Here is a 54,177-nt window from a genome sequence, read left to right on the forward strand (position 1 = left end):
GCCGCGCCCCAGGAGGCGCCCGCGCAGGCCTATGTGGCAGAGCCCAAGGCGCCGCGCGCACCCGTGCGCGAGCTCCGTGCGCCTGCGGCCGCGCCCGCGCAGGAGGTGCCGCCCGCGCCCATGGCCGAGGAGGACGAGCACTACACCTTCGAGGACTACCGCGACTTCGACGACTACGGCGACGCGCCGGAGCAGGATCACGCCGAGGCGTCCGGCTACGATGATTATGCCGAGGCGCCGCAGGACGACTATGCCGCCGCGCCGCAGGACGACGACGACGAGATGCCCGAGAACTACGGCCCCGCGCCGGGCGCCTTCGACGCGGCCGCACGCCCCGAGCTGCCGGTCGCACAGCCGCGCAAGGCCAAGGTCGAGCAGCCCGTGCGCAAGCCGGTGCAGCGCTCGCGCCGCGCGCAGCAGGAGGCCCAGCCGAGCCTTGGCTTCGACGACAGCGAGTCCGAGTTCGAGCTGCCGCCGCTGAACCTGCTGATGAGCCCCGATTCGATCGAGCGCCATCACCTGAGCGACGAGGCGCTGGAAGAGAACGCGCGCATGCTGGAAACCGTGCTGGACGACTACGGCGTGAAGGGCGAGATCGTCAGCGTGCGCCCCGGCCCCGTGGTCACCATGTACGAGCTTGAACCCGCGCCGGGCCTCAAGGCGAGCCGGGTGATCGGCCTTGCCGACGACATCGCGCGCTCGATGGCGGCGCTCTCGGCGCGTGTCTCGACGGTGCCGGGGCGCAGCGTGATCGGGATCGAACTGCCCAACGACAAGCGCGAGATGGTCTCGTTCCGCGAGATCCTGTCGAGCCGCGACTACGGCGACGGCAACGGCAAGCTGCCGCTGGCGCTGGGCAAGGGGATCGACGGCGATCCGATGGTCGCGAACCTGGCCAAGATGCCCCACCTGCTGATCGCGGGGACCACGGGCTCGGGCAAGTCGGTGGCGATCAACACCATGATCCTGTCGCTGCTCTACAAGCTGACCCCCGAGGACCTGCGGCTGGTGATGATCGACCCCAAGATGCTGGAACTCAGCGTCTACGACGGCATCCCGCACCTGCTCTCCCCGGTCGTGACCGACCCCAAGAAGGCCGTCGTGGCACTCAAGTGGGTCGTGGGCGAGATGGAGGACCGCTACCGCAAGATGTCCAAGATGGGCGTGCGCAACATCGACGGCTACAACGGCCGGGTGAAGGACGCGCTCGACAAGGGCGAGATGTTCTCGCGGACGGTGCAGACGGGCTTTGACGACGAGACCGGCGAGCCGGTCTTCGAAACCGAGGAATTCGAGCCCAAGAAGATGCCCTACATCGTCGTCATCGTCGACGAGATGGCCGACCTGATGATGGTCGCGGGCAAGGAGATCGAGGCCTGCATCCAGCGTCTTGCGCAGATGGCCCGTGCCTCGGGCATCCACCTGATCATGGCCACGCAGCGCCCGTCGGTCGACGTCATCACCGGCACGATCAAGGCGAACTTCCCGACCCGGATCTCCTTCCAGGTCACGTCGAAGATCGACAGCCGCACCATCCTGGGCGAGATGGGCGCCGAGCAGCTGCTGGGCATGGGCGACATGCTCTACATGGCGGGCGGCGCGCGGATCACCCGCTGCCACGGTCCCTTCGTGTCCGACGAGGAGGTCGAGGAGGTGGTGAGCCATCTCAAGGCCTTCGGCCCGCCGGACTACGTGTCCGGCGTCGTGCAGGGCCCCGAGGACGAGAAGGCCGGCGATATCGACGCGGTCCTTGGCCTCAACACCGGCGGCAACACGGGGGGCGAGGACGCGCTTTACGACCAGGCGGTGCAGATCGTCATCAAGGACCGCAAGTGCTCGACCTCCTACATCCAGCGCAAGCTGGGCATCGGCTACAACAAGGCCGCGCGCCTCGTGGAGCAGATGGAGGACGAAGGCGTCGTCTCGGCGGCGAACCACGTCGGCAAGCGCGAGATTCTCGTGCCGGAACAGGCCTGAGGCGGGGACCGGGCGCGCGGCTCTCCGCCTGCGGAGGGCCGTCGCCCGTTGATCGGGGTGCGGGGTGCGCCTAGATCCTCTTCCGACCCGGTTGCTATCGCATAACCGCCCGCGGAATGGGATGGATCCGGACGGACACCCGAGCAGGAAGGACCCCGCATGATCCGAATCCTCACCGCCGCTCTGACGGCGCTGATGCTGACAGCCCTCCCGGCCGCAGCGCAGAAGCTGTCTCTGGGCGAACTGTCGCGCTACCTGAACACGGTGCAGTCGGCGCAGAGCCCCTTCACCCAGATCAACGCCGACGGCACGATCTCGACCGGCACGATCTATCTCAAGCGGCCGGGCAAGGCCCGCTTCGAGTACAATCCCCCGGACAAGTCGCTGGTGCTGGCATGGTCGGGGGCGGTCTACGTCTTCGACAAGATGAGCAGTCAGCCCGACACCTACCCGCTGAGCCAGACGCCGCTGTCGATCATCCTGGCGCGCAACGTCGACCTGACCCGCACGGGCATGGTCACGCGCCACAGCTATGACGGCACCGCGACCATCGTCACGGCGCAGGACCCGCAACGGCCCGAGTACGGCTCGATCCAGCTGAAGTTCACCGGAAACCCGACCGAGCTGCGGCAGTGGATCATCACCGACAGCAACGGCCAGAAGACCACGGTGGTTCTGGGAGGGCTGACCAATACGAGCCTGTCGAACAGCGTGTTCAACGTGCGCAACGTCGAGCGCTGAGCCTGCGGGGCCCCGGCGGTGGCGCCGGGGCCTGTCGCGTCAGCGTGCGGCGGGACAGTTCGCCAGCTGGACCTCGTAGATCACCGCGCGCTGGCCCACCTCGTCGGCCACGCGCAGCAGCCAGGACTTGGCGTTGTAGGAGCCGCGGGCATAGCCGGTGCGCCCCTCGTGGTAGGCGAGATACTGGTTGCGCGCATCGCGCAGCGAGATCCCGAGACTGTCGCGGGTCTGCGACATGTACCAGCCCATGAAATCCGTCGCGTGCCGGATATCGTCGCGCCGGCTGCGCCAGCCGCCCGTATCCTCGACGTATTCGTCCCAGGTGCCGTCCAGTGCCTGGCTGTACCCGAAGGCCGAGCTCTGCCGGCCGTAGGGAATCACGCCCATGGCGTAGCGGAACGGTGTTCGCGCGTCCGACTTGAACTTGCTTTCCTGGTAGATGGTCGCCATCTGCACGGCAACCGGCACGCCCCATTTGCGCTCCGTGGCGCGGAACGCGCGGATGTAGCCCGGGCGCTGCCTGAGAATGGAACAGGCGTCATCCAGGTTCTTCGGTGACTCGCCGCTGCCACCACCCCCGCAGGAGGCGGCCAGCAGAACGATCACCAGCGCGCGAAGCCAACTGCTCATCTGCCCCTCGCCGGTCGTTGTTATATGGCATGATTGCCTTGGGTCGCAGTCTATCGCATTGCACCCAGCGTGGGAATCACATTTCCCCCATCAGGCGGAATCGGCGGCGCCACGCCTTCCACCGCCCGCCCACTGGTCACGGCACACTGTCGGGCTAGGGTTTACGCAGTGTTTCCGGCGATAACGGCTGCCGGAGTTGGACAAATTGCCCCCGTTGCGTCTAAAATTGGCCACAGAGGTTCTGATGCACACACACCGAGCGAAATATCACCTGGGCCAGGTCGTCCGTCATCGCAAGCATCCCTTCCGGGGTGTGGTCTTCGACGTGGACCCCGAGTTCAGCAACACCGAGGAATGGTACGAGGCGATTCCCGAGGACAGCCGTCCGGACAAGGAACAGCCGTTCTACCACCTGCTCGCCGAGAACGATCAGAGTTTCTACGTGGCCTATGTCTCGGAGCAGAACCTGATCGCCGACTACTCGGGCGAGCCGGTCGATCACCCGGACATCCCGGACCTGTTCGGTGCCTTCACCGACGGAAGCTACGAGCTGCACTTCCAGCTGAACTGATTCCCGGCGCGGCCGACGGGGCCGCGCCTCTGCTGCCGGCGCTCAGAGCGCGCCGCGCAGCGCCTCGAGGAACGCCGAGACGTCCTCGGGCGCCAGCGACCAGTCGCAGACCAGGCGGCCCGTGACCATGTCGGTGTCCGCCAGCCCCTCGGTCCCGCCCCAGAGCGCGTAGACAGCCCCCTGTGCCTGCAGGGCCTTGTGGGCGGCAAGCGGTGCCCGGAAGAAGGCGATGTTCGCCCAGGTGTCGTTGACGAGCTCGACGCCGGCGCCCTTCAGCCCCTGCACCAGCTGGTCGCAGCGGCTGTTGGCGCGCGTGGCGAGATCGCGCCAGAGGTCACCCTCGAGATAGGCCTCCATCTGCGCCGCGAGGTAGCGGTGCTTGGAGAAGAGGTGCGCGCCGCGCTTGCGGCGATGCTCGAAGTCGCGCGCCTTGTCGGGGTCGAAGACCAGCACGGCCTCGACTCCCATGAGGCCGTTCTTGGTGCCGCCGAAGACGCAGACGTCGACACCGGCCTTCCAGCTCATCTCGGCGGGCGTGGCGCCCAGCTTGACGCAGGCATTGGAAAAGCGCGCGCCGTCGAGGTGCACCGGCAGGCCGAATTCATGTGCGACGGCGGTGAGGGCGCGCAGCTCGTCCAGCGAATAGACGTTGCCGCGTTCGGTCAGCTGCGTGATCGAGACCGGCCCGCGTGCCGGCCCGTGCACGCCGCGCGTGCCCTCGCCCCGGATCGCGGTGCGCAGGGTCTCGGGCGTCATGCGGTCGTCATCGCCCACCAGCGTCAGCTTGGCGCCGCCGGTGTAGAACTCGGGCGCGTTGCACTCGTCCTCGTGGATATGCGCCACCGGGGCGCAGAAGACCGTCGCCCAGGGCGGGCAGAGGCAGGCCAGCGACAGCACGTTGGCCGCCGTCCCCGTAGGCACGAGGTAGACCGCCGCGTCCGGCGCCTCGAAGAGGTCGCGCAGGCGGTCGGCGACACCCTGCGTCACGGCGTCGGCGCCGTAGCTGGGGACATGGCCGGTGTTGGCGCGCGACAGCGCTTCGATCACCTGCGCGGGCACGGGGCCCGCGTTGTCGGACGCGAAATGCATCAGGTCGGCTCCTCGATGATGTGGTCTTCCCAGTCGTCCTCGTCGACCTCGAACTCGGGCACCGTGGCGCCCCGCACCGAGACGCCCGCCGCATGCACCGACTCGGGCGTGCCCGAGATCAGCGGGTGCCAGTCGAAGAGCGGCTTGCCCTCCCACAGCAGCCGGTAGGCGCAGGTTTCGGGCATCCAGTAGGCGTGCTGGTCGATGTTCGAGGGTTTCAGCACGATGCACTCGGGCACGAACTGGTGGCGTATCTCGTATTGCGCGCAGCGGCAGGTGCTGTCGTCGAAGAGCCGGCAGGCCACGCGGGTCAGGGCGACCTCGCCGCTTTCCTCGTCCTCGAGCTTGTTGAGGCAGCACTTGCCGCAGCCGTCGCAGAGCGCCTCCCACTCGCGGGCGCTCATCTCTCCGAGGCGCTTGCGCTCCCAGAAGCGGGGCTTGAGGCGGCTGCGGTCGATGGGATCGGTCATAGGTCGGCCAGGATCTCGCGCGCGCGGGCGCAGTCGCGGTCCATCTGGGTGATCAGCGCGTCGAGCCCGTCGAATTTCACCTCGGGGCGCAGGTAGTCGACCAGCCCGATCGAGAGCGTCGCGCCGTAGAGATCGCCGCTGAAGTCGAAGATGTATGTTTCCAGGTTGGCGGTGTTCTCGCCGAACATGGGCCGCACGCCGATGGAGGCGGCGCCGCGATACTGGCCCTTGTGCTCGCCCGTCAGGACGTCGACCAGCACCGCGTAGACGCCCATCTTCGGCGGATGGAGCCCCGCGATGGACATGTTGGTGGTGGGATAGCCCAGCTCGCGGCCGCGCTGCTCGCCGCCGACGACGGGGCCCTCGATGCGGTGCCAGTGGCCCAGCAGGGCGGCGGCGTCGCGCGGGCGGCCCTCGGTCAGGGCCTTGCGGATCGCGGTCGAGCTGACCTGTTCGCCCTCGTGCGCGAGGATCTCGGCCACGGTCACACCGAAGCCCATCTCGGCGCCGAAGTGCTGCAGATCGGTAACCGTGCCCGCGCGGCCCTTGCCGAAGCGGAAGTCGCCGCCCACGACGACGTGCGACAGGCCCAGCCCGTCGCGGATGACGCGCTCTGCGAAGTCGCGCGGTGCGAGCGCGGCGAGCGAGGCGTTGAAGTTCAGCTCGTAGAGCCGGTCGACCCCCAGCTTGGCCAGCCGCGAGGCCCGCGCCTTGGAGGACATCAGGCGGAAGGGCGGGGCATCGGGTGCGAAATACTCGCGCGGATGCGGCTCGAAGGTGAGCACGCCGAGCGGCGCGCCGCCGCCCACCGCGCGGGCCTGTTCGATGACGGCCCTGTGGCCACGGTGCACGCCGTCGAAGTTGCCGATGGCGACACTGGCGCCCCGGTCCTCGGGGTCGACGTATTGGTAATCCCGGATGATCCGCATGGTTCTGCCCTAGCCGCCGTCGGGGGCGGGCGCAAGCGCCTCTGCGATGCGTGCGATGCCGGCGTCGATGCGCTCGGAGGGGATCGAGCTGTAGCCGAGCCGGTAGTAGGCCGCGGACCGGTCCGCGCCGACGAAGAAGGGCGCCCCGGGTTCGATCAGCACGCTCTGAGCGCGCAGGGCTTCTCCCAGCCTCGCGGTGTCGGTGCCCGAGGGCGCCCGCATCCAGACCGAGGAGCCGCCATGCGCGCCCAGCCCGGCAAGGTCGAGCCCGTGGCGGGCGATGGCGTGCTCCATTTCGCTGCGGCGCGCGGTGAGCGCGCGGCCGATGCGGCGCACCAGGCTGTCGTAGTGCCCGAGGCTGAGAAAATAGGCGGCGGTGCGCTGGATGTGGCCCGGCGGATGGCGCAGCATGCTGGCGCGCAGGGCGCGGGCCTCGCGGATGAAGGGCTCGGAGCCCACGAGGTAGCCCAGCCGCAGTCCCGGGAAGAGCGACTTCGAGAAGCTGCCGACGTAGATCACCCGCCCGTCGGCATCGAGCGACTTGAGCGCCGGCACGGGCGGCTTGAGGTAGGCCATCTCGAACTCGTAGTCGTCCTCGACGATCAGCGCGTCGAGCGCGCGGGCGCGGGCCAGCAGCGCCTCGCGCCGGTCGAGCGGCATGGTCGCCGAGGTCGGGCACTGGTGGCTTGGCGTGGTGAAGATCACATCGGTGCGCTCGGGCACCCGTTCGGGCGGCAGGCCCGAGGCGTCGACCGGCATCGGGGCGAGGCGGCAGCGGGTCTGGTTCAGAAGCGCGCGCAGGGCCGGGTAGCAGGGATCCTCGATCGCGGCGCGGCGCTGCCGGGTCAGCAGCACCTGCGCCGTGAGCCAGAGCGCGTTCTGTGCGCCCATTGTGACGAGGATCTCCTCGGGGCGGGCGACGATGCCGCGGCGGGGCAGGGTCTGGCGCGCGATGAAGTCGACCAGCTCGGGGTCGTCGCGGTCGTAATGGTCCTGCGCCAGCGCGTGGAAGTCGCGCGCGCCAAGCGCCTGCATCGCGCAGAGCCGCCAGTTGGCGTGGTCGAAGAGCTGCGGGTCGGCCTGCCCGTAGATGAAGGGATAGCGGTAGTCGGCCCAGTCGGGTGGGCGGGCGATGATCGTCTCGGAGCTGCTGAAGCGGCGGCCGATGGCCTGGTCCCAGTTCACGCGTTCGTCGCGCGGGGTGGGCGAGAACTCGGGCGGTTCGGGTGCGTTCTCGGAGACGAAGTAGCCGGAGCGCCCCCTTGAGGCGAGGTAGTCGCTGGCGACGAGTTCGGTGTAGGCGAGCGTCACGGTGATGCGGCTGACGCCCAGGTGCCGGGCGAGCCCGCGGGTCGAGGGCAGGCGTTCGCCGCGCCGGAAGCGGCCCGAGAGGATGCCCTCAGCCACCATCTGCTGGATGCGCGCCTGAAGCGTGCCCTGCCCGCCGGGGCGCAGGAAGAAGGTCTCGACCGGGATCGCCATGGCGCGAGACTAGGGCGCGGGGCTGGGCAGGGGAAGGCGCCCGTGGGGGCGGCTCACCGCACCGTCACATGCGCGTTGCGATGGGCGATCACCACGCCGTCGCGGGTCACCAGTGCCTCGCCGAGGTAATCGCCGGCGGGCCATCCGCCCGATGGCGCACGGCGGCCAAAGGCGCGCATCTGGCTGACCTGGTCGGTCTCGACCTCGATCTCCTGCCGAAACATCTCCTCGCCGTCCGGGCCCTGCGCGGTGATGGTCAGCAAGTCGCCCGGCTGGGGGTAGGCCATGTGACCGTAGACCACCAGCGGCGTGCCGGGGGCCGTTTCGGTGACGCGCGCGGCGCCCGAGCGCACCTCGTCGAGCGAGGGGAGGGCGGTGGAGAAGCCGGCGGTCATCAGCCCGGTCTTGTAGTAGGTCGGGGGCTCGGCCCAGAGCGTGTCGTCAGGCGCCGGGTCGCAGGCCGAGGTATCGCCGGGCGCGAAGGGATCGACCACCTCGCCATCGCGGTAGACGGTCAGGTGGACATGCGGATGCGTGGTCTGGCCCGAAACGCCGACCTCCCCCAGCGGATCGCCGGCGGCGACTTCGTCGCCCGGCTGCACCGCGACAGAGCCGCGCTTCATGTGGCAATACATCGTCTGCCAGCCGTCGCCGTGCTCGATAAGCGCGGCGTTGCCGCAGGCGTTGTCGTCGGTGACGCCCTGCAGGGTGATGTCGTCGGCCATGCCGTCGCGCGTGCGCAGCACGCGGCCCGGCGCGGCGGCCCGCACCTCCACGCCCTCGTCCATGCGGTCGAAGGACAGCAGCGCGATGTCGGTGCCCTTGTGCCCGTCGCGCGAGTTCAGCCCGCAGGCGAAATCGCGCTGCGTGCCCGGCTCCGGGTCGCGGTCGACGTAGTCCTCGATGAAGCAGGAGACGCCCAGCTCGCAGTCGATGGGCAGGGTCAGAACGGGCGTCTCCGCCGCGAGCGGCGCGGCGGAGACGATCAGTGCAGCGATAAGCGCTCGCATCACTCGGCGGTGAGCAGCGGCGGCTTCTTCGACGACAGGCGCAGCTTGTCGGGGCCCTCGGTCTTCAGGACGAGCTGGTCGTCCTTGACCGTGACCTTGACCACGCCGCCCTTCTGGAGCTTGCCGAAGAGCAGCTCCTCGGAGAGCGGCTTCTTGATGTGCTCCTGGATGATGCGGCCCAGCGGGCGGGCGCCCATCTTGTCGTCGTAGCCCCGCTCTGCCAGCCATTCGGCCGCCGGCTTGGTCAGCTCGATGGTGACGTTCCGGTCCAGCAGCTGCGCTTCGAGCTGAAGCACGAACTTCTCGACGACCTGCAGGATCGTGGACTTGGGCAGCGGCTTGAAGCTGATGACCGCGTCCAGGCGGTTGCGGAATTCCGGCGTGAAGGTCCGCTCGATCGCGGCGGTATCCTCGCCCTCGCGGCGGTCGCGTCCGAAACCGATGGCCGCCTTGGCCTGCTCGGTCGCGCCGGCGTTCGAGGTCATGATGAGGATCACGTTGCGGAAATCCACCGTCCGGCCGTTGTGGTCGGTCAGCGTGCCGTGGTCCATCACCTGCAGCAGGATGTTGTAGACATCCGGGTGCGCTTTCTCGATCTCGTCGAGCAGGAGCACGCAGTGCGGGTGCTGGTCCACGCCGTCGGTGAGCTGACCGCCCTGATCGAAGCCGACATAGCCCGGCGGTGCGCCGATCAGGCGCGAGACGGCGTGTTTCTCCATGTATTCCGACATGTCGAAGCGCAGCAGTTCCACGCCCAGCGAGCTGGCGAGCTGGTTGGCCACCTCGGTCTTGCCGACGCCGGTGGGGCCGGCGAAGAGGTAGTTGCCGATGGGCTTCTCGGGCTCGCGCAGGCCGGCACGGGCCAGCTTGATGGCCGAGGACAGCGCCTCGATCGCGTTGTCCTGACCGAAGACCACGCGCTTGAGCGTCGCCTCGAGATCCTTGAGCACCTCGGCGTCGTCCTTCGAGACGTTCTTGGGCGGGATCCGCGCGATCTTGGCGACCACGGCCTCGATCTCCTTGGCACCGATGGACTTGCGGCGCTTGGAGGCGGCCACGAGATGCTGCGCCGCGCCGGCCTCGTCGATGACGTCGATGGCCTTGTCGGGCAGCTTGCGGTCGTTGATGTAGCGCGCGGACAGCTCCACGGCCGACTTGATCGCATCCTGGGTGTATTTCACCGAGTGGTGGTCCTCGAAGTAGGGCTTGAGGCCCTTGAGGATCTTGACGGTGTCATCCACCGAGGGTTCGGTCACGTCGATCTTCTGGAAGCGCCGCGACAGCGCGCGGTCCTTCTCGAAGTGCTGACGGAACTCCTTGTAGGTGGTGGAGCCCATGGTGCGCAGCTTGCCGCCCTGAAGCGCGGGCTTCAGCAGGTTCGATGCGTCCATCGCACCGCCCGAAGTGGCGCCAGCGCCGATCACCGTGTGAATCTCGTCGATGAAGAGCACCGCGTCGGGGTGTTCCTCGAGCTCCTGCACGACGGCCTTCAGCCGCTCCTCGAAGTCGCCGCGGTAGCGGGTGCCGGCCAGCAGCGCGCCCATGTCGAGCGAGTAGATCGTGGTATTGCGCAGCACCTCGGGGGTGTCGCCGTTGACGATCTTGCGCGCGAGACCCTCGGCGATGGCGGTCTTGCCCACGCCGGGATCGCCCACCAGGAGCGGGTTGTTCTTGCGCCGGCGGCAGAGCACCTGGATGCAGCGCTCAACCTCCTGGCCACGGCCGATCAGCGGGTCGACGTCGCCCTGGCGGGACTTGGCGTTGAGATCCACGCAGTACTTGCCGAGCGCCGACTCCTTGTTGTCGGCCTGCGGCGCCTCCTGCGAGGTCTTGGCCTCTTCCTCGGCTTCCTGGGCGCCCTGGACGGGACGCGCCTCGCCGTAGGCGGGGTTCTTGGCCACGCCGTGCGCGATGAAGTTCACCGCGTCGTAGCGGGTCATGTCCTGCTCCTGCAGGAAGTAGGCCGCGTTCGATTCGCGCTCGGCGAAGATGGCCACCAGGACGTTGGCCCCCGTCACCTCCGTCCGGCCCGAGCTTTGAACGTGGATCGCGGCGCGCTGGATGACGCGCTGGAAGGCGGCGGTGGGCACCGCCTCGGACCCCTCGATGTCTGTCACGAGGTTCGACAGGTCCTCGTCGATGAACTCGACCAGCGTGGTCCGCAGTTCTTCGGTGTCCACCGAACAGGCCTTCATGACGCGGGCGGCGTCAGGTTCGTCGACCAGCGCCAGCAGCAGATGTTCGAGGGTCGCGAACTCGTGGCTGCGCGAATTGGCCAGCGCGAGGGCCGCGTGGATTGCCTGCTCCAGGGTGTTCGAGAATGAAGGCACGGGGGTGCTCCTCTTGTCTGCGTCGGGCCTTGGTCTCCCAACTTTGCCTCTTACGGTTAAAGTTTGGTCGATCCCGACGGTGCTTCAAGTCTTTTCTGTTCCTGCGTCGCTCACAATTGCCGCGAGGGGTGCAACGTGGCGTGAAAGCGGGCGGCTCAGAACCGGTCCTTCCGGGCACGGATTTCGGCGAAAACCCGGGCCTCCGCGTCGTCCGGCATCTCGAGCCGTTCGCGGATCTCGGGACTGTCGGGGCGCAGGAAGGGGTTGGTGGCCAGTTCCTCGGACAGCGCGCAGGGTACGGTAGGTCGTCCCTCTGACCGGGCTTTGGCAATCTCGTCTATACGAGATTTAAGTGCCTCGTTGCCGGGTTCAATGGTCTCGGCGAAGCGCGCGTTCGCCTGGGTGTATTCGTGACCCGAGTAGATCATGGTCTCGGGCGGCAGTTCTGCGAGTTTCGACAGGCTCTCCCACATCATTTCGGGCGTGCCCTCGAAGACACGGCCGCAGCCGAGCGCCATGAGGCTGTCGGCGGTGAAGGCGGCCTCGCCCTCGGGCATGTAGAAGGCGACGTGCCCCATCGTGTGGCCCGGGACGGAAATCACGCGCACCTCGGTGCCCGCGACCCACGGGTCGTCGCCTTCTTCCAGCGCCTGCGTCAGCGGCGGCAGCTTGGCCTCCTCGGCGCGCGGACCCATGACCGCGCAGCCGTATTTTTCGCGCAGTTCGGCCACGCCGCCGACGTGGTCGTGGTGGTGGTGGGTGATGAGCAGCGTGTCGAGCTCCCAGCCCCGCGACTCGAGCTCGGCTAGGATAGGGCCGGCCTCGGGCGCGTCCACGAGGATGACGCCGTCGGGAGCCTTCACGAGGTAGGCATAGTTGTCGCTGAGACAGGGGACGGTCACGATCTCCAGGGGCATGGTCATTCCTTTGCGGCTTTGCCAGAGTGTCCCCAGCTTGGCGGATCGGTCGGAGCGCCGCAATGCATCTGGACGTGAACACTCTGCGTGACTTCTACTACCGCAGCGCCCTGGGGCGCGCGGCGCAGCGGGCCGTGCGCGACCAGGTGTTGCGCTTCTGGCCCGCGGGCGAGCGGCAGACCGTCGTCGGCTTCGGCTTCGCCGCGCCGCTGCTGCGCCCCTACCTAAGCACCGCGCGCCGGGTCGTGGCCCTGATGCCGGGTCCGCAGGGGGTGATGCCCTGGCCGGCCGGGCAGCCCAACGTCTCGGTCCTCTGCGAGGAGACGCTCTGGCCTCTGGACACCGGCCATGTCGACCGGCTGATCCTGATGCACGGGCTCGAGACCTCGGAACGGCCGACCGAGCTACTGGACGAATGCTACCGGGTGCTGGGGCCGGGCGGCGAGGTGCTGTTCATCGTTCCCAACCGCTCCGGGCTCTGGGCGCGCTCGGACGCCACGCCCTTCGGCTACGGGCGGCCCTATTCGATCAGCCAGCTCGACGCGCAGCTCAAGGCGCATGACTTCACCCGCATCAACTATGCCTCGGTGCTCTACCAGCCGCCCTCGACCCGGCGCTTCTGGATGAAGACGGCCCCGGGCTGGGAGCGGATGGGCCGCGCCATCCCCGCGGTCATGGCCGGGGGCGTACTGATCGTGCAGGCCTCAAAGCGCCACCCGCCGCAGCGCAAGGGGCTGGGCACCCGGGTGCGCGTGCCGAGCCCGCTCGACGTGCTCGCCCCCAAGCCCGGACAGACCGCAAAACCCGTCTGAGGCTGTGTCGCCGCAGACGTGGGGCAGTGCGGATTCGCTGTGCGTTGCGACCTTTAACGCTACCATCTTCGGTGCGGCCGAAGCGCCGCCGATTGCGGCAGAATCGCGCATTCGCCCGAAAATACCTCATGTTTCCAGAGTGCTGCCCCGAATGCCCCGCCAGCTTTCGTGCAAGTCATTGGAATTCCGGGGTTCGCGCGTTTGTTAAAACGCCGTTAGCATGTTGCGAGGTCTGGGAGGCTCTGCTACATCCGCGCTGATTTTGACGCTCTGGGAGCCTCAGGGCAGGGACAACGCCTCCGGACGCCGGGACGACCCCGCGTGTCACGGGGGCATCATATCGGAAGGGTGGACGTGTCTGAATCAGCTTCGATCTCCAGCGGCATCGCGGCACGCTATGCCACGGCGATCTTCGAGATCGCCAAAGAGGAACAACAGCTCGACCAGCTGGAAGCCAACCTTGACGATCTGGCGCAGGCGCTGGAGGACAGTGCGGATCTGCGCGACCTGATCTCCTCGCCCGTCTATTCGCGCCAGGCGCAACAGGATGCGATCACCGTGATCGCCGACAAGATGGGCCTGATCCCGGTGGTCAAGAACTCGCTGGGCCTGATGGCACAGAAGCGGCGCCTCTTCGTGGTGCCTCAGCTGGTCACCCAGCTGCGCGAGATGATCGCGCGCCACAAGGGCGAAGTCACCGCCGAGGTGGTCTCGGCCACCGCGCTGACCGACGCCCAGGCCGCAAAGCTCGCCGAGACGCTGAAAGCCAGTGTCGGGCGCGAGATCAAGATCAACACGACCGTGGATGAAAGCCTCATTGGCGGTCTCGTAGTCAAGGTGGGCTCGAAGATGATCGACACCTCGATCGCCTCCAAGCTCGATTCCCTCCAGAATGCCATGAAAGAGGTCGGATAAATGGGTATCCAAGCAGCCGAGATTTCTGCGATCCTGAAGGAGCAGATCAAGAACTTCGGTCAGGAGGCCGAGGTTGCAGAAGTGGGCCGCGTGCTCTCCGTCGGTGACGGCATCGCCCGTGTTCACGGCCTCGACGCGGTGAAGGCCGGCGAGATGGTCGAGTTCCCCGGCGGCATCATGGGCATGGCGCTGAACCTGGAAAGCGACAACGTCGGCGTCGTGATCTTCGGGTCGGACCGCGACATCAAGGAAGGTGACGTCGTCAAGCGCACCAACTCGATCGTGGACGTGCCCGCCGGCGAGCAGATGCTCGGCCGCGTGGTCGACGGCCTCGGCAACCCGCTGGATGGCAAGGGCGCCATCGACGCCTCCGAGCGCCGCGTCGCCGACGTGAAGGCGCCGGGCATCATCCCGCGTAAATCGGTGCACGAGCCCATGGCGACCGGCCTCAAGGCCATCGACGCCATGATCCCGATCGGCCGTGGCCAGCGCGAGCTGATCATTGGCGACCGTCAGACCGGCAAGACCGCCATCGCGCTCGACACGATCCTGAACCAGAAGTCGTACAACGACGCGGCCAAGGACGACAGCGACAAGCTGTACTGCGTCTACGTCGCCGTCGGCCAGAAGCGCTCGACCGTGGCGCAACTGGTGAAGCGTCTCGAGGAAACCGGCGCCATCGACTACTCGATCGTCGTCGCCGCGACCGCGTCGGACCCCGCGCCGATGCAGTACCTCGCGCCCTACACCGCGACCGCGATCGCCGAGCACTTCCGCGACAACGGCAAGCACGCGCTCATCATCTACGATGACCTGTCCAAGCAGGCCGTTTCCTACCGCCAGATGTCGCTGCTGCTGCGCCGCCCGCCGGGCCGCGAAGCCTACCCGGGCGACGTCTTCTACCTGCACTCGCGCCTGCTGGAGCGTTCGGCGAAGCTGAACGAGGACCACGGCTCGGGCTCGCTGACGGCGCTGCCGATCATCGAAACGCAGGGCGGCGACGTGTCGGCCTTCATCCCGACCAACGTGATCTCGATCACCGACGGCCAGATCTTCCTCGAGACGGAACTCTTCTTCCAGGGCATCCGTCCGGCCGTGAACACCGGTCTGTCGGTGTCGCGCGTGGGCTCCTCGGCCCAGACCAACGCGATGAAGTCGGTTGCCGGCCCGGTGAAGCTCTCGCTCGCCCAGTACCGCGAGATGGCCGCCTTCGCGCAGTTCGGTTCCGACCTCGACGCCGCGACCCAGCGTCTGCTGAACCGCGGTGCGCGCCTGACCGAGCTCATGAAGCAGCCGCAGTATTCGCCGCTGACCAACGCCGAGATCGTCTGCGTGATCTACGCCGGCACCAACGGCTACCTCGACGACATCGACGTGGGCCAGGTCGGCCGCTTCGAGCAGGGTCTGCTCAAGCACCTGCGCGGCAAGCGCAAGGACCTGCTCGACTGGATCGAGTCCGAGGACCCCAAGGTCAAGGGCGATGCGGAAGGCAAGATCAAGGCTGCGATCGACGAATTTGCCGCCGACTTCGCATAAGGAGACGAGGCTGTGCCAAATCTCAAGGACCTGAAGAACCGGATCTCGTCGGTCAAGTCGACCCGCAAGATCACCAAGGCCATGCAGATGGTGGCCGCCGCGAAACTGCGGCGGGCACAGGACGCGGCCGAGATGTCGCGGCCCTATACCGAGCGGTTCAACGCCGTGATGGGCGCGCTGGCGGCTTCGGTCGCCGGCAGCCCCACGGCGCCGCGCCTGCTTACGGGCACGGGCTCGGACAAGGTGCATCTGCTGATTGTCATGACCGCCGAGCGCGGCCTTTGCGGTGGCTTCAACAGCTCCATCGTCAAGAAGGCGCGCGGTGACATCGAACGCCTTCGGGCCGAGGGCAAGGACGTCAAGATCCTGACCGTCGGCAAGAAGGGCCGCGAGCAGCTCAAGCGGGACCACGGCGATCTCTTCGTCGGTCACGTCGACCTGAGCGACGTCAAGAAGATCGGCTACGCGGACGCGCAGAACATCGCCAAGGACGTTCTCGGCCGCTTCGACGCGGACGAATTCGACGTGGCGACGATCTACTACAGCGTCTTCCAGTCGGTGATCTCGCAGACGCCCACGGCTCAGCAGATCATTCCGGCCAGCTACGATGCGCCGGAAGAGGGCGAGGACGCGGGCGCCGCGACGGACTACGACTACGAGCCCGACGAGGAGCGCATCCTGGCCGACCTGCTGCCGCGAGGCGTGGCGACGCAGATCTTCGCGGCACTGCTCGAGAATGCCGCCTCGGAACAGGGCGCACGGATGAGCGCCATGGACAACGCGACCCGCAACGCGGGCGAGATGATCGACAAGCTGACCATCGAGTACAACCGCTCGCGTCAGGCGGTCATCACCAACGAACTGATCGAAATCATCTCGGGCGCCGAGGCGCTCTAAGAACCGGAGACGATAAATGGCAAACGCAAAAGGCAAAGTGACCCAGGTCATCGGCGCCGTGGTCGACGTTCAGTTCGACGACCACCTGCCCGAGATCCTGAACGCCCTGACCACCGACAACGGTGGCAAGACCCTGGTTCTGGAAGTCGCGCAGCACCTCGGCGAGTCGACCGTGCGCACCATCGCCATGGACTCGACCGAGGGCCTCGTCCGCGGTCAGGACGTGACCGACACCGACGGTCCGATCACCGTGCCCGTGGGCACCGCCACGCTGGGCCGCATCCTGAACGTCGTGGGTGAGCCCGTCGACGAGAAGGGCCCGGTCGTGGCCGAGGAGCACCGCCCGATCCACGCGCCGGCACCCGATTTCGCCGACCAGGCGACCGAGGCCGAGATCCTCGTGACCGGCATCAAGGTGATCGACCTGCTCGCACCCTACTCCAAGGGCGGCAAGATCGGCCTCTTCGGCGGCGCCGGTGTGGGCAAGACGGTTCTCATCCAGGAGCTCATCAACAACATCGCGAAGGTGCACTCGGGTCTGTCCGTGTTCGCCGGCGTGGGTGAGCGGACCCGCGAGGGCAACGACCTCTACCACGAGATGATCGAATCCGGCGTTCTGACGCCCGACAACCTGCCAGATTCCAAGATCGCGCTGGTCTACGGCCAGATGAACGAGCCGCCGGGCGCCCGTGCCCGCATCGCGCTGACCGGCCTGACGCTGGCCGAGCAGTTCCGCGACGCGACCGGCACCGACGTTCTGTTCTTCGTCGACAACATCTTCCGCTTCACGCAGGCGGGTTCCGAGATGTCGGCGCTTCTGGGCCGCATTCCCTCGGCCGTGGGCTACCAGCCGACGCTGGCCACGGACATGGGCGCGATGCAGGAACGCATCACCTCGACCAAGAACGGCTCGATCACCTCGATCCAGGCCGTCTACGTTCCCGCGGACGACCTGACCGACCCGGCGCCGGCCACGACCTTTGCGCACCTCGACGCGACGACGGTTCTCAACCGCGCCATCTCCGAGCTCGGCATCTACCCCGCCGTGGACCCGCTCGACTCGACCTCGCGCCTGATGGACCCGCAGGTCATCGGCGAAGAGCACTACCAGGTCGCGCGTGACGTGCAGGGTATCCTCCAGCGCTACAAGTCGCTGCAGGACATCATCGCCATTCTCGGCATGGACGAGCTCTCGGAAGAGGACAAGCTGACCGTGGCCCGCGCCCGGAAGATCCAGCGATTCCTCTCGCAGCCCTTCGACGTTGCGAAGGTCTTCACCGGCTCGGACGGTGTCCAGGTGCCGCTCGAGGACACGATCAAGTCGTTCAAGGCCGTGGTCGCCGGCGAGTACGACCACCTGCCCGAAGGCGCCTTCTACATGGTCGGCGGCATCGACGACGTGATCGCCAAGGCCGAGAAGATGGCCTCGGAGGCCGCATAAGCCATGCCTGCGGGCCCCGGCCATGCGCCGGGGCCGCCACGCGGACAGGCAGAGGCTCCGGATCGCGGTCCGGGGCTGGGTGCAAGACAGGAAAAGAGGCCCTGAATGGCTGATACGATGCAATTCGATCTGGTGAGCCCCGAGCGGCGCCTGCTGTCGGCCGGGGTCACGTCGGTCGCGATTCCCGGCATGGACGGCGACATGACGGTGGGACCGGGCCACGCGCCCGTCATCACCACGCTGCGCCCGGGCATCCTGCGGGCCGAGACCGAGAAGGGCTCGGAAGAGTTCGTGGTCACCGGCGGTTTCGCCGAGATCGGCGCGGGCGTGACCGTGCTGGCCGAGAAGGCCGTGCCGCACGCCGACATGGACCAGGCCACCTACGAGGCGCTGGTCGAGGAGGCCGAGCGCGCCTACCACGAGGTCAAGCAAGCGACCGAGAACGAGCCGGGCCCGGTCGACGAAGCGGCGAAGCTGCTGCAGGACATGGTCGCCGTGGGCGGTCACATCGGACTGGACCCCAAGCAGCCGAACTTCTGAGGCTGTTCCACGGGATCAGACGAGATGACAGGGCTCCGCGATGCGGGGCCCTTTTTTCGTACGTGCGCCCCATATGATTGGCGCAAGACAGCCGTTTCAATTCCCGGCCGCCTGCGGAAAGATGGCGACGAACGGCAAGCGAGGCGAGGTCATGCGCAAACTTCGGGCGTCCCGCGTGGGCGTGGACCAGGGCAACGTCGAGGTCTTTTCCGACTTCGCCAGCGGCGGTGACATGTGGACGGGCTCCGGCTCCCGCGAGCGTCGCAAGGCGGTGAGCTTTTCCGAGCCCTTCAGCACCGTCCCCACGGTTCACGTGACGCTTTCGCTCTGGGACATCGACCAGGGCGCCAACGTGCGGGCGGACCTGCAGGCTGACAACGTGACCGCCAGGGGGTTCGAGCTGGTCTTCCGCACCTGGGCCGACACGCGTGTCGCAAGGGTGCGCATGTCTTGGATGGCCATCGGCGAGGTGAAGGGCGAGGACGACTGGGAGGTCTTTTCCTGAGGCTCCCGTCGCAGCACATGGCCCGCAGCAAAAAGGCGCCCCGAGGGGCGCCTTTTCGTGCCGGTTTCCGGCATCGTTCTTGAAGCGGGGGGCTTGCGTGACCGGCGCCGGGGGCGCCGATGCACGCTTGCACTCCGGCATGGTTCCCCGCGAGGGGAGCCAGCCGTCTTACATCATGCCGCCCATGCCGCCCATGTCGGGCATGCCACCGCCGGCAGCTGCGCCGCCACCGTCTTTCTGCGGCAGGTCTGCGACCATGGCTTCCGTGGTGATCAGCAGGCCGGCAACCGAAGCTGCGTCCTCGAGCGCGGTGCGGACCACTTTGGCCGGGTCGATCACGCCGAAGCTGAACATGTCGCCATATTCGTCGGTCTGAGCGTTGTAGCCGAACTTGAGGTCTTCGCTCTCGCGGATCTTGCCAGCAACGACGGAACCGTCGACGCCGGCGTTCTCGGCGATCTGGCGCAGCGGCGATTCAAGCGCCTTGCGCACGATGGCGATGCCGGCGTTCTGGTCGCTGTTGGCACCGGTGACGCCTTCGAGCGCCTTGGCACCCTGAACCAGCGCGACGCCGCCGCCGACCACGATGCCTTCCTGCACGGCCGCGCGGGTCGCGTTCAGGGCGTCATCGACGCGGTCCTTGCGCTCTTTCACTTCCACTTCGGTCATGCCACCGACGCGGATCACGGCAACACCGCCTGCCAGCTTGGCAACGCGCTCTTGCAGCTTCTCACGGTCGTAGTCCGAGGTGGTTTCCTCGATCTGGCCGCGGATCTGGTTGACGCGCGCTTCGATCTCTTCCTTCTCGCCGGCACCGTCGACGATGGTGGTCTCGTCCTTGGTGATGGTGACGGTCTTGGCGGTGCCGAGCATGTCCATGGTGACATTCTCGAGCTTCATGCCGAGGTCTTCCGAGATCACCTGGCCGCCGGTCAGGATCGCGATGTCCTGCAGCATGGCCTTGCGGCGGTCGCCGAAGCCCGGTGCCTTGACGGCTGCGATCTTGAGGCCGCCGCGCAGCTTGTTGACCACGAGGGTCGCCAGCGCTTCGCCTTCGACGTCTTCAGCGATGATCAGCAGCGGCTTCTGCGACTGGATCACCTGCTCGAGCAGCGGGACGAGCGGCTGCAGCGACGAGAGCTTCTTCTCGTGCAGCAGGATCATGCAGTCGTCGAGCTCTGCAACCATCTTCTCGGCGTTGGTCACGAAGTAGGGCGACAGGTAGCCGCGGTCGAACTGCATGCCTTCGACGACGTCGGTCTCGGTCTCGAGGCCCTTGTTCTCCTCGACGGTGATGACACCCTCGTTGCCGACCTTCTGCATCGCGTCGGCGATCATGTCGCCGATTTCCTTCTCGCCGTTCGCCGAGACGGTGCCGACCTGCGCCACTTCGGCGGAGTCGTTGACCGGGCGTGCAGCGTTCTTGATCGCGTCGACGACCTTGGCGGTTGCCAGGTCGATGCCGCGCTTCAGGTCCATCGGGTTCATGCCGGCGGAGACGGCCTTGACGCCTTCCTTGACGATCGACTGGGCCAGCACGGTCGCGGTGGTGGTGCCGTCACCGGCTTCGTCGTTGGTGCGGGAAGCGACTTCCTTCACCATCTGGGCGCCCATGTTCTCGAACTTGTCTTCCAGTTCGATTTCCTTGGCGACCGAGACACCGTCCTTGGTGATGCGGGGAGCGCCGAACGACTTGTCGAGCACCACGTTGCGGCCCTTGGGACCCAGCGTGACCTTCACGGCGTCGGCGAGGATGTTCACGCCGCGGACCATGCGGTTGCGGGCGTCGGTATCGAACTTCACGTCTTTTGCAGACATCTAGAGTTCTCCTGATTCTTCTGGTTGTTCAGAGGTGTCGGACAGACGGGACCGCGCTCAGGCGGCCTGGGCCTCTGCGGCGTCCGCGATGATGCCGAGAATGTCGGATTCCTTCATGATCAGCAGCTCTTCGCCGTCGATGCTGACCTCGGTGCCCGACCACTTGCCGAAGAGGACGCGATCGCCTGCCTTGACGGCCATGTCGATCAGCTCGCCCGACTCCTTGCGTGTGCCTTCGCCACATGCGACCACAACGCCCTCTGCGGGCTTTTCCTTGGCGCTGTCGGGGATGATCAGACCGCCCTTGGTCTTATCTTCGCTCTCAACGCGGCGGACCAGCACGCGGTCGTGAAGCGGTTTGAATGCCATCTTCGAGTCTCCTAGCTCAAAGGTTGTCCCTACCGGCCCCGAACGGGACCGTTAGCACTCGGGGTAGGTGAGTGCCAACGGCGCTTAGCTAAGGACGGCAGCGAGTCGTGTCAACGGTTCGGGAGCGGAATTTTTGCGCGCCGCGAGCAGGCTTGCCGCTCGATTGGCAGCGCTGCCAAAGCGGCAGGCGGGCCGGGCGGAATACCGGCGTGCACTCCCCCGGGAAATCTGGTCTGGTAACGATACCACGCCCGCGAACGCCGGGCCTTCCGGAAAGAATACTTTCATGCCCCTAAATTCCGCGACGCCGATTTCGTCGCCTCCGCCCGGCGGTCCGCCCAGGGTCGACAACATGCGCGGCATCCTGTTCATGGCGCTGGGGTTCTTCGCCTTCGGTGCCACCGACATGCTGGCCAAGGTGCTGACCTCCGAGCTTCATCCCTTTCAGATCGTCTGGTTCCGCCAGCTCGGTCTCTTCGTCGGGGTGATGCTGATGCTGGGCTTCCGCGGTGGACACATCCTTCGGACGCCGCACCCGGTGCTGCAGATCGCACGCGGGGCGACGGCGGTGGCCTCGGCCACCTGCTTCATCCTGGCGGTGCGCTACGTGCCACTCGCCGATGCGACGGCGGTGAGCTTCATCGCGCCGTTCGCGGTCACCATCCTCGGCGCACTGGTGCTGCGCGAGCCGGTCGGCATCCGGCGCTGGCTCGCGGTCGCGGCGGGCTTCGTCGGGATGCTCATCGTCATCCGCCCGGGCTTTGGCGTCTTCCACCCGGCGATCGGCTTCGTGGTCGTGGCGGCCTTTCTCTTCGCGATCCGGCAGACGCTGTCACGGATGGTCAGCGGCGACGATTCCATCGCCACGACCGTCAGCTATACCTCGCTCACCTCGACCCTGCTGATAAGCCTGCCGCTGCCCTTCGTCTGGATCACGCCGGACAATGCCACCGTCGTGCTCCTGGCGCTGGCGATGGGGGGCTGTGCGGCGCTTGGCGAGTCGCTCATCATCCGTGCGCTGGACATCGCCCAGGCGGTCGTCGTCGCGCCGATCCACTACTCGCTGATCCTCTGGAGCACCTTCTACGGCTGGCTGATCTTCTCGGACATTCCGGACCTCTGGACCGGGGTGGGCTGCGTCATCATCGTCGCGTCGGGGCTCTACACGCTGAACCGCGAGCGGGTGGCGGCGAAACGGCAGAACCGCGAGAACAGGGCACGCGCCGAGGCGGCCAACGAGGCCGAAGCGGCGGCGTCCTCCGAGGAGATCTGAGCGGCGGGATGCCACCGGGGCCCCGCCCGTTCGTCGCTGGAATCGCTCCACTGGAGCGATTTCAGGGCTCTCCTCATTCCCAGCTGTACGCCCAGTGGGTGAGACCTGTGCGGCCGGCCTCGGTCAGGGTGTAGACGCCGGTCTCGACGCGGGCGAACCAGCCGTAGTGGTTGTCGCGCATGATCCGCGTGGCGGCGGCAACGCCCGTCGCCGTGGCCACGTCCCGGCCGCGACTGCGCCCGTGCTCCGCGAGGTGCGCGGCGCAGCGCAGCGCGTCCTGCCGGTAGCCCGTAACGATGCCGTGCCGCGTGGCGCCGCCCGCGTTCGGGTCGCCCGAGATCCGTTGGAACTCGCGCAGCAGGCGCGCCTGACCGCGCTTGTTGCGGCGCGGGGCATAGGGGCCGGGGTCGCAGAGCACCTCGGCCCGCGTATCCTTGACCACGATGAAGCCCAGCCCCAGCCGGCGACAGAGCGAGAGGTTGTCGCGCAGCGTCCGCCGTGCCGTGCGCCCGCCGGGGCGGGGCACGGCGATGTAGACGTTTTCGCTGAGGCTCAGCCGTGCCACGGCCTGGTGAAAGAGCGCGAGCGATATCCGCAGCTTGAGTTCGACGATCACGGGGGGCTCCTCGCCACGCACCGCCACGAGGTCCGCTGCACCGACCTCGCCCTTGACCTCGTACCCCTGCGCCACCAGCAACGCCTTGACCGGTCTGTACAGTTCGCTTTCCCGCTCCATGCGCGCGATCCTTGCCCGGTGACTTGCCGCTGTCCATCCCCTGCCATAGCGTGCCGAAATCGCCGGAGGATCCCATGCGCCACCTTGTCCTGACATTCCTGCTTCTGTTCGTGCCTGGGGCGCTCGCCGCGCAATGCGCGGGCGAGGATCTGCGCGCCACGCTGACCGGCGCGGAACGCGATGCGCTGCAGGCGCAGCTGGCGGATATGCCCCATGCCGAGGGCAACCACTGGACGGCCGAGCGCGATGGCGAGGTGATCCATCTGGTTGGCACGCTGCACATCGACGATCCGCGGCTCGAAGCCGTGACGGGGCGGCTCGCGCCCGTGGTGGCCGACGCCGGACGCCTGCTGCTGGAAATGACCGCGGCCGAGCTCGGAGAGCTGCAGGACGCGATGGCGACGACGCCCGACATCATGCTGCTGAGCGACACGACCCTGCCCGAGCTCATGGACGAGGCGCAGTGGCAGGAGCTGTCCGAAGCGGTGCGCAGCTACGGGATCCCGCCCTTCATGGCGGCAAAGTTCCGGCCCTGGTACCTGATGATGCTGCTCTCCACGCCGCCCTGCGCGATGGAGGATCTCGCGTCGCTGAACGGGCTGGACGCGCGGCTGCAGGTCATCGCCAGGGAGAACGACGTGCCGATGCAGGCGCTTGAACCCTGGGACACCGCCTTTCGGGCTCTGAACGGCGCCTCGATCGAGGACCAGCTCGCGGCGCTGGACCTGACGCTCGCCACGCTGGACATGGCCGAGGACATGCTCGCCACCACGCGGGAGGCCTATTTCGATGAGGAACACGGCGCGGTCTGGTCCCTGTCCGGCGTGCTCGCGGCGCGCGCCGGGGAGGCGGCGTCGGCGGATGTGGATGCGATGATGGCCGGCACCGCCGAGGCGCTGCTGTCCACGCGCAACCGCGCCTGGCTGCCGGTGATCCTCGAGGCGGTGGAAGAGGTCGAGGGGCCGGTCGTGGCCGCCTTCGGGGCGGGGCACCTCTCGGGCGAGGCCGGCGTGCTGCGGCTGCTCGAGGAGGAGGGCTTCACCCTCACGCGGCAGCCCTTCTGAGGCCGGTTCCGGCGCCGCCTTGATCCCGCGCAACGCGCCCGTTACGCGATGGCGGTAAGCTTGCCCCGAAGTGCAATCGCGGGAGGGCTGACCGATGCACAGATGTCTATCCGCCTTGATCCTCGCGCTCGCGGCCAGCGGTGCCGCGGCGCAGGATGAGAACGCGCTCTTCGACCTTGGCGGCGACCGCTTCATGGCCGGTCAGAGCGTGTCCATGCAGCAGGAGGGCCGCGACGACGTCTTCCTTGCCGGCGAGCGAGTCTCGCTCTCCGCCGACATCGCGGGCACGGCGCACATGGCCGGGCGCTGGCTGACCGTGACAGGCGCCGTGGGCGAGGGGCTCTATGCCGCGGGGCAGGAGATCACCGTCGAGGCGCCCGTGGGGGGCGACGCGACGCTCGCCGGGCAGCGGGTCGACGTGACGGCGCCGGTCGCGGGCGACCTGCGGATCTTCGGCTCGGAAATCGGCATCGCCGCACCGGTCGAGGGCACCCTGCTGGCGGCGGGCGAGTTCGTCGAGATCGACGGCGCGGTCGCCGGCGACGCCTCCATGGCGGCGCGGACGCTCGAGTTCGGGCCCGAAGCCGCCATCGCGGGCACCCTGACGCTTTACGAGGACGATCCGGGCACGCTGGAGGTGCCGGAGGGCGTGATCCCCGAGGCGCGCATCGAGCGCCGCGAGATCGAGGAATGGGAGCACGACTACGGCGACTACGCCCCCGACATGGGCGGCGGGGCGGCCGTCGTCGGCTTTGTGCTGAGCGTTCTGCTGGTCGCCGTGCTGGCCGCCTGCGCGGCGGTCTTCATGCCCGGAACCATGGCGGCGATGCGGGCCCGCGTGCTTGAACAGCCGTTGCGCACGATCGTGACGGGCTTCGTCACCCAGTCGGCGCTGATCGGGGCGGCTATCCTGCTGGGGATGACGTTGATCGGGCTGCTTCTGACCCCGGCGGCGATCTTCCTGGCGATCATTGCGGGGCTCGCGGGCTACATCGCCGGGGCCTATGCGCTGGGTGTGGGCGTCCTGAGCGCCTTCGGTCGCGACGTGCCCGACAGCACCGGGGACCGCGCGCTCGCGGCCATCACGGGCGCACTGGTGGCCGCCGTCGTGGCCCTGATCCCGCTGCTGGGGTGGATCGCCGTAATGGTGCTGACGCTGGCAGGCATCGGCGCGGTGACCATCGGGCTCTTCCGGCCGCGGCTCTTCGCGGACTGAGGCAAAGCGGGGCCATGCGCCCTCTGCATGGCCCCGTTTCACCCGGAACGGGCGCGGCCGCGCGGTGGTTTTCCCTCCATTGTCACGTGAAAATGGAGAGATCATGGCCCGCTTCGATGGAAAGACCGTCATCGTCACCGGCGCGAGTTCCGGGATCGGCGCCGCCACGGCCCGCGTCTTCGGCGCGCAGGGCGCGACAGTCGTGCTGGCCGCGCGGTCCGAGGACAAGCTGAACGCCGTCGCCGCCGACATCCCCGGCGCCATTGTCGTCGCGGCCGACGTCGGCACCGACGAGGGCGTTGCGCGCGTGGCCGAGGCGGCGCGCGGCACCGGGCGCATCGACGTGCTGGTGAACAACGCCGGCGTCGCCCACGCAGGGCGCATCGACGCGCTCTCGCCCGACGACTGGGATCACACGATGGAGGTCAACCTGAGCGGCCTCTACCGCATGACGCGCGCCGTCTGGAACGACCTCGTTTCCGCGACCGGGAACGTGGTCAACACCTCGTCGGTCTCGGGCCTTGGCGGTGACTGGGGCATGTTCGCCTACAACGCCTCCAAGGGCGGGGTCTCGAACCTGACCCGGGCGCTGGCACTGGACGCGGCGCAGACCGGCGTTCGCGTCAATGCCGTGGCGCCCAGCATGACCCGCACCGACATGGCCTCGGGGATCGAGGACAATGCGGCGCTCTACGACAAGTTCATGGAGCGCATCCCGCTGGGGCGCCCGGGCGAGCCCGAGGACGTGGCGGACGTGATCGCTTTCCTTGCCTCGGACGAGGCGCGCTTCGTCAACGGCGTGGTGATGCCGGTCGACGGCGGGCTCTCCGCCTCGAACGGGCAGCCGCCGCTGGGCTGAGGTGCGGCGCGGGCGGCGCTTGCATTGCGTCGCCCGCTGCGCTTTCTACGCGCCATGGACTGGCCCGACGACTCGTATGAATCCGCGCTCTGGGCGCAGGGCAGGCGCATCGCCGGGGTCGACGAGGTCGGGCGAGGTCCGCTGGCCGGGCCGGTGGTCGCGGCCGCCGTCATCCTCGATCCTGCTTGCGTGCCGCCCCGCCTGAACGACTCCAAGCGGCTGCAGTCGAAACGCCGGGCGCGTCTGTCGGCCTGGCTGCGCGAATGTGCCTGGGTCGGCATCGGCATGGCCTCGGTCGAGGAAATCGACCGGATCAACATCCTGCAGGCCAGCCTGCTGGCCATGCGCCGCGCCGTGGCCGAACTGCCGCTCGCGCCCGATCACGCGCTTGTCGATGGCCGCTTCCTGCCCGAGGGGCTGCCCTGCGATGCGACCCCCGTCATCGGCGGCGACGGCCGCTCGGTGAGCATCGCCGCGGCCTCGATCGTCGCCAAAACCTGGCGGGATCGCATCATGCGGGACTTGGCGCAACACCATCCCGGCTACGGCTGGGAAACGAACGTGGGCTACGGATCGAAAAGCCACATGTTGGCACTTCAAAATCTCGGTGTGACCCCACACCATAGGCGATCCTTCAAGCCAGTGCACAATATCTTGTGGCAAGCCAAATCCACAAGTGGTTGATTCAAAAAAGAAATTGACGCCGAATCGCGTTTGACTCACATTCTTTGCCAACCACAGAGCGCATCAACGCGCCGCGGATCAGAGGCAGAGAATGAAGACGATGACCAGGACCGAGAGCGCCGCCGCGCTCCCTCTCAACACGATTCTGATCGGGGACTGCATCAAGCAGATGCAGGCCCTGCCGGCGGAGTCCGTGGATCTGATCTTTGCCGATCCGCCCTACAATCTCCAGCTGCGCGGCGAGCTGCACCGCCCGGACAACTCGCGTGTCGATGCGGTCGACGATGCCTGGGACAGCTTCGCCTCGTTCGAGGTCTACGACCGGTTCACCCGCGAATGGCTGCGCGCCGCCCGGCGCCTGCTGAACGCCCAACGGCGCGCTCTGGGTCATCGGCTCGTACCACAACATCTTCCGTGTCGGTGCCGCCCTGCGAGGACGAAGGCTACTGGATCCTGAACGACGTGGTCGTGGCGCAAGTCGAACCCGATGCCGAACTTCCGTGGCAAGCGGTTCACCAACGCGCACGAGACGATGATCTGGGCCTCCAAGGGGGAGGGTGCGAAATACACCTTCAACTACGAGGCGCTGAAGGCTCTCAACGAGGGCATCCAGATGCGCAGCGACTGGGTCCTGCCGATCTGCAACGGCGGCGAGCGGCTCAAGACCGCCGAGGGCGAGAAGGCGCATCCGACGCAGAAGCCCGTGTCGCTGCTGCACCGCGTGCTGGTCGGCTCGACAAACCCCGGCGATGTGGTGCTCGATCCCTTCTTCGGCACCGGCACCACCGGCGCCGTCGCCAAGATGCTGGGCCGCGACTGGATCGGGATCGAGCGCGAGGAAGCCTACATCGAGGTGGCCGAGCGCCGCATCGCCGACACCCGCGCCTTCGATCGCTCCGCGCTGGAAGTGACGCGCGCCAAGCGGGCCGAGCCCCGCGTGCCCTTCGGGCAGCTCGTGGAACGCGGCATGCTGCGCCCGGGCGAGATGCTGACATCGCCCTCTGGAAAGAGCGCCAAGGTCCGCGCCGACGGCACGCTGGTGGGTGACGACGTGCGCGGCTCCATCCACCAGGTGGGTGCTCATCTCGAGGGCGCGCCGTCCTGCAACGGCTGGACCTACTGGCATTTCCGCCGCGACGGAAAGACGGTGCCCATCGACGTCCTGCGCCAGCAGGTCCGCGCCGAGATGGCCGGCCGCACCCCCTGATACCGGGACAATAAATCGGAACACCGCCAGTGCCTGCATCCGCAGGCACGGACTGGCCCCGCCTGCACGTCAGGCGGGGCATTTTTCCTTGTGGGCGAGGGGCGTGCCGAACTCGGGCGTGTCACTGCGCGCCATCCGCGATATGCAGGCGCCAAAGGGGGAGCATAGCATGGACATTCGCGCGATCCTGATGGGGCTGGCCTTCGCGGTCATGTGGTCCTCGGCGTTCAGCTCGGCCCGGATCATCGTTGCCGCAGCGCCGCCGCTGGGCGCGCTGGCGCTGCGCTTTCTGATCTCGGGGCTGATCGCCGTCGCGGTGGCGCGGGTGCTTGGGCAGAGCTGGCGCCTGACGCGCGGCCAGTGGCGCGCGACCGCGATTTTCGGGCTGTGCCAGAACGCGCTCTACCTCGGGCTCAATTTCGTTGCCATGCAGACGGTCCAGGCCTCGCTCGCGGCGATCATCGCCTCGACCATGCCGCTGCTCGTGGCCTTCGCCAGCCGCCTCTGGCTGGGGGAGCGGCTGCGGCCGCTGGGCATCGCGGGGCTTCTGGCCGGGCTCGTTGGCGTGGCCATGATCATGGGCGGGCGGCTGCAGGGCGGTGTCGATCCCTTCGGGCTGGGGCTCTGCGTGCTCGGGGCGCTGTCGCTGACCATGGCCACGCTGGCCGTCCGGGGCGCGACCTCGGGCGGGAATTTCCTGATGATCGTCGGTCTGCAGATGCTCGTGGGCAGCGCCGCGCTCTGGCTGGCCTCGCTGGCGCTGGAAACGCCCCGCATCGACTGGTCCGGACCGCTGGTGGCCGCCTTCGTCTACACGACGGTGGTGCCCGGCCTTGCAGCGACGTTGGTCTGGGTGAAGCTCGTGAACCGCATCGGCGCGATCCGCGCGGCGACTTTCCATTTCCTGAACCCGTTCCTGGGCGTGGCCATCGCGGCGCTCCTGCTGGGCGAGAGGATGGGGCCGCTGGACCTTGCGGGGGTCGCCGTCATCACGCTGGGCATCCTGGCCGTGCAGCGCGCCCGGATGCCGGTGTCGGCAGCGGAATAGATCGAAGCTTCACGTTTGCGGCGGCGGCGCCGAACGCTTTGTTTACCCGCCGCTGCTAGCACCGCCGCAGATGTGCGCCATGGGGCGCCGATAGCTGCGAGGGTGCCGTATGAGCCGTTTTTCGATCAGGATTCAGGTTTTCGTTCTGGGAATGGCCTTTGTGCTGCTGCTGGTTGTCGGCGGCGCACTGTCATGGAGGATGCAGTCGGGCGTGGTGCGCGACGTGGCCTACGCGAACGAGGTCTTTCGCCAGAACGCGACCGTCGCGCTCATACGCGAGGACATGGAGCAGGCGCGGGCCAATGGGCTCGAGATGGCCAAGGGCCGGAAGGGTGCCTTCGAAAGCATGCTGGGCAACTTCGGGGAGGTGATCGAGGCGGTCGAAACTGACGTTCACCATTTCGCCGACCCGGAGGACCCGCGTGCCGCGCGGCCCAAGTATGTCGAGATCCTGCAACGGATCGGCGATGGCACGAGCGCCCTGCGCGACGTGTTGCGGGAACTGCCGCGCGAGGGGAACCTGCAACTGATGCCCCCGACGCAGCGCAGCCTTGAAGAGATCGATGCCACCTTGATGCAACACATCGACCGGCTCGACGCCATGCAGGAGATGCTGCGTACCGAGGTGCACGAGACCGAGGTGGAGACGCTGGACAGCCTCGAGCACGCCATGACAGCCCTGCTCGCCGCGATTGCCGGTGTGACGACCCTGTCCATCGCCATGGTGGTCGGCTTCGGCCGGATCCTGTCTCGGCCGCTGATGCGCAGCGCTCAGTCGGTCAGGAACATCATCGCTGGCGACTACACCGCGCCCGTTCCCGGAGTCGGCCGCGGCGACGAGGTTGGAGAAATCGCGCGCGGCCTCGCAAACCTCCGCGACGGACTCGTGGCCGCCGAGGCGGCGGATGCCGAAACCCAGAGGGTCGGCGAGCGGCGCGTGGCGCTCTTCGACAGGCTGGGGCAGGCGATGACCTCGCTGTCCAATGGCAAGCTCGACGAACGCCTGGACCCTGACAAATGGCAGGACCTGGGCGAGACCTACCGGCAGCTCTGCGTGGATTTCAACCATCTCGCCGAGAACATCTCGGGCATGGTCGCCTCGCTGCGGGACTCGGCGAACATGGTTCAGCGCAACTCTCGCGAGCTTTCGTCGATGTCGAACGAGATGTCACGCCGGTCCGAGGTCCAGGCAGCCACCCTCGAGCAATCCGCTGCCGCGCTCGAGGAACTGTCGTCAAGCGTGACGGCTGCCGCCGACCGTGCGGAAGAGGCCGACCAGCGCGTGGGTGAGGGGCGCCGCCGCGCCGAAGAAGGCGGCGAAGTCATGAGCAAGGCTCTGGAGGCCATGAGCTCCATCGCAGCGTCTTCGGACCAGATCACGCAGATCATCGGCGTGATCGACGACATCGCCTTCCAGACCAACCTGCTGGCGCTCAACGCGGGCGTCGAGGCCGCGCGCGCGGGCGAAAGCGGCAAGGGCTTTTCCGTCGTCGCCTCTGAGGTGCGGTCGCTGGCGCAGCGCGCTTCGGAATCCGCGCGCGAGATCAAGGCGCTCGTCTCCAACAGTTCACAGCAGGTCAAGGAGGGCGGGCTCCTGGTCGAGCAGACGGGCGCCACGCTCTCGGATATCGTGCGCCACGTGACCGAAGTGTCGGAAATGGTAGCCGAGATCGCGTCGGGCGCCAAGGAGCAGTCGGCTGGTCTGCAGGAGATCAACGTGGGCGTGTCGGAACTCGACAAGGTGACACAGCAGAACGCGGCGATGGTCGGCGAGACGAGCTCGGCAAGCCACCAGCTTCAGGGCGAGGCAGACCGACTGACGGAACAGCTCAACCGCTTCACCGGCGAGGCGGCACCGGAACTCGAGGACATCACGCCGGTGGCCGCTCCGGTCGAGGCCTTCGCCGGACCCGATCTGGCGGAGGCACCGGCACAGTTGCCGCGACCGATGGCTACGGCGGTCGGCTCGGACACCAACTGGGAGGATTTCTGAGGCAGGGCCGGTAAACTCGGGTCAGCCGATGGCGCCGCGGTTGCTCCCGACCTGCCCCCGATGCAGCAGCAGATGGTCGAGCAGGACGCAGGCGACCATTGCCTCGCCCACCGGGACAGCCCGGATGCCCACACAGGGATCGTGACGCCCCTTGGTCACGATCTCTGTCTCCTCGCCGGACTTGGTGATGGTCCGCCGGGGCGTGAGAATGGACGAGGTCGGCTTGACCGCAAAGCGCAGGACGATGTCCTGGCCCGTCGAGATTCCTCCGAGGATGCCGCCAGCGTGGTTTGAGCTGTACTCCGGACCATCGGGTCCCATGGTGATCTCGTCCGCGTTTTCGGAACCGCGCAGCGTGGCGGCGGCCATGCCCTCGCCAATCTCGACACCCTTGACGGCGTTGATCGACATGCAGGCGGCGGCAAGGTCGGTGTCGAGCTTGCCATAGACCGGCGCGCCCAAGCCCGCGGGTACACCGCGAGCTGTGACTTCGATCACCGCACCGACGCTGTCGCCGGACTTGCGCAGATCGTCAAGGTAGCTGGCCCAGTCCTCGGCGGCGGCGGCATCGGGGCACCAGAACGGGTTGCGTCCAACCTCGTCCAGGTCGAGACGGCCGCGGTCGATCTCCCGCGGTCCCATCCGAACCATGTAGCCCGTAATCGCGAGATCCGGTGCCAGTTCCACCAGGGCCGCGCGCGCCAGTCCGCCGGCGGCGACTCGCGCGGCCGTCTCACGCGCCGAGGACCGCCCGCCGCCCCGGTAGTCGCGGATGCCGTACTTCTGCCAGTACGTGATGTCCGCGTGGCCCGGGCGAAATTTCTCGGCGATCTCGCCGTAGTCCTTGGATCGTTGGTCGGCATTTTCGATCATGAGCTGAACCGGCGTGCCGGTGGTCTGCCCCTCGAAGACGCCCGACAGGATGCGCACGGCATCGGGTTCACGGCGTTGCGTGGTATACCGGTTCTGCCCGGGTTTGCGCCGGTCGAGCCAGTGCTGCAGCGCCGCCTCGTCGATGGGCACACCCGGCGGGCAGCCGTCGACAGTCGCCCCGAGGGCGGGCCCGTGGCTTTCGCCCCAAGTGGTCACGCGGAAGAGATGGCCGAAGGTGTTGAGGCTCATGACGGGCTCCTTTCGCGGGTTGTCCTAGGCCAGCCGGCGCAGCGCCTCAAGGGATTTCGCTTGAAACGCGAGCGGGTGGGGGCTAGCTCAAATGGAAACCTCGGGGTGCCGGACTGTCACGCGCGGCCGGCTGAGATGCCATAGGGCGAACCCGTTGAACCTGAACCGGTTGACACCGGCGGAGGGAAGGGCGCGCAAGACCGGATCCTGCTCTCCGCCGCCACGACGGAGGATCGTATGAAACGGATCATGACGCTTGCGGCCGGATGCCTTGCCGCGACGACGGCGCTCGCGCAGGAGGAGGTTCTCACCGTCTACGCCGGCGACTACGTGGCGTCCGAATGGGGCCCCGGGCCGAAGATCGAGGAGATGTTCGAGGCCCGCTGCGACTGCGATCTGCAGTTCAAGCCCGGCGAATTGCTGCCACGCCTGCTGCTGGAAGGCGAGCGGACCGAGGCCGACATCGTCTTCGGCCTGAACACGGACGTGACCAAACGCGCTCGCGAGAGCGGGCTTTTCGCACCGCACGGGCAGGACCTGTCGCCGCTCACGCTGCCCGTCGAGTGGGATGACGAGGTCTTCCTGCCCTTCGACTACAGCCACACCGCTTTCGTCTACGACAGCACGCGGCTGGACAATCCGCCGGAGAGCTTCGAGGCGCTGCTCGAGGCGCCGGACGATCTGTCGATCGTGATCCAGGATCCGCGAAGCTCGATCTCGGGGCTCGCGTTGGTGCTCTGGGTGCAGGCGGTCTACGGGGATGAGGCCGAAATGGCCTGGGAGCGGCTGGCGCCGAAGATCCTGACCGTCACCAAGGGGTGGTCGGAATCCTACGGCCTCTTCACCGATGGCGAGGCCGACATGGTGCTCAGCTACACGACCTCGCCCGCGTACCACGCGATCGCCGAGGGTGATGAGACCAAGAAGGCGGCCATCTTTCCAGAGGGCCACTATTTCCTGGTGGAACTCGCCGCCAAGGTCGCCGGAACCGATCAGCCGGAGCTTGCAGACGATTTTCTTGCCTTCATTCTTTCTGAAGATTTCCAGAAGATGATCGCCACCGGCAATTGGTCGATCCCGTCAGCGCTGCCCAGGGATCAATGGCCCGAAGGGTTCCGCGACCTCCGCCTGCCGGAGGAAGTGCTGTTCTACTCCGAGGAGGAGGCTGCGGCACGCAAGGATGAGGCCATCGGCGCATGGCGGCGCGCGCTGTCGCGGTGAGCGGCGGCCGCGGACAGGCTGTGTCCCGCATGGCGGCCGCACTGGCCGGGGCGGGCGTGATCGCGCTCACGCTGGTGCCCGTGGCCGCGGTGCTGTTCCGGGCCGGTGGCTGGGGCCAACTCGGCCCCGGCGACTGGCAGGCGCTGCGTTTCACGCTGCTTCAGGCCACGCTCTCGGCGGCTTTCAGCGTGCTGCTGGCGATCCCGGTTGCTCGCGCGCTCGCGCGGCGACGTTTCCCGGGTCGTGGATTGCTGGTCGCGCTTCTCGGGGCGCCCTTCATCTTGCCGGTGATCGTTGCGGTGCTGGGGCTCATCGCCGTCTTCGGGCGCAGCGGTCTCCTGAACAGCGGGCTGGAGGCTTTGGGCCTGCCGCCAATGACGATCTACGGCCTGCACGGGGTGGTGATCGCCCATGTCTTCTTCAACCTGCCGCTGGCCACGCGCCTCCTGCTGCAGGGATGGCTGTCTCTGCCGGCGGAACGCTTTCGGCTGGCAGCTTCGCTGGGGCTGACGCCCTGGGCCATGATCCGCGTGCTGGAGTGGCCGATGATCCGCCGCATCGCGCCGGGGGCCTTTGCGGTGATCTTCGTCATCTGCCTGTCGAGCTTTGCCGTCGCCCTGACGCTGGGCGGCGGGCCGCGTGCGACGACCGTGGAACTGGCAATCTACCAGGCGGTGCGCTTCGACTTCGATCTCGGGCGCGCGGCGCTCCTGTCCGTTATCCAGCTGGGGCTCGCTGCCGTGGCCGGGCTGGTCGCGCTGCGGCTGGGCGGCGAGCAGGGCTTCGGTGTCGGGCTTGATCGGCGGATCGACCGCTGGGACGGCCGGACGCCAGCCGCCCGGGCCATCGACCTGGTCTGGATCGTTGCGGTGGCGCTTTTCCTGATGATGCCGCTCGCGACGGTCGTCTGGCGCGGCTTGCCGGGGCTCGCCGCGCTTGGCGCCGGCACCTGGGAGGCGGCCTGGCATTCCGTGACAGTGGCGCTGGGCTCGACCGCGATCTGCCTGCTATGGGCGCTGCCGCTGGCCAGTCGGCGGGGCGAAGTGCTGGGGCTCGCGGGAATCGCCCTGTCGCCGCTGGTGCTGGGCACGGGGCTGTTTCTCGTGCTGCGCCCGGTGGTCAACCCGCTCTCGCTGGCGCTACCGGTGACGGCGCTGATCAACGCCCTCGTGGCGTTGCCCTTCGCGCTGCGCATCCTGAGGCCCGAGGCCGAGGCGATCCGGGCCGATTACAGCCGGTTGCGGCAGGCGCTGGGGCTGACGCCGCTGGCCTGGTTCCGGCTCGTACTGCTCCCACGGCTGCGGCGACCGCTGGGTTTTGCGGCCGGGCTGACCGCGGCGCTCAGCATGGGCGACCTGGGCGTGATCGCGCTGTTTGCCGACCCTGACCGCGCGACGCTGCCATTGCAGGTTTACCGCCTGATGGGCGCCTACCGGATGGAGGCCGCCGGTGGTGCCGCGCTGCTCCTGCTGGGACTGAGCTTCGCGGCCTTCTGGATGTTCGACCGCGGGGGGCGGGTGAATGCTGAAGCTTGAAGGCGTGAGCGTGGGGGCCGGCGACTTCGCCCTCGACGCAGACCTCGCGCTGGCTCCGGGCCGGCGGGTGGCGGTGATCGGTCCATCGGGGGCGGGCAAGTCCACGCTGCTCGATGCGATTGCCGGGTTCCGCCGCCCGGCGCGCGGACGCATCCTCTGGGGCGGGCAGGACGTTACCGAGGCGCCGCCCGACCGGCGGCCGGTGGCCTCGCTCTTCCAGGAGAACAACCTCTTCCCGCACCTCGATCTGGTCCGCAATCTCGGTCTGGCGCTGCGGCCCGACGGAGCCCGGCCGCGGCGCGAGGCGGTGGCGCAGGTCGAGGCTGCGCTTGCGCGCGTCGGGCTTGCAGGACTGGGCGGCCGACGGCCAGGGGCCCTGTCAGGCGGACAGCAGGGCCGTGCCGCGCTGGCGCGGGTGCTGCTGCAGCGTCGGCCGATCATGGCGCTGGACGAGCCCTTCTCGGCGCTGGGTCCCGCACTCAAGGCCGAGATGCTCGAAATCGTGCGCGACGTGGCGCAAGAGTTGGGCGCCCTCACGCTGCTTGTCACGCATGACCCGGAAGACGCGCGGCGCTTTGCCGAGGAGGTCGTCTTCGTGGCGGATGGTCTCGCCCATCCGCCGGTGATGACCGAGGCGCTCTTTGCCGACCCGCCGGAGGCCTTGCGCGCCTATCTCGGCCGGTAGCGTCCGGCGGTCCGGACCGGAAACGAAAAAGGCCCCGCCGGTTCCGGCGGGGCCTTTCGTATTGCGGCATGGGCCGGTCAGTCCTTGTGCTTGACCGGGCGCCAGATGCGCTTGTTGGTGAGGTAGAGCAGCACCGAGAGCACCGTCAGGAAGAGCACGCCGACGAAGCCGGCTTCCTTGCGGGCCATCATCTTGGGCTCGGCCGTCCACATCAGGAATGCGGCGACGTCCTGCGCTTCGTGGTGCAGCTCGTTGGAGTGGCCGTCGGCGAACTCGACGTCCTCGCCGTAGAGCGGCTGCGCCATCGAGATCCAGCCGCCCGGGAAGGCGGTGTTCTCGTAGAAGGTGGTGCCGGCTTCCTGCTTGGTCTCGCCGGTGTAGCCGGTGAGGAGAGAGGCGATGTACTCGGCCCCGCCCATGCCCTTGAAGAGCTGGTTCAGGCCGGTGCCGTAGGGGCCGTGAAAGCCCGCGCGTGCCTTGGCCATCATCGACAGGTCGGGCGCGCCGAGCGCGTCGTTGGCGGGGAAGTTGTCGACCGGACGGGCCGGGCGGAAATCGTCGAGTTCCTCGTCGAAGACCTCGAAGTTCTGCTCGGCGTAGGCGCGGACCTGGTCCTCGGGCATGCCGGGGCCGTCCTCGGCGCTCAGCGTGCGGATCGGCACGTAGCGGAGGCCGTGGCAGGCCGAGCAGACCTCGGTGTAGATCTGCAGGCCACGCTGCAGCTGCGCCTGGTCGTAGGTGCCGAAGGGCCCTTCGAAGGAGAAGTCGTAGTCCTCGATGTGGCCTTCCTCACCGGCGGCCATCGCGCCACCGGTGCCCAGGGCCAGGACGGTTGCGGCGGAAAGGGCAAGTTTCCTGAACATGTCGTTTCTGTCCTTTCTCTTACTCGGCCGGCGAGGCCGCAGTGGCGCCGCCCTTGTCCGAGGACTTGCCGTAATGGGCGTCGAAATCCTCCTCGATGGTCGCGGGCTGCGGCAGCGGCTTTTCGAAGACGCCCAGCAGCGGCAGGATCACGAGGAAGTAGGCGAACCAGTAGGCGGCCCCGATCAGCGAGAAGCTGGCGTAGGGTTCCTCGGCCGGCATGGCGCCAAGCCACATCAGCGCGATGAAGTCGATCACCAGCAGCCAGAACCACCACTTGAACTGCGGGCGGTACTTGCCCGAGCGCACCGACGAAGTGTCGAGCCAGGGGGCCAGTGCCATCACGATGATCGCGCCGAACATGGCCAGCACGCCGAAGAACTTGGCGTCGATGATGCCGCCCGTGATGAACGAGGCGAACTGGACCACCCAGACCTCGGAGGTGAAGGCGCGCAGGATCGCGTAGAAGGGCAGGAAGTACCATTCGGGCACGATGTGTGCGGGCGTCGAGAGCGGGTTGGCCTCGATGTAGTTGTCGGGGTGGCCCAGGTAGTTGGGCATGAAGCCGACGATGGCCCAGAAGATTGCGAGGACGACCGCCAGTGCGAAGAGGTCCTTGATCACGAAGTAGGGCCAGAAGGGCAGGGTGTCCTTCTCGGCCTCGGCCTTGGAGCCGCGACGCACCTCGACACCGGTCGGGTTGTTGTTGCCCGTGGTGTGGAAGGCCCAGATGTGCACGGCCACCAGCGCCGCGATGACGAAGGGCAGCAGGTAGTGCAGCGAGAAGAAGCGGTTCAGCGTGGCGTTGTCCACGGCGGGTCCGCCCAGGAGCCAGGTCTGGATGGGCTCGCCGATGAAGGGGATCGCGCCGAAGAGGCCGGTGATCACCGTGGCACCCCAGAAGGACATCTGGCCCCAGGGCAGCACGTAGCCCATGAAGGCGGTGCCCATCATGGCGAGGTAGATCAGCATGCCGATGATCCAGGTCACTTCGCGCGGGGCCTTGTAGGAGCCGTAGTAGAGACCGCGGAAGATGTGCAGGTAGACGGCCACGAAGAACAGCGAGGCGCCGTTCATGTGCAGGTAGCGGACCATGTAGCCGCCGTTCACGTTGCGCATGATGTGCTCGATGCTGGCGAAGGCCATGTCGACATGCGGCGTGTAGTGCATCACCAGGACGATGCCGGTGATGATCTGCAGCGCGAGGCAGAAGGTGAGCACGATGCCCCAGATCCACATCCAGTTCAGGTTCTTGGGCGTGGGGATCATGATCGTGTCGTAGAGAAGACCGACGATCGGCAGGCGCTTGTGCAGCCAGCGCTCGCCACCCGTTGAGGGTTCGTAATGGTCGTGCGGAATACCGGACATGAGCGCCTCTCCTTATCCCAGCAGAATGGTGGTTTCTTCGACGAATTCCGCCGTGGGAACCGGCAGGTTCTGGGGCGCGGGGCCTTTGCGGATCCGGCCGGACGTATCGTAGTGCGAGCCGTGGCAGGGGCAGAACCAGCCGCCGACGCCGCCGTCGGTGGTGTATTCGCCGGCGTTGCCGAGCGGGACGCAGCCGAGGTGCGTGCAGACGCCCATCATCACCAGCCACTGGCCCTCTTCGTCGAGGGTGCGGTTCTGGTCGGTCGCGTCAGCCGCGCCCGGGATGTTGGCGTTACGGGCAACCGGGTCGACGAGATCGCTCAGGTCGACTTCGCGGGCTGCGGTGATCTCTTCCTCGGTGCGGCGGCGGATGAAGACCGGCTTGCCGAGCCACTTCACGGTGAGCTGCGTGCCGTTGTCCACGCCCGACACATCCACGCGGATGGTGCTGAGCGCGCGGACGTCGGCCGAGGGGTTCATCTGGTTGACCAGCGGCCAGACGGCCGCGCCGGCAGCGACGGCACCCGCGCCGGCCGTGGCGTAGAAGAGGAAATCTCTCCGGGTGCCTTCGTGATCTTCTGCGTGGGACACTGGGGTTTCTCCATTCCTCGGGGCCAGTCACGGCCGAAATAGCAGATCAGCCGCGGGCATGCGCGGCATTTCCGTGAGGGTTATTAGCGATACGCTACAAGTCCGTAAAGCGATGATGACACTCACGATCCCTTGGAGTGCCGATGTGTCGCGGTTGAAAGCGGGCCCCTGCAGTGCTTACTTGCAGCCAAAGCGCAGGCCCCCGCTCCGGAGCGATACTCATGAAACGACCGATTCTTCCAGCCGCCCTGGCCCTGGCCGGCGGACTTGCCGCGCCGGCTCTGGCGCAGGAATACGAGTTCTCGGCCTATACCGGCTGGCAGACCCTGCCGCACAGCCGTATTTCGGGCGATTTCCCCGGCACCGGGGCAAGCTATGACGAGCTGATCGGCTGGGACGGCAAGTCCTTCCAGATGCCGCCCTACTATGGCGTGCGCGGCACCTGGTGGCGCACCGACACCTTCGGCCTCGCGCTGGAATTCACCCATGCCAAGGCCTACATGCCCGAGAGCGAGCGCGACGCGCTGGGATTCGACCGGTTCGAGTTCACCGACGGCCACAACATCCTCACGCTCAACGCGATGAAGCGCTGGCCGCAGGAGTGGGGCGCGGCCACGCCCTATGTCGGGGCGGGCCTCGGCGTCGCCTTTCCGCATGTCGATGCCGAGACGACCACCGGGAGCGAGACCTACGGCTACCAGCTGACCGGCCCCGCAGCGCGGCTGCTGGCCGGCGTGAGCTACCCGGTGACCGAGCGACTGTCGGTCTTCGGCGAATACCAGTTCACCTATTCAACCAACGAGGGCGACCTCGGCGACGGCGGCACCTTCAGCACCGACCTCAAGACCAACGCGCTGAACGTGGGTCTCTCGCTCAAGTTCTAGGTCAGGGGCGGCGGCCCGGCGTCTCGCCGGCGCCGCGCCGGCGCGGCATCATCACCACCACGGCGAGGATGTAGGCAAAGCAGAGCGCGGCAAGCGCGATCCAGGTCCAGGTGATGATCACCGCGCCCGCGCAGGCCACTCCGACGAAGAAGAAGCCGACCGAGCGGCGCGGCACCTTGGTGGTCTTGAACGACCACGTCGGGATCCGGCTGATCATCGACAGGCCCACGGCGGCCATCCAGACGGCCATCACGATGTCCGGCAGGAAGGGCCCGGTGGCCAGCGCGAAGCTGAGGAACATCGGCAGCATGACCAGCATCGCTCCGGCGGGCGAGGGCACACCGGTGAAGAAGCGGTTGTCGTGGTCGCGGTCCTCGGTCTTGCGGGCGACGTTGAACCGCGCCAGCCGCATCACCGAGCAGATGGCGAAGGCCAGCACCGCGAGCCAGCCGAAGCCGCGGCTGTCGTCCAGTGCCCAGGTGTAGAGCAGCAGCCCCGGCGCCACGCCAAAGTTGAGGAAGTCCGCAAGGCTGTCGAGCTCGGCGCCCATCTTGCTGTCGGACTTCAGCGCCCGCGCGAGCCGTCCGTCGAGCCCGTCGAGGATGCCGGCCAGCAGGATCAGCAGCACCGCCGTCTCGTAGGAGCCCTGCAGCCCGAGGCGGATCGCCGTGAGCCCGGCGCAGATCGCGCCGATGGTCAGCAGGTTCGGCAGAAGCTGGATCAGCGTCAGCTTCTCGGGTCTGCGCTTGCGCTCCTGCGTGTGGATCTCGGACTCATCAGGCGTCATCGCCGTCTCCAAGGTCCGCGATCACGCTTTCGCCCGCGATCATGGTCTGGCCGATCTCGACCTGCGGGGCCACGCCCTTCGGCAGGTAGACGTCGAGCCGCGAGCCGAAGCGGATCAGGCCGAAGCGTTCGCCGCGCGCCAGCCGGTCGCCGTCCTTGCTCCAGCACAGGATTCGCCGCGCCACGAGGCCCGCGATCTGGACCACCGCGATCTCGCGCCCGTCCTCCATGCGCAGGCGCAGCGCGTTGCGCTCGTTGTCCTCCGAGGCCTTGTCGAGCGAGGCGTTCAGGAACTTGCCGGGCCGGTAGGCCACCGCCAGCACCTCGCCCGCAACCGGGGCGCGGTTCACGTGGCAGTTGAAGACCGACATGAAGACCGACACGCGGGTCAGGGCCGTCTCGCCCATGCCCAGCTCGGCGGGCGGCACGGCCGGTTCGATCAGCGAGACGACACCGTCGGCGGGACTGAGCACGAGCCCGGGGCGCTGCGGCACCACGCGCTCGGGGTCGCGGAAGAAGTAGTAGCACCAGACCGTGAGGCCGACGCCCAGCCAGCCCAGCGGCTCCCACAGGAAGAAGAGCACGAGGGCCACGACGGCGAAGGCCGCGACGAAGCGACGCCCCTCGGGGTGCATCGGCTTGATGAAGGTGTCGCGCATGCGCATGGGGCGCTCCGGTGGCTGAAAGACGAATTGGGCAGGCTTAGGCGAGGGCCGGGGGGCGATGCAAGCCCTGCGGCGGCCCGTCCGGTCACGCGTCGGGCCGCGTGGCCTGCATCGAGGAACGCTCGGAGAAACGCGCGTACCAGGCCGCGAGCGAGTCGCGCCCGGTGCGCCATTGCCGCGCCTCGTGGCGGAAGTCGAGGTAGCCGAGGGCGCAGGCCACGGCGATCTGGCCGATGTCGAGACGGCCCTGCAGGTGGCTGATCCAGCGCGTCTCGAGCGCGTCGAGCGCGCGAGAGACCTTGCCCCACTGGCCCTCGATCCATTCCATCGAGACCTTTTCGGGCGGGCGGAAGCGTTCCTCGTAGATGATGAGCACGGCGGCGTCCATCAGCCCGTCGGCCAGCGCCTCGAGCGTCAGCGTGTCCCAGGGCCGCGTCTCGGGATAAAGACCGGCCTGCGCGCGGTCGTCGAGAAAGCGGCAGATCACCCGGCTGTCATAGAGCGCCGGCGCGTCCGGGCGCAGCAGCGCGGGGATCTTGCCGACCGGGTTGGCGGCCACCAGTTGCGGATCGGCCTTGAGCGGCGAGGCGGCCACCATCACCACCTCGACGTCCTCGACCTGGCCGGTTTCGTGCAGCGTGACCTCGACCTTTCGGACAAATGGCGATGGACCGGCCTTCAGCAATTGCATGAACGAGACTCCCGTAATGATCGGCTCATGAGCCTAGCGCAGGGGGGGCGTCAGGGGAACGGGCCGCGCGCCACAAATCTTTCCGAAAAGATTTGCAAATTCCTTGCCCGGGAATTTGGCCCTCAGCCGGCCTTCGGGTGCGTGTCGAGGTAGACCTTCATCAGGTGCACGGTATCGACCGAGGTATAGGCCTGCGTCGTCGAAAGCGAGGCATGGCCCAGCAGCTCCTGGATCGCGCGCAGATCGCCGCCGGCGGAAAGCAGGTGCGTCGCAAAGCTGTGGCGCATGGCATGCGGCGTGGCGGTGGCAGGCAGGCCCAGCTGCATGCGCGCGGTCTCGGTCACCTTCTGGATCAGCCGCGGGTTCAGCGCGCCGCCGCGCTTGCCGCGGAAGATCTGGTCGTCGGCCGCGATCTCGAAGGGGCAGAGCTTCAGGTAGGTCTCGACAGCGCGGCGCGCGATCGGGATCACCGGCACGATCCGCTCCTTCCGGCCCTTGCCGGTGATGCGCAGCGACTCGCCCAGCGGCAGGTCCCGCCCGCGCAGCCCCAGTGCTTCCGAGATCCGCAGCCCGCAGCCGTAGAGCAGCGTCACCACCGCCGCGTCACGGGCGCCGATCCAGCCCTCGCCGGACTGCGTCTCGACCGTGTCGATCATCGCACGCGCGGCGTCCTCGGACAGCGGGCGCGGCAGCTTCTTCTGGAACTTCGGGGCCCGGGCCGAGAGCACGGCCGTGGGCTCGAAGCCCTCGCGCTCGGAAAGCCAGCGGTAGAAGCTCTTCACCGCCGAAAGTTTGCGTGCCATCGACCGGTGCGAGACGCCGTCGGCCCGCAGGTGCGCCATGAAGGCGCGCATGTCCGGCGTGGTGACCCGCGCCAGCGGCGCGAGGCCCTGCGGCTCGGCGTGATGGGCGGTCAGGAAGGCGATGAAGTCGATCACGTCGGCGCGGTAGGCGGTCAGCGTCGTCTCGGCCGCGCCGCGCAGCGCCCGGCCGTGGGCGATCCACCCCTCCAGCGCATCGCGCGCGGCCGGAGAGATCTCGAGCGTCACGAGAGCCACCGCCGCATGGCGCGCTCGAAGACGCCGGCGAAGAAGCCCAGCAGGTCGGTGCCCTGTTGCGGCGTGAAGAGGTGCGGGTCCTCGGCGCCCAGCACCAGCAGCCCGGGCAGGCGGCCGGGTCCGAAGTCGAGCAGCAGGCAGGCCTCGGAGCGGATCCAGGGCGCCTTGTCGCCGAAGACGCGCGCGTCGCCCCGGGCCAGCTGGCGCAGGGTGACCTGCCGGGGCGCCATGCCGCGGGGTTCGGCGATGTAGTCCTCGATGAAACCGGGTTCGGCCACCGAGAGCACGTCGCCCATGCGCCGGATCGCCGTCTCGCGGTCCTCCTGCGCCGATTCCAGCACCAGCTTGGCCGCGTCCACGCGCAGGATATCGGCCACCTCGCCGCCCAGCCCGTGCAGGAAGGACTCGAACTCGATCGGGTCGAGCATGCGCAGGATGGCGCGATGGATCTGGTTGGTGCCGGCGAGGTTCTCGTAGGCCGCCGCGATGACGCTGCGGTGCGTGTCCTCAAGCCGGTCGAGCCGGGCCTCGAGCCGCTCCATCGCGATGCCGCGCAGGTCCACGATGTTGTTGCCCATGGCACGCTCGTTCGCGGCGATCAGCGCCTGCATGAGGTCGCGGTCGTCGAGAATCAGGTCCGGGCGCGAGATGATCTCCTCGCGCAGGTCGTCGTCGATACGGGGGAGGCTGCTCATGTGTCGCTCGTTTTTCGTTGCGAGGAGCCTAGCAGCCCCGACGCGTGTTTTCGCCTGTTTTCTCGACTGTGTCACCGCGCTGTGGCCGATCTGTCAAGCAATGGGCACCGGCGGCGGCCGTGGGCCGCCGGAGGCCGGCGCCGGGTGGTGTTGCACGGCGTTTGGCGGTGTCGCGAAAGCGTGCGACAGTGGAGCAAAGTGGAGGAGAGTCATGCCAAGTATCACAAGTCCCAGCGAGATTCAGACCGTCATCACGACCTTCGAGACCTCGCCCGGCGATTGCGAGGATCTGCTCGATGCGCTGCGCGATGCCTACGACAGCTTCATCTCGAAGCAACCGGGCTTCGTCGCGGCCGGCCTGCACGTCAACGACGCGCAGACGCGCATCGCCAACTACTCGCAGTGGCGCAGCCGCGACGATTTCCAGGCCATGCTGCGCAGCGACGAGATGCGCTCGCGCAACCGGCGCTTCAACGAGCTGTGCCGCAGCTTCGAGCCGGTGATGTACGACGTGGTCGCGGCCTACGACTGACCGGCTTGGCCGGCTTTGAGGCGCCGCGCCGCCCGCGAGGGCGGCGCGGGCCCGCGTGTCAGGCCGCGAGGCTGCCGGGGTCCGTCAGCGCCGGGCTCAGCGCGAGGCGGTAGCCCTGGCCGCGCACCGTCTCGATGCGCACGAGGTGCGAGACCGCCGAGAGATGGGCGCGCAGGTTGCACATGTAGACGTCGAAGACGCGCGGCGCCGGTTCGTTCTCGAAGCCGTAGACATGGCTCAGCAGACGCTCGCGCGAGGCCAGCCGCCCGGGCCGCAGGGCGAGATATTCGAGGATCGCGTAAAGCTTCGGTGACAGCGACAGCGTCACGCCGTCCATGTGCACGCGCCGCGTTGCGAGGTCCACGCAGAGCGGGCCCAGTTCGACGCGCGGCTGTGCCAGCCCGTGGGCGCGCCGCGCGACCGCCTGCAGCCGGGCCACCGCCTCGTCGTGCGGCGTGTCGGCCGCGATCACGAGGTCGGCGCCCGCCTCGTACCAGGCGGCGATGCGCACGGGGTCGGCCTTGCGGGCAAAGAGGCAGACGGGCGTGCCGGGCCGCATCTCGCGCAGGTGCGCGGGCGAGCGGCCCCCCTCGAGCAGTGCGGCGTCGAAGAGCACAAGGTCGTGCGCGCCGATGCGGTGGAATTCCTCCAGGTCCTCGGCATCCTCGCAGGTCGTGATCAGGGTCCCGGTGTCGCGCAGCGCGCGCGACAGGCCCATCAGGGCCCAGTTGGTTTCGGCAACGAGATAGCGCATGGTCCGCTCCCCTTCCTTGCAGTCATGAGATGCACGGGGGAAGCCGTCCGTGGCAGTCGCCTCCCTCGCGAAACCCTTCGGCACCTTCTGGTCCGTGCGGGTCGTGACGCTGTGGCGTTCTGCCGTTTGAGACTGGATTAACCTCGGATTGCGTCCGAAATGTGATGAAAACCGGGCCGACGGCGTATGATTTGCATCAAGGCGCTATGCCTCCGGATAGGCCAGTCTGCGGATGACGAGGAGAGAAAGGAGACCGGCCATGTACAAGCACATCCTTGTACCCATCGCCTTCGATAACGACGAGAAAGCAGAGGCTGCGCTGGCCGTGGCGCGGCAGTTCGCGACCGAGGGAACGAACACCACGCTGCTGCACGTCATGGAGCACGTCCCGGGCTACGCCCTCAGCTACATGCCGCCGGATTTCCGCGCCGAGCAGCGCAAGGCCGTTCAGGCCGAGCTCGACGCGATGGCGCAGAAGATGGAGCATGCCAGGGCCCTCGTGGTCGAGGGCCATTCCGGCCGCACGATCCTCGACTGGGCAGACGAGAACGACGTCGACCTGATCGTCATCGCCTCGCACCGGCCGGGCATGGGCGACCTGCTCATGGGCTCGACCGCCACGCAGGTGGTGCGCCATGCGAAATGCGCGGTGCACGTGCTGCGCTGATTGACCTTTCGCCGCGCCGGGACAATTAAACCCGGCGGAGGTGACGATGGACGATCTCGATCTGAAGACGCGCAGCGGCCTGCCCGAGGCGCTGCGCGTGCTCTTGCAGGACTATCCGCGCGAGGCATGGGAGGCCGATCCCGGCTTTTCCGGGCTCGTGCAGTTCTGGCTGGAACGCCACATGATGTTCCGCCGGCTGACGGAGGCGATGCAGACGGACGCGGAGGCCGAGATGGATGGCCGTCTCGACCGCGAGGCGATGGCGCCGCGGCTGGCGCGCATGGGCAACATGCTGATCGAGCAGCTGCACGGGCATCACCAGATCGAGGACCACCATTACTTCCCGGTGCTGTCAGGGCTCGACCAGCGGCTGACGCGCGGCTTCGAGATCCTCGACCGCGACCATCACGCCATGGACGGGCTGCTCGACCGTTTCGCGCGCTCGGCCAACGGCGTGCTGCAGGGACAGACCGAGACCGGCCCCTTCCGCGATGAGTTGCTGTCCTTCTCGGGAATGCTTGAGCGGCACCTGCACGACGAGGAGGACCTCATCGTGCCCGTGATCCTCAGGCACGGCGCAGGCGGGCTGGGCTGAGGCCTCAGCCGTCCGCGCCGCGCAGTCGCGCGCGCTTGCGGGCAAAGACCTCCTGCCGGGGAAGCCAGGGATAGGCGTCGTCTTCGTGCACGGAGCCCCACCACAGGATGCCGCCGTCGCGCCAGGGGTCCAGCACGATGCCCTCCCACATGCTCTCGCCGCGGCGCGAGACGATGACCGTGCTGTGCTCGATCCGCAGCGCGTTTTCCGAGTTGGCGATGGCGCGGTGCAGCTCCAGCGTCTCGAACCCTTCCTGCCGCAGCCGCGCCTCCATGTCGTCGGCCCACTGGTAGCACAGGCCGCGCGGCTTCAGCCCACGGTTCACCTTCATGTTGTGGATGATCGGCGGGTCCTCGACGTCGTATTGCACGGCAAGGCGGCGGGGATAGGTGATCGCGATGCGGGCCGCGCGGGCGGCCTCCTCCGGGGCCACGTCGACGCCCAATGCGCGGATCTCGCTTGCGAGCGCGCTGATCTCGGCCTCGCTCGGCGGCGGAAGCTCGTCGGGCGGCGGGGTAGCGCAGGCAGCCAGCAGGGCCAGCGCGATCACGGGCAGCAGTCGGGCGAGATGGCGAAGCGTCGTCACGGGCGGAAGTCTCTGTGCGGGCGGGTTTTCCTGCCGTTACCCCAGGCGCGTCACGCTGTCGACAGGATCCGGTCCGCCCACGCCAACGTGATGCCGAACCCCGGGCCCTTGCGGGGCCCGGGGCATTTTATCAGGCGGTCTGCGGCGAGCCGGCGCCCAGCACGCCCTGCGCGATCAGAGCCTCGATCTCGGCCTCGTCGTAGCCCGCGGCGCGCAGCACGTCGCGACCGTTGCCGCCCAGCTCGGGCGCCGGGTGCCGCAGCGCGAGCGGCGTTTCCGAGAACTTGATCGGGAAGCCGGTCATGCGGACCTCGCCGTGATGCGGCGTCTGCTCGGTCAGGACCATCTCCTGGTCCGCGACCTGCGGATCGGCGAGCGCCTCGGTCAGGCTCTGCACCCGCCCCGAGGGCACGCCCGCCTTGTTGAGCCGCGCGATCCACTCGTCCTGCGTGCCGTGGGCCAGCGCCTCGTTGATCAGCGCGTTCAGCTCCGCGCGGTGCTGCAGCCGCACCGCGTTGCTCTCGAAGCGTGGATCGGAGAGCAGCTGCTCGAGCCCCAGCTCGCGCAGGAACTTCCGGACGATGACCTCCGTCGAGGGCGCAACGGCGATGTCGCCGTCCGAGGCCCGGAACAGCCCGTAGGGCGAGGCGATGGGGTGGTTGTTGCCCGAGGGCACCGGGTCCTCGCCCGTCGCCAGCGCGTTGGACGACAGGTAGGCCAGCATCGACATCATCGACATCATCATCGAGGCCTCGACCCGCTGCGCCGGCCCGCCGTTCTCGCGTCCCCGCAGCGCCGCCACGGCCCCCAGCGCGGCATAGAGCCCGGCCACGAGGTCGGTGATCGGCGGAGCGGAGCGGAGCGGCCCGGTTTCGGACGTGCCGTTGGTGGCCATGAAGCCCGACATCGCCTGCGCGATGAAGTCGAAGGCCGGGCGGTCGGCATAGGGCCCGGTGCTGCCGTAGCCGTTCACGCTGACGACGATGAGCTTGGGATTGATCTCCTTCAGCCGAGCCTCGGTCAGGCCCATCTCGCCCAGCACGCCGGGGCGGAAGTTCTCGGTCAGGATGTCGGCGTCGGCCAGCAGCCGCTCGAGCACCTGCACGCCCTCGGCGCTGCGCAGGTTCAACTCGACCGACTTCTTGTTGCGATTGAAGCCGGCGAAATACCACGACAGGCCGCGCCGGATTTCGCCCTGCTTGCGGACATGGTCGCCGCCGGGCGCCTCGATCTTGATCACGTCGGCACCGAGATCGGCGAGGATCATCGAGCAGAAGGGGCCGGACAGGATGCGCGTCAGGTCGATGACCCGGACGCCGGAGAGGGGAAGTGCACTCATCCTGCGGCCGTCACGGTCAGTTCGGGGTCGTGACGCTTGAGGCGCGGGCCGGACTTCAGCACCTGCCCCGGAAGCGTGGTGCCAAGAGTTTCCTGCGTCAGGGCGGCAGCGGCGATCAGCTTGTCGAGGTCGACGCCCGTCGCGTAGCCGCTTTCCTGCAGCAGGTAGACCAGGTCCTCGGTGCAGATGTTGCCGGTGGCACCGGCCGCGAAGGGGCAACCGCCCAGCCCGCCGACCGAGGCATCGTAATGGGTCACGCCCTCGGACAGGCCGGTCTGCACGCAGGCAAGGCCCACGCCGCGGGTGTTGTGGAAGTGGAGGTGAATTTCCAGCCCCGGCGCCGCCTCGCGGATGGCGCGGATCGCGGCGCGCACGGTCAGCGGCGTGGCCATGCCGGTCGTGTCGCCCAGCCCGACGCTGGTCGCGCCCAGCTCCTGGTAGCGGCGGGCGATGCGGGCCACCTGCTCGGGCGGCACCTCGCCCTCGAAGGGGCAGCCGAAGGCGGTGGCGATACCGCCCTCGATCGCGATTCCGGCGTCGAAGAGCACCGCGAAGGTCGCTTCCATCTCGCCAAGCGACTGCTCGATGGGCCGGTTCACGTTCTTGAGGTTGTGCGTCTCCGAGGCCGAGACGACGGTGTGCACCGAGTCGACCTGCGCCGTCGCGGCGCGCTCTGCGCCGCGCCGGTTGGCGATCAGCGCCGAGATATGCGCGCCCTCGGGACGGTCGATGCCGGCCAGCACTTCCTCGGCGTCGGCCAGCTGCGGCACGGCTCGCGGGCTGACGAAGGAGGTGACCTGCATGTGCCGCAGCCCGCTCGCGAAGAGCGCGTTCACGATCTCGATCTTCTTCGCCGTCGGAATGAAGGGCTTCACGTTCTGGAAGCCGTCGCGGGGGCCGACTTCGCAAACGGTGATTCGTGCCCCCTCGGGCACGGGCGACTGGCTGGGCATTTGATCCGTCCTTGATGGGCGACCGGCGAGGGCCGCGCGGCGCGCGGGCCCGCCGATCGAGACAATGTCGGGCTATACTTGGCAAGGTCCGCCCCGGTTCGGCAAGAGAGCCCGCCGCCCGCGCATTCGCTGCCGCTGCCAAGGCGCAGCGGGGCTTGACAGGGAAGCGCCGCGAGCGCCCCATGCGTGATGCCCTTGATGAAAAGGGAAAATTCCGCAGAAGCCGTGCCGAAAAGGCGTTTCTGCATCGCAGAAATAGACGTCTTCAAATTGAAATTTGACATATCGAAAAGAGATGTCTCGCATTCGCAGGGGCGGGCCGAACTTGCAATCGCATCGGAGTTATCCTTTTCTCCCCCTACGTTTAGGGAGGACGCATCAATGAAAATCGTAACAACGACGTCGGCCGTATTCGGCCTGGCGTTGGCCGCATCCGTGAGCCTGACAGCCGTTCCGGCTTCGGCCGCCGAGTGCATCGCACCGTCGAATCCCGGGGGAGGCTGGGATTTCACCTGCCGCACCATCGGCCGCATCCTGAGCGAGCTGGACCTCGTCGAGGGCAACGTGCAGGTGACCAACATGCCGGGCGGCGTGGGCGCGGTGACCTATGCCATGGTCGCCAACGAGCGGCCCGCTGACGCCGACCTGATCGTGGCGACCTCGACCGTGGGCGTCACGCAGATCGCGCAGGGCCGCTATCCCGCGCCGATCGACGCCATGCGCTACCTCGCCATGCTGGGCGCCGACGTGGGCGTGATCGCGGTGGATGACGAGAGCCCGATCCAGTCGCTCGAGGAGTTGACCGAGATCATGGCCGAAGAGCCCGGCTCGATCGTGACGGCCGGCTCGTCCGGCGCCGGTGGCTGGGACCACATCCGCCTGCTGATGGTGGCGCGCGAAGGCGGCCTCGATAGCCTGGGCGATCTGCGCTGGGTGCAGTTCGACGGCGGCACCGACGCCGTGACCCAGATGATGGGCGGCCAGATCGACGTGGTCTCGACCGACATGGGCGAAATCGCGGGCTTCGTGGACTCGGGCGACATCCGCATCCTGGCGTCCCTGTCGGACGAGCCGATTCCGGCCTTCCCCGACATCCCCACCGCCAAGTCGCAGGGCATCGACGTGACCGGCTACAACTGGCGCGGCCTCTACACCGGCGGCGAGGTCTCGGACGAGGATTACAATGCCTGGGTCGAGAAGCTGAAGACGCTCTACGACTCCGACAACTGGCAGGAAGCCGCGGTCGAATTCGGCCTGGTGCCGATCTGGCGCGGCGGCGCGGAGTTCGAGGAATACGTCCGCGAGCAAGAGAAAGCCATGGCAGACATCTCGCGCGACATCGGCGTGATTGAATGAGTGTCAGAATTGCAGGCGTCGCGGTCTTCATGATCGCGGCGCTCTACATGTATTTCGGAAAGCAATACTCGGCGGACTTCGGCGACGTGCTGGGGCCGTCAGTCTTTCCCATGGTCGTGGGCATTCCGGCGATGCTGCTCTCGGCCACGCTCGTGGTCTTCCCGAGCGGAGAGGTGTCCTGGCCCGACCGTGGACACATGGCCCGGCAGCTTCTCGCGCTGGCCATCCTGCTGGGATACGCCTTTCTCCTTCGCCCGCTCGGGTTTCCGCTCGCCTCGTTCGGGCTGATCGCGGGCATCGGCACCGTTCTGGGCGGCGCGCCGCTCAAGGCCGTGATCCTGGGCGCGATCATGTCGCCCGCGCTCTGGGCACTCTTCGACCAGGTGCTTGGTCTGCCGCTGGCCTTCTTCGGCTACTGGTTCACGCAATAGGCAGGACGCCGCTCGCTCATGGAAACGCTTACCCTTCTCGCCGGCGGCTTCGCCGTCGCGCTGACGCCCCTCAACATCGGCCTGCTGCTCCTGGGCTGCTTCGCGGGCACGCTGATCGGCGCCATGCCGGGGCTGGGCCCCGTCAACGGCGTCGCCATCCTGATCCCGCTGACCTTCGCCTTCGGCTTCGACGCGACCTCGTCGCTGATCCTGCTCTCCTCGGTCTACTTCGGCTGCATGTACGGCGGGCGCATCAGCTCGATCCTTCTGAACATCCCCGGCGACGAGCCGGCGGTCATGACGACGCTCGACGGCTACCCGATGGCCCAGCAGGGCAAGGCCGCCGACGCGCTGGCGATCTCGGGCGTGGCGAGCTTCGTCGGCGCGACCGTCTCGGTCATCGGCCTGAGCCTCTTCGCGCCGCTGCTGGCGCGGATGGCGATCTATTTCGGGCCGGCGGACTACTTCGCGCTCTACATCCTGGCCTTCGTCACGATCGGGGGCATCGCGGGCGTGGACCCGCGCAAGACGCTGCTCTCGGCCATGATCGGTCTGATGATCGCCTCTGTCGGGATCGACCCGATCTCGGGGATCCCGCGTTTCACCTTCGGCAACTACCACCTCTACGACGGCGTCGATCCCATCGTCGCGCTCGTGGGCCTCTTCGCGATCTCCGAAATTCTCGTGCTGCTGGAAAAGAAGGCCGCCGACCGCACCGCGCCCATCGGTATAACAAGCTGGCTGCCGGATTTCCGGACCATCTGGATGACGCGCTGGGCCGTCCTGCGCGGCTCGCTCGTGGGTTTCGTCTCGGGCGTGCTGCCGGGGGCAGGGGCCTCGCTGGGCTCGGTCATGTCCTACTCGGTCGAGAAGCAGGCCAGCGACAAGGACGGCACCTTCGGCAAGGGCGACCCGCGCGGCGTGGCCGCGCCCGAGGCAGGCAACAACGCGGCCTCCGGGGGCGCGCTGATCCCGATGCTCTCGCTGGGTGTGCCGGGCTCCGGCACCACGGCGGTGATGCTGGCGATGCTCATCTCGCTCAACGTCCAGCCCGGCCCGCTGCTCTTCGAGCGCCAGCCCGACCTCGTCTGGGGGCTCGTCGCCTCGCTCTACCTCGGCAACGTGGCGCTGCTGATCCTGAACCTGCCGATGATCGGTCTCTTCAGCCGGCTGATGATGGTGCCCACCTGGGCGCTCATGCCCATCGTGGCGGCGGTCAGCTTCGTCGGTGTCTTCTCGATCTCGAACTCGGTCTTCGATCTCGAGATGATGATCTTCTTCGGCGTGCTGGGCTACCTGCTGCGCAAGCTCGACGTGAGCCTCGTGCCGCTGGTGCTGGGCCTGCTGCTGGGCGGCGACATGGAGCGCAACCTGCGCCGGGCGATGTCGATCTCGGACGGCGACTGGAGCGTGCTGATCGCGAGCCCGATCTCGATCGCGCTCTACGTGCTGACGGCAGTCTTCCTGTGCCTCTCCGTCTGGCTGACGATGCGCGATCACAAGCGGACGCAGTCGCGCGTCACCGAGGGCTAGGCGCCGTGCCCACCGGCCGCCGGGGATGAGCTTCGACCTGCAGTCGCTCGAGCTGTTCCGCAGCATCGCGGAGACCGGCAGCATCGCCGGGGCGGCCGCGCGGCACGGCATCGCGCCCTCGGCAGTCAGCAAGCGCCTCGCGAGCCTCGAGGCCGAGGCCGCGACGGAGCTGGTGATCCGGCACCGCCGGGGGATCGAGCTGACCCCCGCGGGACGTCTCGTGCTGAAGCACGCCGAGACGCTGGCGAACCAGCTCGCGGGCCTGCAGTCCGAGCTGCGCGACCAGCGCAGCGGCGGCCGGGGGGTGATCCGCATGGCGGCCAATACCTCGGCGATCACCCAGTTCCTGCCCGAGGACCTGGCAGAGTTCGTGCTCTCGAACCCGGGCACCACCATCCGCATGGCCGAGCTCGAAAGCATCGAGATCATCGAGGCGGTGACCGTCGGGCCGGGTCGACCGTGGGGATCTTTTCGGGCCTGACGCAGGCGCGCGGCCTGCAGGTGCTGCCCTACAGGCGCGACACTCTCGTCGTCTGCGCGCCGAAGGGACACCGCCTGACCGCCCGCGACTCGGTGCGGCTGGGCGACCTCGAAGGCGAGAACTTCGTTGCCCTGCAGCGCAACAGCTCGCTGCAGGCCTTCGTCGACAAGCGCGCGCAGGACCTCGGGCTGACGATCCGTACCATGGTCGAGGTCAAGAGCTTCGACGGCGTGCGGCGCATGGTGCAGGCCCGGCTGGGCATCGCGATCCTGCCCTTCGGCGCGGTCGAAGGCTTCCTGGAGCAGGGCAGCGTCGACATGATTCCGATCGACGAACCCTGGGCCACGCGCGAGCTTCTGATCGCCGTGCGCGACCGCGAGGCGCTGCCGCCACAGACCGACGCGCTGCTGAAGACGCTGCAGGGCTGAGTGCCTGGCCGCGCGAGGCAATCGCCGATGCGGCCCGCGGATCTGTTCGAATGTGGGGGGGGATGGTGGAGCCTAGGGGGATCGAACCCCTGACCTCCTGCATGCCATGCAGGCGCTCTCCCAGCTGAGCTAAGGCCCCGTAGTGTGTCGCCGTGTCCGGCGTCGTGCGCGCTGATCTACGCAAAGCCGCAGGCGGGTTCAAGCGAAAAAATCGCCGCCTGCGGTGGAAATCCGGAGGGCCTCAGCTCTCCTCGTCCTCGTTCGACACATCGGCGATGTCGTCGAGCGAAACGTTGTCGTCGTCCTCGTCCTCGAGCACGTCGTCGTCGTCGAGTTCGACCTCGACATCGTCTTCCATGAGGTCCGACTCCTGCGAGTCGTCCTTCTTGTTCGCGGCACGGCGGGCGCCGTCGGCGGAGTCGGGTGCAAGCATCGTGCGCTTGCCGGTATCCAGTTGCAGGACCTCGCCCGTGTAGGGACTGACGATCGGGTCCTTGTTCAGGTCATAGAAGCGCTTGCCGGTGGTCGGGCACACGCGCTTCGTGCCCCATTCTTCCTTGGGCATGGGTGGTCCCCTTCAGCTTGTCCGGTCTGGTGACAATCCGCGCCCTCTGCCATAACAGGGGACCGGTGTCAAAAGCTTTGACTCGTCATCCGTTCGAGGCCTGCATATGGGGCAGATCACGCTTCCTGGCAACCCGCCGATCGCCGTCACGCTGCGCCGCTCCACGCGGGCGCGGCGCCTGTCGTTGCGGCTGAGCCAGATCGACGGCCGGGTCACCCTGACGCTGCCCCGGCGGGTGCCCGAGCGCGAGGCCCTGGGCTTCCTGCAGGAAAAGGAAGCCTGGCTGCGCGGCCACCTCGATGCCCGCGAGGAGGACGTGCCCGTGCTGCCCGGCGCGGTCCTGCCGGTCGAGGGCCAGCCGCGCGAGTTGCGCCCCGGCGCCGGGCGGGCGGTGCGGCTGACGCCCGAGGCTCTGGAGGTGCCCGGCGCGGCCGGGCGGGTGCCCGCGCGTGTCAGGGGCTGGCTGAGGGCGCTGGCGCGGGAACGGCTGGCCGAGGCCTCGGACCGTCATGCGGCGGCGCTGGGACGCCCGTATAGCCGGATCACGCTGCGCGACACGCGCTCGCGCTGGGGATCCTGTACATCAGATGGGGCGCTCATGTACTCGTGGCGACTGATCCTCGCCCCGCCCGCGGTGCTCGACTACGTCGCTGCGCACGAAGTGGCGCACCTGGCCGAGATGAACCATTCGCCGCGCTTCTGGGCGGTGGTCGAGCAGCTCTACGGCGACTGGCGG

56 protein-coding genes, 1 tRNA gene, 1 pseudogene and 1 riboswitch (1 of these 59 only partly in view) are annotated in these 54,177 nt (G+C 67.9%); of the genes and pseudogenes, 32 read left to right on the plus strand and 26 right to left on the minus strand.

The window, feature by feature from the left end; all coding sequences use genetic code 11:
* On the plus strand, positions 1–1,977 hold a 1,977-nt coding region (locus SALMUC_RS30845), incomplete at its 5' end, for a DNA translocase FtsK (RefSeq protein ID WP_020041006.1).
* A gap of 159 nt (positions 1,978–2,136) precedes the next feature.
* Positions 2,137–2,718, plus strand: a complete 582-nt coding sequence (locus SALMUC_RS00795; RefSeq protein ID WP_020041005.1) for a LolA family protein — start codon at positions 2,137–2,139, stop codon at positions 2,716–2,718.
* A gap of 39 nt (positions 2,719–2,757) precedes the next feature.
* Here SALMUC_RS00795 and SALMUC_RS00800 read toward each other — a convergent pair whose 3' ends face one another.
* Positions 2,758–3,348: a transglycosylase SLT domain-containing protein gene (locus SALMUC_RS00800; RefSeq protein WP_020041004.1), complete on the minus strand. Its 591-nt coding sequence runs from the start codon at positions 3,346–3,348 to the stop codon at positions 2,758–2,760.
* Positions 3,349–3,592: 244 nt separating this feature from the next.
* On the opposite strand from SALMUC_RS00800, the gene hspQ reads away from it, so the two are divergent.
* A complete protein-coding gene (gene hspQ, locus SALMUC_RS00805; protein WP_020041003.1) occupies positions 3,593–3,919 on the plus strand; it encodes a heat shock protein HspQ in 327 nt (108 codons plus the stop codon).
* A 42-nt stretch (positions 3,920–3,961) separates the two neighbouring features.
* Here hspQ and SALMUC_RS00810 read toward each other — a convergent pair whose 3' ends face one another.
* From SALMUC_RS00810 to gloB, 7 genes are all read right to left on the minus strand, one after another.
* Positions 3,962–5,008 (minus strand): threonine aldolase family protein, encoded by a 1,047-nt coding sequence (locus SALMUC_RS00810; protein WP_020041002.1) that lies wholly within the window; start codon positions 5,006–5,008, stop codon positions 3,962–3,964.
* Complete coding sequence (locus SALMUC_RS00815; RefSeq protein ID WP_020041001.1) at positions 5,008–5,478, minus strand: YcgN family cysteine cluster protein; 471 nt, start codon at positions 5,476–5,478, stop codon at positions 5,008–5,010. The genes SALMUC_RS00810 and SALMUC_RS00815 overlap by 1 nt, the downstream gene beginning before the upstream one ends.
* Entirely contained in the window at positions 5,475–6,407 is a 933-nt protein-coding gene (locus tag SALMUC_RS00820) for a bifunctional riboflavin kinase/FAD synthetase (RefSeq protein ID WP_020041000.1), read from the minus strand. The genes SALMUC_RS00815 and SALMUC_RS00820 overlap by 4 nt, the downstream gene beginning before the upstream one ends.
* A 9-nt stretch (positions 6,408–6,416) precedes the next feature.
* Positions 6,417–7,889 carry a MocR-like pyridoxine biosynthesis transcription factor PdxR gene (gene pdxR / locus SALMUC_RS00825; RefSeq protein ID WP_020040999.1) on the minus strand — a complete coding sequence of 491 codons (1,473 nt, stop codon included), beginning with the start codon at positions 7,887–7,889 and terminating at the stop codon, positions 6,417–6,419.
* 53 nt (positions 7,890–7,942) lie between these two features.
* The gene (locus SALMUC_RS00830) at positions 7,943–8,899 is read right to left on the minus strand and encodes a M23 family metallopeptidase (protein WP_020040998.1); all 957 of its coding nucleotides are present in this window, start codon (positions 8,897–8,899) and stop codon (positions 7,943–7,945) included.
* On the minus strand, positions 8,899–11,229 hold the full coding sequence (clpA, locus tag SALMUC_RS00835) for an ATP-dependent Clp protease ATP-binding subunit ClpA (RefSeq protein ID WP_020040997.1): 2,331 nt from the start codon (positions 11,227–11,229) through the stop codon (positions 8,899–8,901). The genes SALMUC_RS00830 and clpA overlap by 1 nt, the downstream gene beginning before the upstream one ends.
* A 155-nt stretch (positions 11,230–11,384) precedes the next feature.
* Positions 11,385–12,146 carry a hydroxyacylglutathione hydrolase gene (gene gloB / locus SALMUC_RS00840; RefSeq protein WP_020040996.1) on the minus strand — a complete coding sequence of 254 codons (762 nt, stop codon included), beginning with the start codon at positions 12,144–12,146 and terminating at the stop codon, positions 11,385–11,387.
* 62 nt (positions 12,147–12,208) lie between these two features.
* Here gloB and SALMUC_RS00845 point away from each other — a divergent pair, with 62 nt between their 5' ends.
* The 7 genes from SALMUC_RS00845 (at position 12,209) to SALMUC_RS00875 (ending at position 18,792) form a co-directional block, all read left to right on the plus strand.
* Positions 12,209–12,958 carry a class I SAM-dependent methyltransferase gene (locus tag SALMUC_RS00845; RefSeq protein ID WP_020040995.1) on the plus strand — a complete coding sequence of 250 codons (750 nt, stop codon included), beginning with the start codon at positions 12,209–12,211 and terminating at the stop codon, positions 12,956–12,958.
* 348 nt (positions 12,959–13,306) lie between these two features.
* Positions 13,307–13,873, plus strand: a complete 567-nt coding sequence (locus SALMUC_RS00850; protein WP_020040994.1) for a F0F1 ATP synthase subunit delta — start codon at positions 13,307–13,309, stop codon at positions 13,871–13,873.
* A complete protein-coding gene (gene atpA / locus SALMUC_RS00855) occupies positions 13,874–15,409 on the plus strand; it encodes a F0F1 ATP synthase subunit alpha (protein ID WP_020040993.1) in 1,536 nt (511 codons plus the stop codon).
* 12 nt (positions 15,410–15,421) lie between these two features.
* On the plus strand, positions 15,422–16,306 hold the full coding sequence (locus SALMUC_RS00860) for a F0F1 ATP synthase subunit gamma (protein WP_020040992.1): 885 nt from the start codon (positions 15,422–15,424) through the stop codon (positions 16,304–16,306).
* 16 nt (positions 16,307–16,322) lie between these two features.
* Positions 16,323–17,747: a F0F1 ATP synthase subunit beta gene (gene atpD, locus SALMUC_RS00865; protein WP_020040991.1), complete on the plus strand. Its 1,425-nt coding sequence runs from the start codon at positions 16,323–16,325 to the stop codon at positions 17,745–17,747.
* Positions 17,748–17,852: 105 nt separating this feature from the next.
* Positions 17,853–18,287, plus strand: a complete 435-nt coding sequence (locus tag SALMUC_RS00870) for a F0F1 ATP synthase subunit epsilon (protein WP_020040990.1) — start codon at positions 17,853–17,855, stop codon at positions 18,285–18,287.
* Between the two features lie 151 nt (positions 18,288–18,438).
* Complete coding sequence (locus SALMUC_RS00875; protein ID WP_037371028.1) at positions 18,439–18,792, plus strand: H-type lectin domain-containing protein; 354 nt, start codon at positions 18,439–18,441, stop codon at positions 18,790–18,792.
* Positions 18,793–18,960: 168 nt separating this feature from the next.
* Here the strand turns inward: SALMUC_RS00875 and groL are convergent, their stop codons facing one another.
* A complete protein-coding gene (gene groL / locus SALMUC_RS00880; RefSeq protein WP_020040988.1) occupies positions 18,961–20,610 on the minus strand; it encodes a chaperonin GroEL in 1,650 nt (549 codons plus the stop codon).
* A gap of 57 nt (positions 20,611–20,667) precedes the next feature.
* On the minus strand, positions 20,668–20,979 hold the full coding sequence (locus tag SALMUC_RS00885; protein ID WP_020040987.1) for a co-chaperone GroES: 312 nt from the start codon (positions 20,977–20,979) through the stop codon (positions 20,668–20,670).
* A gap of 352 nt (positions 20,980–21,331) precedes the next feature.
* Between SALMUC_RS00885 and SALMUC_RS00890 the strand changes: the two genes are divergently transcribed.
* On the plus strand, positions 21,332–22,252 hold the full coding sequence (locus tag SALMUC_RS00890) for a DMT family transporter (protein WP_020040986.1): 921 nt from the start codon (positions 21,332–21,334) through the stop codon (positions 22,250–22,252).
* Positions 22,253–22,325: 73 nt separating this feature from the next.
* Here SALMUC_RS00890 and SALMUC_RS00895 read toward each other — a convergent pair whose 3' ends face one another.
* Positions 22,326–22,988: a DUF2161 domain-containing phosphodiesterase gene (locus SALMUC_RS00895; protein ID WP_020040985.1), complete on the minus strand. Its 663-nt coding sequence runs from the start codon at positions 22,986–22,988 to the stop codon at positions 22,326–22,328.
* A gap of 74 nt (positions 22,989–23,062) precedes the next feature.
* Here SALMUC_RS00895 and SALMUC_RS00900 point away from each other — a divergent pair, with 74 nt between their 5' ends.
* From SALMUC_RS00900 to SALMUC_RS00930, 8 genes and pseudogenes are all read left to right on the plus strand, one after another.
* On the plus strand, positions 23,063–24,052 hold the full coding sequence (locus tag SALMUC_RS00900) for a TraB/GumN family protein (protein ID WP_020040984.1): 990 nt from the start codon (positions 23,063–23,065) through the stop codon (positions 24,050–24,052).
* Between the two features lie 94 nt (positions 24,053–24,146).
* Complete coding sequence (locus SALMUC_RS00905) at positions 24,147–25,268, plus strand: DUF8173 domain-containing protein (RefSeq protein WP_156883341.1); 1,122 nt, start codon at positions 24,147–24,149, stop codon at positions 25,266–25,268.
* A gap of 103 nt (positions 25,269–25,371) precedes the next feature.
* The gene (gene budC, locus SALMUC_RS00910; RefSeq protein WP_020040982.1) at positions 25,372–26,127 is read left to right on the plus strand and encodes a meso-2,3-butanediol dehydrogenase; all 756 of its coding nucleotides are present in this window, start codon (positions 25,372–25,374) and stop codon (positions 26,125–26,127) included.
* A gap of 54 nt (positions 26,128–26,181) precedes the next feature.
* Entirely contained in the window at positions 26,182–26,811 is a 630-nt protein-coding gene (locus SALMUC_RS00915) for a ribonuclease HII (protein WP_020040981.1), read from the plus strand.
* A 169-nt stretch (positions 26,812–26,980) separates the two neighbouring features.
* Positions 26,981–27,661: pseudogene (locus SALMUC_RS30850) on the plus strand (DNA-methyltransferase); the annotation flags it as partial.
* 3 nt (positions 27,662–27,664) lie between these two features.
* The gene (locus tag SALMUC_RS30855; RefSeq protein ID WP_342663012.1) at positions 27,665–28,018 is read left to right on the plus strand and encodes a restriction system modified-DNA reader domain-containing protein; all 354 of its coding nucleotides are present in this window, start codon (positions 27,665–27,667) and stop codon (positions 28,016–28,018) included.
* 169 nt (positions 28,019–28,187) lie between these two features.
* Positions 28,188–29,066: a DMT family transporter gene (locus tag SALMUC_RS00925; RefSeq protein WP_020040980.1), complete on the plus strand. Its 879-nt coding sequence runs from the start codon at positions 28,188–28,190 to the stop codon at positions 29,064–29,066.
* A gap of 109 nt (positions 29,067–29,175) precedes the next feature.
* On the plus strand, positions 29,176–31,059 hold the full coding sequence (locus SALMUC_RS00930) for a methyl-accepting chemotaxis protein (protein WP_021119669.1): 1,884 nt from the start codon (positions 29,176–29,178) through the stop codon (positions 31,057–31,059).
* Positions 31,060–31,080: 21 nt separating this feature from the next.
* On the opposite strand, the gene aroC is transcribed toward SALMUC_RS00930, so the two are convergent.
* On the minus strand, positions 31,081–32,181 hold the full coding sequence (aroC, locus tag SALMUC_RS00935) for a chorismate synthase (RefSeq protein WP_020040978.1): 1,101 nt from the start codon (positions 32,179–32,181) through the stop codon (positions 31,081–31,083).
* Between the two features lie 91 nt (positions 32,182–32,272).
* A riboswitch (TPP riboswitch) is annotated at positions 32,273–32,385 on the plus strand.
* A 33-nt stretch (positions 32,386–32,418) separates the two neighbouring features.
* Between aroC and thiB the strand changes: the two genes are divergently transcribed.
* Genes thiB through SALMUC_RS00950 form a run of 3 tightly spaced genes read left to right on the plus strand, consistent with a single transcriptional unit; the run spans position 32,419 to position 35,622 of the window.
* Positions 32,419–33,402, plus strand: coding sequence for a thiamine ABC transporter substrate binding subunit (thiB, locus tag SALMUC_RS00940; RefSeq protein WP_020040977.1), 984 nt, complete (start codon positions 32,419–32,421; stop codon positions 33,400–33,402).
* Positions 33,378–34,937 (plus strand): thiamine/thiamine pyrophosphate ABC transporter permease ThiP, encoded by a 1,560-nt coding sequence (locus SALMUC_RS00945; protein WP_020040976.1) that lies wholly within the window; start codon positions 33,378–33,380, stop codon positions 34,935–34,937. Before thiB ends, SALMUC_RS00945 begins: the two co-directional genes overlap by 25 nt.
* Positions 34,924–35,622, plus strand: coding sequence for a thiamine ABC transporter ATP-binding protein (locus SALMUC_RS00950; RefSeq protein ID WP_020040975.1), 699 nt, complete (start codon positions 34,924–34,926; stop codon positions 35,620–35,622). Before SALMUC_RS00945 ends, SALMUC_RS00950 begins: the two co-directional genes overlap by 14 nt.
* 77 nt (positions 35,623–35,699) lie before the next feature.
* On the opposite strand, the gene SALMUC_RS00955 is transcribed toward SALMUC_RS00950, so the two are convergent.
* Genes SALMUC_RS00955 through petA form a run of 3 tightly spaced genes read right to left on the minus strand, consistent with a single transcriptional unit; the run spans position 35,700 to position 38,442 of the window.
* The gene (locus tag SALMUC_RS00955; RefSeq protein ID WP_020040974.1) at positions 35,700–36,485 is read right to left on the minus strand and encodes a cytochrome c1; all 786 of its coding nucleotides are present in this window, start codon (positions 36,483–36,485) and stop codon (positions 35,700–35,702) included.
* Between the two features lie 19 nt (positions 36,486–36,504).
* Positions 36,505–37,851 carry a cytochrome b gene (gene petB / locus SALMUC_RS00960; RefSeq protein WP_020040973.1) on the minus strand — a complete coding sequence of 449 codons (1,347 nt, stop codon included), beginning with the start codon at positions 37,849–37,851 and terminating at the stop codon, positions 36,505–36,507.
* 12 nt (positions 37,852–37,863) lie between these two features.
* Complete coding sequence (gene petA / locus SALMUC_RS00965; RefSeq protein ID WP_020040972.1) at positions 37,864–38,442, minus strand: ubiquinol-cytochrome c reductase iron-sulfur subunit; 579 nt, start codon at positions 38,440–38,442, stop codon at positions 37,864–37,866.
* A 221-nt stretch (positions 38,443–38,663) separates the two neighbouring features.
* Between petA and SALMUC_RS00970 the strand changes: the two genes are divergently transcribed.
* A complete protein-coding gene (locus SALMUC_RS00970) occupies positions 38,664–39,326 on the plus strand; it encodes an outer membrane protein (RefSeq protein WP_020040971.1) in 663 nt (220 codons plus the stop codon).
* A gap of 1 nt (position 39,327) precedes the next feature.
* Here the strand turns inward: SALMUC_RS00970 and pssA are convergent, their stop codons facing one another.
* The 5 genes from pssA to SALMUC_RS00995 form a co-directional block, all read right to left on the minus strand.
* A complete protein-coding gene (gene pssA, locus SALMUC_RS00975) occupies positions 39,328–40,113 on the minus strand; it encodes a CDP-diacylglycerol--serine O-phosphatidyltransferase (RefSeq protein ID WP_020040970.1) in 786 nt (261 codons plus the stop codon).
* Complete coding sequence (locus tag SALMUC_RS00980; protein WP_020040969.1) at positions 40,103–40,777, minus strand: phosphatidylserine decarboxylase; 675 nt, start codon at positions 40,775–40,777, stop codon at positions 40,103–40,105. The genes pssA and SALMUC_RS00980 overlap by 11 nt, the downstream gene beginning before the upstream one ends.
* 85 nt (positions 40,778–40,862) lie before the next feature.
* Positions 40,863–41,468: a glutathione S-transferase gene (locus SALMUC_RS00985; protein ID WP_020040968.1), complete on the minus strand. Its 606-nt coding sequence runs from the start codon at positions 41,466–41,468 to the stop codon at positions 40,863–40,865.
* A gap of 122 nt (positions 41,469–41,590) precedes the next feature.
* Complete coding sequence (locus SALMUC_RS00990) at positions 41,591–42,517, minus strand: tyrosine recombinase XerC (RefSeq protein WP_020040967.1); 927 nt, start codon at positions 42,515–42,517, stop codon at positions 41,591–41,593.
* Positions 42,514–43,221, minus strand: coding sequence for a DUF484 family protein (locus SALMUC_RS00995; RefSeq protein ID WP_020040966.1), 708 nt, complete (start codon positions 43,219–43,221; stop codon positions 42,514–42,516). The genes SALMUC_RS00990 and SALMUC_RS00995 overlap by 4 nt, the downstream gene beginning before the upstream one ends.
* A 211-nt stretch (positions 43,222–43,432) precedes the next feature.
* Between SALMUC_RS00995 and SALMUC_RS01000 the strand changes: the two genes are divergently transcribed.
* A complete protein-coding gene (locus tag SALMUC_RS01000; RefSeq protein ID WP_020040965.1) occupies positions 43,433–43,753 on the plus strand; it encodes an antibiotic biosynthesis monooxygenase family protein in 321 nt (106 codons plus the stop codon).
* Between the two features lie 58 nt (positions 43,754–43,811).
* Here the strand turns inward: SALMUC_RS01000 and SALMUC_RS01005 are convergent, their stop codons facing one another.
* Positions 43,812–44,507, minus strand: a complete 696-nt coding sequence (locus SALMUC_RS01005) for a winged helix-turn-helix transcriptional regulator (protein ID WP_020040964.1) — start codon at positions 44,505–44,507, stop codon at positions 43,812–43,814.
* A gap of 259 nt (positions 44,508–44,766) precedes the next feature.
* On the opposite strand from SALMUC_RS01005, the gene SALMUC_RS01010 reads away from it, so the two are divergent.
* A complete protein-coding gene (locus tag SALMUC_RS01010; protein WP_020040963.1) occupies positions 44,767–45,174 on the plus strand; it encodes a universal stress protein in 408 nt (135 codons plus the stop codon).
* 46 nt (positions 45,175–45,220) lie between these two features.
* A complete protein-coding gene (locus tag SALMUC_RS01015) occupies positions 45,221–45,769 on the plus strand; it encodes a hemerythrin domain-containing protein (RefSeq protein ID WP_020040962.1) in 549 nt (182 codons plus the stop codon).
* A gap of 4 nt (positions 45,770–45,773) precedes the next feature.
* On the opposite strand, the gene SALMUC_RS01020 is transcribed toward SALMUC_RS01015, so the two are convergent.
* The 3 genes from SALMUC_RS01020 to SALMUC_RS01030 all read right to left on the minus strand — a co-directional run bounded on the left by SALMUC_RS01020 (position 45,774) and on the right by SALMUC_RS01030 (position 48,647).
* Complete coding sequence (locus tag SALMUC_RS01020) at positions 45,774–46,355, minus strand: hypothetical protein (protein WP_020040961.1); 582 nt, start codon at positions 46,353–46,355, stop codon at positions 45,774–45,776.
* Between the two features lie 130 nt (positions 46,356–46,485).
* Positions 46,486–47,694 (minus strand): CaiB/BaiF CoA transferase family protein, encoded by a 1,209-nt coding sequence (locus SALMUC_RS01025; RefSeq protein ID WP_020040960.1) that lies wholly within the window; start codon positions 47,692–47,694, stop codon positions 46,486–46,488.
* Entirely contained in the window at positions 47,691–48,647 is a 957-nt protein-coding gene (locus tag SALMUC_RS01030; RefSeq protein WP_020040959.1) for a hydroxymethylglutaryl-CoA lyase, read from the minus strand. Before SALMUC_RS01030 ends, SALMUC_RS01025 begins: the two co-directional genes overlap by 4 nt.
* A 381-nt stretch (positions 48,648–49,028) precedes the next feature.
* Here SALMUC_RS01030 and SALMUC_RS01035 point away from each other — a divergent pair, with 381 nt between their 5' ends.
* Genes SALMUC_RS01035 through SALMUC_RS27890 form a run of 5 tightly spaced genes read left to right on the plus strand, consistent with a single transcriptional unit; the run spans position 49,029 to position 52,876 of the window.
* Complete coding sequence (locus SALMUC_RS01035; protein ID WP_020040958.1) at positions 49,029–50,003, plus strand: Bug family tripartite tricarboxylate transporter substrate binding protein; 975 nt, start codon at positions 49,029–49,031, stop codon at positions 50,001–50,003.
* Entirely contained in the window at positions 50,000–50,434 is a 435-nt protein-coding gene (locus SALMUC_RS01040; RefSeq protein WP_084513871.1) for a tripartite tricarboxylate transporter TctB family protein, read from the plus strand. Before SALMUC_RS01035 ends, SALMUC_RS01040 begins: the two co-directional genes overlap by 4 nt.
* 18 nt (positions 50,435–50,452) lie before the next feature.
* Positions 50,453–51,967 carry a tripartite tricarboxylate transporter permease gene (locus SALMUC_RS01045; RefSeq protein WP_020040956.1) on the plus strand — a complete coding sequence of 505 codons (1,515 nt, stop codon included), beginning with the start codon at positions 50,453–50,455 and terminating at the stop codon, positions 51,965–51,967.
* A gap of 25 nt (positions 51,968–51,992) precedes the next feature.
* Positions 51,993–52,448, plus strand: coding sequence for a LysR family transcriptional regulator (locus SALMUC_RS27885; RefSeq protein WP_021119672.1), 456 nt, complete (start codon positions 51,993–51,995; stop codon positions 52,446–52,448).
* Positions 52,427–52,876 carry a LysR substrate-binding domain-containing protein gene (locus SALMUC_RS27890; RefSeq protein WP_021119673.1) on the plus strand — a complete coding sequence of 150 codons (450 nt, stop codon included), beginning with the start codon at positions 52,427–52,429 and terminating at the stop codon, positions 52,874–52,876. Before SALMUC_RS27885 ends, SALMUC_RS27890 begins: the two co-directional genes overlap by 22 nt.
* Before the next feature lie 63 nt (positions 52,877–52,939).
* Here the strand turns inward: SALMUC_RS27890 and SALMUC_RS01055 are convergent.
* Together SALMUC_RS01055 and SALMUC_RS01060 are read right to left on the minus strand one after the other, a co-directional pair.
* Positions 52,940–53,015: transfer RNA gene (locus tag SALMUC_RS01055), tRNA-Ala, on the minus strand.
* 102 nt (positions 53,016–53,117) lie between these two features.
* The gene (locus tag SALMUC_RS01060; protein ID WP_020040953.1) at positions 53,118–53,441 is read right to left on the minus strand and encodes a TIGR02300 family protein; all 324 of its coding nucleotides are present in this window, start codon (positions 53,439–53,441) and stop codon (positions 53,118–53,120) included.
* 106 nt (positions 53,442–53,547) lie between these two features.
* On the opposite strand from SALMUC_RS01060, the gene SALMUC_RS01065 reads away from it, so the two are divergent.
* Positions 53,548–54,177, plus strand: the 5' portion of a protein-coding gene (locus SALMUC_RS01065; RefSeq protein ID WP_020040952.1) for a M48 family metallopeptidase. 63 nt of this gene lie beyond the right edge of the window; 630 of the gene's 693 nt are visible here — the first part of the coding sequence; the start codon lies at positions 53,548–53,550; the stop codon falls past the right edge of the window.

Source organism: Salipiger mucosus DSM 16094, from assembly GCF_000442255.1.
In the GTDB taxonomy this organism is placed as follows: Bacteria; Pseudomonadota; Alphaproteobacteria; order Rhodobacterales; family Rhodobacteraceae; genus Salipiger; species Salipiger mucosus.

Bases quoted from the DNA above. Each gene is read 5' to 3' on its own strand.
- SALMUC_RS00875 (WP_037371028.1), top strand. From the start codon at position 18,439: ATGCGCAAACTTCGGGCGTCCCGCGTGGGCGTGGACCAGGGCAACGTC.
- SALMUC_RS00980 (WP_020040969.1), bottom strand. From the start codon at position 40,777: ATGCGCATGCGCGACACCTTCATCAAGCCGATGCACCCCGAGGGGCGT.
- SALMUC_RS00810 (WP_020041002.1), bottom strand. From the start codon at position 5,008: ATGCATTTCGCGTCCGACAACGCGGGCCCCGTGCCCGCGCAGGTGATC.
- thiB (WP_020040977.1), top strand. From the start codon at position 32,419: ATGAAACGGATCATGACGCTTGCGGCCGGATGCCTTGCCGCGACGACG.
- SALMUC_RS01030 (WP_020040959.1), bottom strand. From the start codon at position 48,647: ATGCCCAGCCAGTCGCCCGTGCCCGAGGGGGCACGAATCACCGTTTGC.
- SALMUC_RS00945 (WP_020040976.1), top strand. From the start codon at position 33,378: ATGGCGGCGCGCGCTGTCGCGGTGAGCGGCGGCCGCGGACAGGCTGTG.
- atpA (WP_020040993.1), top strand. From the start codon at position 13,874: ATGGGTATCCAAGCAGCCGAGATTTCTGCGATCCTGAAGGAGCAGATC.
- SALMUC_RS01010 (WP_020040963.1), top strand. From the start codon at position 44,767: ATGTACAAGCACATCCTTGTACCCATCGCCTTCGATAACGACGAGAAA.
- SALMUC_RS01015 (WP_020040962.1), top strand. From the start codon at position 45,221: ATGGACGATCTCGATCTGAAGACGCGCAGCGGCCTGCCCGAGGCGCTG.
- SALMUC_RS00985 (WP_020040968.1), bottom strand. From the start codon at position 41,468: ATGCAATTGCTGAAGGCCGGTCCATCGCCATTTGTCCGAAAGGTCGAG.
- SALMUC_RS00815 (WP_020041001.1), bottom strand. From the start codon at position 5,478: ATGACCGATCCCATCGACCGCAGCCGCCTCAAGCCCCGCTTCTGGGAG.
- SALMUC_RS00915 (WP_020040981.1), top strand. From the start codon at position 26,182: ATGGACTGGCCCGACGACTCGTATGAATCCGCGCTCTGGGCGCAGGGC.
- hspQ (WP_020041003.1), top strand. From the start codon at position 3,593: ATGCACACACACCGAGCGAAATATCACCTGGGCCAGGTCGTCCGTCAT.
- SALMUC_RS00795 (WP_020041005.1), top strand. From the start codon at position 2,137: ATGATCCGAATCCTCACCGCCGCTCTGACGGCGCTGATGCTGACAGCC.
- SALMUC_RS00885 (WP_020040987.1), bottom strand. From the start codon at position 20,979: ATGGCATTCAAACCGCTTCACGACCGCGTGCTGGTCCGCCGCGTTGAG.
- SALMUC_RS00800 (WP_020041004.1), bottom strand. From the start codon at position 3,348: ATGAGCAGTTGGCTTCGCGCGCTGGTGATCGTTCTGCTGGCCGCCTCC.
- SALMUC_RS00895 (WP_020040985.1), bottom strand. From the start codon at position 22,988: ATGGAGCGGGAAAGCGAACTGTACAGACCGGTCAAGGCGTTGCTGGTG.
- petB (WP_020040973.1), bottom strand. From the start codon at position 37,851: ATGTCCGGTATTCCGCACGACCATTACGAACCCTCAACGGGTGGCGAG.
- SALMUC_RS00900 (WP_020040984.1), top strand. From the start codon at position 23,063: ATGCGCCACCTTGTCCTGACATTCCTGCTTCTGTTCGTGCCTGGGGCG.
- SALMUC_RS00925 (WP_020040980.1), top strand. From the start codon at position 28,188: ATGGACATTCGCGCGATCCTGATGGGGCTGGCCTTCGCGGTCATGTGG.
- SALMUC_RS00890 (WP_020040986.1), top strand. From the start codon at position 21,332: ATGCGCGGCATCCTGTTCATGGCGCTGGGGTTCTTCGCCTTCGGTGCC.
- SALMUC_RS00970 (WP_020040971.1), top strand. From the start codon at position 38,664: ATGAAACGACCGATTCTTCCAGCCGCCCTGGCCCTGGCCGGCGGACTT.
- SALMUC_RS01005 (WP_020040964.1), bottom strand. From the start codon at position 44,507: ATGCGCTATCTCGTTGCCGAAACCAACTGGGCCCTGATGGGCCTGTCG.
- aroC (WP_020040978.1), bottom strand. From the start codon at position 32,181: ATGAGCCTCAACACCTTCGGCCATCTCTTCCGCGTGACCACTTGGGGC.
- gloB (WP_020040996.1), bottom strand. From the start codon at position 12,146: ATGCCCCTGGAGATCGTGACCGTCCCCTGTCTCAGCGACAACTATGCC.
- SALMUC_RS00845 (WP_020040995.1), top strand. From the start codon at position 12,209: ATGCATCTGGACGTGAACACTCTGCGTGACTTCTACTACCGCAGCGCC.
- SALMUC_RS00905 (WP_156883341.1), top strand. From the start codon at position 24,147: ATGCACAGATGTCTATCCGCCTTGATCCTCGCGCTCGCGGCCAGCGGT.
- SALMUC_RS00820 (WP_020041000.1), bottom strand. From the start codon at position 6,407: ATGCGGATCATCCGGGATTACCAATACGTCGACCCCGAGGACCGGGGC.
- SALMUC_RS00870 (WP_020040990.1), top strand. From the start codon at position 17,853: ATGGCTGATACGATGCAATTCGATCTGGTGAGCCCCGAGCGGCGCCTG.
- groL (WP_020040988.1), bottom strand. From the start codon at position 20,610: ATGTCTGCAAAAGACGTGAAGTTCGATACCGACGCCCGCAACCGCATG.
- atpD (WP_020040991.1), top strand. From the start codon at position 16,323: ATGGCAAACGCAAAAGGCAAAGTGACCCAGGTCATCGGCGCCGTGGTC.
- SALMUC_RS00830 (WP_020040998.1), bottom strand. From the start codon at position 8,899: ATGCGAGCGCTTATCGCTGCACTGATCGTCTCCGCCGCGCCGCTCGCG.
- SALMUC_RS01060 (WP_020040953.1), bottom strand. From the start codon at position 53,441: ATGCCCAAGGAAGAATGGGGCACGAAGCGCGTGTGCCCGACCACCGGC.
- SALMUC_RS00955 (WP_020040974.1), bottom strand. From the start codon at position 36,485: ATGTTCAGGAAACTTGCCCTTTCCGCCGCAACCGTCCTGGCCCTGGGC.
- SALMUC_RS27885 (WP_021119672.1), top strand. From the start codon at position 51,993: ATGAGCTTCGACCTGCAGTCGCTCGAGCTGTTCCGCAGCATCGCGGAG.
- pssA (WP_020040970.1), bottom strand. From the start codon at position 40,113: ATGACGCCTGATGAGTCCGAGATCCACACGCAGGAGCGCAAGCGCAGA.
- SALMUC_RS01045 (WP_020040956.1), top strand. From the start codon at position 50,453: ATGGAAACGCTTACCCTTCTCGCCGGCGGCTTCGCCGTCGCGCTGACG.
- SALMUC_RS00995 (WP_020040966.1), bottom strand. From the start codon at position 43,221: ATGAGCAGCCTCCCCCGTATCGACGACGACCTGCGCGAGGAGATCATC.
- SALMUC_RS01035 (WP_020040958.1), top strand. From the start codon at position 49,029: ATGAAAATCGTAACAACGACGTCGGCCGTATTCGGCCTGGCGTTGGCC.
- SALMUC_RS01025 (WP_020040960.1), bottom strand. From the start codon at position 47,694: ATGAGTGCACTTCCCCTCTCCGGCGTCCGGGTCATCGACCTGACGCGC.
- SALMUC_RS01040 (WP_084513871.1), top strand. From the start codon at position 50,000: ATGAGTGTCAGAATTGCAGGCGTCGCGGTCTTCATGATCGCGGCGCTC.
- SALMUC_RS00930 (WP_021119669.1), top strand. From the start codon at position 29,176: ATGAGCCGTTTTTCGATCAGGATTCAGGTTTTCGTTCTGGGAATGGCC.
- SALMUC_RS01000 (WP_020040965.1), top strand. From the start codon at position 43,433: ATGCCAAGTATCACAAGTCCCAGCGAGATTCAGACCGTCATCACGACC.
- SALMUC_RS00950 (WP_020040975.1), top strand. From the start codon at position 34,924: ATGCTGAAGCTTGAAGGCGTGAGCGTGGGGGCCGGCGACTTCGCCCTC.
- pdxR (WP_020040999.1), bottom strand. From the start codon at position 7,889: ATGGCGATCCCGGTCGAGACCTTCTTCCTGCGCCCCGGCGGGCAGGGC.
- budC (WP_020040982.1), top strand. From the start codon at position 25,372: ATGGCCCGCTTCGATGGAAAGACCGTCATCGTCACCGGCGCGAGTTCC.